Raw genomic sequence first — 57,490 nt, forward strand, 5'->3', positions numbered from 1 at the left:
GCGACGTGGTTTATAGTCTACGCGGTTGCCACGGTTGTCATCAGTCGCATCAAAGCGTGGTTTATCGTTGAAACCACCTTCGCGACGTGGACGGTCTGAATTAAATTCACGACGCGGACGATCTTCAAATGAACGTTGTGGACGGTCACCGAAACCACCTTCACGGCGTGGACGGTCTGAATTAAATTCACGGCGTGGACGGTCTTCAAATGAACGTTGTGGACGGTCACCAAAACCACCTTCACGGCGTGGACGATCTGAGTTGAACTCACGACGTGGGCGATCTTCACCAAATGCAGGGCGTTCACCACGTGGTTTGTCATCGAAGCTACGACGTGGACGATCATCACCACCTTCACGACGTTTAAAGTTGCTTTCGCCTTCAAAACGACGACCGCCACCAAAACCGCCACGACCACCGCGACCGCCATCACGACGACCACGACCACCGTCACGGCCAGAACGTGCTGGTGGTGGAGATGGCTCTAAGCCTTCAATTTCAGAAACGCTTAAACGTGCATCCAAGAAATCTTCCAACGCACGGATTTTGCCACGCTCACGGTAAGTTGCCAAAGTAATCGCATTACCGGTACGACCCGCACGACCTGTACGACCAATACGGTGTACATAGTCTTCATTTTTCATTGGTAAACCAAAGTTGATCACGTGAGAAATCGTTGGTACGTCTAAACCACGTGCTGCTACGTCAGTTGCAACCAAAATTTTTGCACGACCTTCACGAATGCTACGTAAACGACGGTTACGTACGGTCTGTGGCATTGCACCGTGTAGCGCAACCACCGAGTGACCTGCTTCAGCCAATTCTTCAGCCAGCATGTCGGTATCTTCTTGAGTCGATGCGAATACAACCGCTTGATCTACACCTTCATCAGATAACCAGTGTGACAATAATTTTTTCTTGTGCTCAAAGCCATCTGTCCAGTGTAAAGTCTGGGTGATGTCCATGTTGGTTGAATGACCTGTTTCAATTGCAATACGCACAGGTTCATTCATCATACGTTCTGCAAGTGTGATAATACGGCTTGCAAAAGTAGCAGAGAACATTAGTGTTTGTTTACGGTTAGCAGCCAAGTCACTAATGGCTTCTAGGTCTTCAGAGAAACCTAAGTCAAGCATACGGTCAGCTTCGTCTACAATTAGAGCATCAACTTTATCGAGCTTAATTTGACGACGGTTCACCAAGTCAAGTAAACGACCTGGAGTCGCTACAACTACTTGTGCACCTTTTAATTGTTGGATTTGCTTACCAAAAGGCATACCACCCATGATTGCTGCAATACGTACACCTTTCATGTGACGTACAAATGCAATCGCATCTTGGCTGACTTGTTGCGCCAACTCACGTGTTGGGCAAAGTACCAAAATAGATGGCTGAGTAATGGCTTTCATACGGTCTTTAAAAGGAACGAAAGTATCTTGATTAGCAAGCGCGTTTAAAGTTGGGAGTAAGAATGCAGCAGTTTTACCAGAACCTGTTTGGCTAGACACCAATAAGTCTTTACCTTCAAGTGCCGCTGGAATCGATTGTTCTTGAACAGGAGTCGGCGTAGTAAAGTTCAAGCCTTCTAAAGCTTGTTGTAAAGATTCGTGTAAAGAAAAATCAGCAAAAGTTTTGCTCATAGAGATTTTCACCCTAAAAATGGGTGCTCCATTAAAATAAAGTCAGATGGACATCGGCAAAAAGCGGTACAGCAATTATCGCTGACAATTTAAGATTCAGCGGCGATCCGAGTAACGACGATGTGATATAACGCACGCATGATTACGGCTTAACCTGAAGGAATCGCTTTAGCGATTGGGGCGCGAGATATCGTCCTCTCTTTGGACCGCACGCGCATACACAATGATTAGAAGAGAAATGTTCAGGTAATGAACAGAAATTAAGTGCGTGCCCAGATTATAGCAGGATTATTTTAAAAGTCACCTTATTTAATCGACTTTTGCAGTTTTTTGTGTAAACCGTGATAGATTCTGCCTTTTATAGTCAGTATAAAGACGATAACAACAGATTGAAAACCAGCACCAAGAACCGCTAGGTAAAAGAAAAGCCCTCAGGATTGAGAGCTTTGCTAAATGTCTTGTTGATGTATAAATGCAATCAGCTGATTATTTTGCTGCTTCACCCCAAGCAGGAACAACGGCTTTCATAAGTGGTTTTAACATTTTCATTGAACATGCCAAAACTTGACCATTTTCCATAGAGTCGCTGCCACCACGTGCATCGACCACCGTACCACCTGCTTCTTTCACAATCAGCTCACCAGCAGCAATATCCCACGGTTTTAAGCCAAGTTCAAAATAACCATCTAAACGGCCTGCAGCCACATAAGCCAAGTCTAAAGCAGCAGAACCTGCACGGCGGTATTGTGCGCCAGCTTCGGTTACATTCAATAAACTTTCAAAATGGTTTTTGGCATAAGAGATGATTTCACCATCACGCTTGGCACGATAAGCATGCCCAACGGCTAAGAAGGTGTTTTCTAGGCTGTCTTTTACATTTACACGAATACGACGCTGATTCATCATCGCACCACGGCCACGGCTCGCAGAGAACAATTCATCTTTTACAGGGTCGTAAATTACACCGTGCTGCGTTACACCTTTGTGTTGTACCGCAATAGAAATACAGAAATGAGGGAAACCGTGAACAAAGTTTAAAGTGCCATCTAAAGGATCAATTACCCAGCACCAGTCGGCATCATGGCCTTTGCCTTCCTGCATGCCAAACTCTTCACCCAGGAAGCTGTGATTTTTATAACTTTTACGCAAAGTATCAATGGTCAATTGCTCAAGGTAACGGTCTACACGCGTTACAGGACCATCAATCCCTTTTTCTTCGACTTGTAGATCGAGTTTATGACGATTCTGATGTGCTTTTAAAAGCTCTTGACCAACTGTTTGAGCCGCACGCGCAGCCATCACCACCATAGGTTCCATTGAACACCCACTACAAATTTGAAGAGATTGATAAAGAATAATGCATGAAAGCTCCAACATTTTAACAAATATTGAGGCTTTTGGGGAAGAAGTGTTGCTAAATTTAATTCAGTACAGACTGCTGCACGTGCTGCCAAGTTTTTTGCATCGATTTTTCAATGCCTTGGGCATCTAGACCTGCTTGCTGCAACATTTGAGCATGCGTCGCTTGTTGCATAAAGCTATCTTCTAAACCTAAATGAATGATCGGTTTGACAATCTGTGCTTTGGCCAAGTATTCACTTACTGCGCTGCCTGCACCACCCATAATCGCATGTTCTTCTACGGTCACGAATAAAGCGGTACTTTCAGCAATATCAGACAGCAGTTTTTCATCCAACGGCTTCACAAAACGCATGTTCACCACACGAACTGCCACCTCATGCTGTTGAGCAAAGGCTTCGGCTGCGTCAACAGCCGCTTGCACACGGCTACCAAAAGCCAGCACTGAAATGTAGTCATCATATTGTGGATTGAACTGTGCCACAATTTCCGCTTGCCCTAATGGTATTGCGGTCATTTTCTGCTGAATTTCGACCCCCAAACCATGTCCACGTGGGTAACGCACTGCTGCAGGACCGTTGTACAAATAGGCTGTATGCAGCATCTGACGACATTCATTTTCGTCTTTTGGCGCCATAATGACGATGTTCGGTACGGTACGCATATAGGCATAATCGTATGCCCCCGCATGGGTTGGACCGTCTTCACCGACCAAACCTGCACGGTCAATACCAAAAGTGACATCTAAATTTTGTAAGGCCACATCATGAATGAGTTGATCATAACCACGCTGTAAGAAGGTCGAATAAATTGCGACCACAGGCTTTAAGCCTTCACAGGCCATGCCTGCGGCCAAAGTCACTGCATGCTGTTCGGCAATGGCAACATCAAAAAAACGTTCAGGAAATTGTTTGGCAAACTGCACCATACCCGAACCTTCACACATGGCTGGCGTAATGGCCAATAAACGTGAATCCTGTTCGGCCTGATCGCATAACCACTGTCCAAACACATCGGAATATTTTGGTGCTGCAACAGGCGCAGTTTTGGCATGGATTTTAGTAATCGCGTGATATTTAATTTGATCGGCTTCTGCAGGAGCAAAGCCTTTGCCTTTTTTGGTATAAACGTGAATTAAACGTGGGCCTTTACGTTTTTTCAGGGCATTAAATACTTGCGCCAATTGTTCAACGTCATGCCCATCAAAAGGGCCGAAATAATCAAAACCAATCGCTTTAAATAAGTTGTCTGCAGCTTCGGTAGCAGCGCAATGTAAACGTGAGTTGTACGTCCACTTCGGATGTGGCTGCACGTAGGCTTCACCTGTTTCACTCACATGAACGGATTCACCACGTTCCCAAATCGCTGCAAGGTGTTTGGCAAAGCCGCCTGTGCTGCATGAAATAGACATATCATTGTCATTCAGCACCACCATCATGTCGGCTTGATGCGCAACGGCATCATTCATGGCTTCAAAAGCCATCCCTGCTGTCATAGCGCCATCGCCAATAATGGCAACAACTTCACATGGGTTTTGCTGATAACGTCGTGCCAAAGCCATCCCCAAGCCTGCTGAAATAGCCGTTGAGGAATGACCAACACCAAAGGTATCGAATATAGATTCTTCGCGTGCAGGAAATGCAGCCAAGCCATCTTTGGCACGAATGGTGGTAAGCTGCTCGCGGCGCCCTGTCAGGGCTTTATGCGGATAAGCCTGATGGCCGACATCCCAAATTAAGCGGTCGTGTGGGGTATTAAAGCAATAATGCAGCGCAACGGTCAGTTCGATCACGCCTAAGTTTGCGCCAAAGTGTCCTCCACTTTGACCTGCGGCATACAAAATGAATTGACGTAACTCATCCGCCACTTGTGGAAGCTGGCTTTGCGCGAGTAAACGTAATTGCTGCGGATGGTCAATCGCATCGAGCAATGGTGTTACAGGGCGTTGAGTTGGAATTTCTGTATACAGCATATGTGGCAAAGCCTTCTAAAGCCTGGCAAATCCTAAGCGAGGTCAATGGGAATTACTCGATCATATAACCGAATGGTATTACCTTCAATCAGCCACATTTCTAGCGGTGTAGTTTTGAGCAATGATTTCAGTTGGGCACACGTTGGGTGGGTAGATTATCCTGAATAATCTAACTATTTATCAACCATTATCGTGTGCTTTATACAAAAAAGAAAATCTTCTGTATAAATTCATGTTCGCTATTCTACTAATGTGTGAGCATTACGCTATACTTTAAACAATTTATCGACTATTTTACGAGTTAAACAGTGCCGATTAAGTTTGTCGCAACCTCACGATTACCGACCGCATTTGGTGAATTCAACATTACGGTATTCCAAGATCCTGAAACTGGCGAAGAACACGTGGCATTATCCAAAGGTTTGGACACTGCGCCAACCGAGCCTGTTCTGGTGCGAATTCACTCAGAATGTTTAACTGGCGATGCTTTCGCGTCTTTAAAATGCGACTGTGGCCCACAGCTTCAAGCCACTCAGCGCCTGATTAATGACGCAGGACAAGGGGTGATTTTATATTTACGCCAAGAAGGTCGCGGAATTGGTTTGACCAATAAAATTCGTGCTTATGCCCTGCAAGATCAAGGACATGACACGGTGGATGCCAATTTGATGCTGAATTTACCTGCCGATGCACGTCGCTATGATATGTGCAGCATTATGCTGGATCATTTGCAGGTTAAAGCGGTGCGATTAATTACCAATAACCCTTTGAAAATACAAGCATTTCAGGAGCAAGGAATTACAGTAGTAGAGCGTGTACCGTTAACTGTGGGTCTAAATCCGTTTAATGAAGAGTATTTGCAAACCAAACATGAACGCATGGCGCACATGTATGATAAAGGTGACTTCTGAGTCACCTTTTGTGTGGCAGATTGCACAATGCTGACTCAATCCGCTTAAATCGTCATTGAAAAAATACGGTTATTCGGCATGCGGCGTTTTAAACGCAAATCAAAGGCCATGCAAATATTGCGCACAAAAGGTTTACCTTTTTCCAAAATTTGAATGTGTTGATCTTGAATGCGCAGCAATTCATCTTCCTGCATTTCTTGTAACTGTTGCAGCACTTGCTCAATTTCAGGAAATGCCAATTCTGGACTGGCCCACGACGTTTCGAAGCCGCACATTAAATTTAAAATATGCTGACGTATCACTAAATCTTCCCGATTCAGCACATGCCCTTTAAACACAGGAATTTCATTGCAGGCTAAACGTGCATAATAATCTTCAATGCTTTTTTCATTTTGCGCAAAGCTATACCAACTATCGCTAATAGATGAAACGCCCAAGCCAATCATGAGCTGTGTTTTAGACGCGGTATACCCCATAAAATTACGATGCAGGGTACCATTTTTAAACGACTGGTACATGCCATCACTGGCTAAAGCAAAGTGGTCCATGCCAATTTCATGGTAACCATGTGCCAGGAGCCGATTTTTACCCTCTTCATAGCACTGCCGTTTTAATTCATCTTTCGGTACATCTTCGTCTTTAAAACCTCGTTGGCCATTGCCTTTAATCCAAGGTACATGCGCATAACTGTAAAACGCCAAACGGTCTGGCATTAAACGCTGGGTCTGCTCAATGGTATTCAGTACATCTTCCAGATTTTGAAAGGGCAAACCAAAAACCAGATCATGTGAAATAGAAACATAACCAATTTCACGCGCCCACTCGGTCACACGTTGCACATGCTCAAAAGGCTGAATCCGATGAATGGCGCGCTGCACTTTTTGATTATAATCCTGCACGCCATAACTGACCCGACGAAAACCCAAGTCATATAAAGCCTGTAAATGTTCACGGGTGGTGTTATTGGGATGACCTTCAAAACTAAATTCGTGCTGTTCTGCCACTTTGGCTTTTGCCAGAATGCCTTGAATGAGCTGCGTCAAATGTTCGACAGAAAAGAAAGTTGGTGTGCCGCCACCCAAATGAATTTCTTTAATAATTGGTGTGGTTTCCAGCAACTGACAATATAAGTCCCACTCTTTTAATAATGCCTGAATGTATGGCTGTTCAACTTCATGGCGTTTGGTAACACGTTTATGACAACCACAAAATGTGCATAGGCTTTCGCAAAATGGCAGATGAATATACAAACTGATGCCTTCACTGGCATTGGATTCATCAAAAGAACGCTTCAGGGTTTGCTGCCATGCCTCGGCTGAAAAGGTGGCATCATCCCAATAAGGTACGGTTGGATAACTGGTATAACGTGGTCCAGGCACATTGTATTTTTGAATTAAAGAATTTGCCTGCTGTGTCATCCACTCTGCCCCATTCAGTTAATCGCTGCTGACTAAAAATTTAGATTGTAAAAACTATTGTGCTGAGCTTGTGCAGGGAAATCAACCAAGTGTTTTGCTCGGAATACACGCTGAAATACACATTACCTTGTTCAACTGCCTGAGCTATTTGCAGCAAACTGGATAAACCCCTTAATTTTTAGACAGTTTTATGTTTTGATGTAAGCCATTTTATTTTTATGCTGAGGTGGCCATGTCGCATCCTACTCACGCGGATATTCAACGTGTACGTGAATTTCTTCTCGATTTGCAGGCGCGAATTTGTGCGGCTTTAGAACAACAAGAACAGGCAGGTGGCGGAAGCGCACAGTTTGAAATTGATGACTGGCAACGTCCTGAAGGTGGCGGTGGTCGTTCCCGTGTCTTACAAAACGGTACAGTCATTGAAAAAGGCGGGGTGATGTTTTCGCATATCAATATTTCCAAACTGCCTGCTTCTGCAACTGAGCGTCATCCCAATATTGCAGGCGTACCTGCGCAAGCGATGGGTGTATCATTGGTAATTCACCCGAAAAACCCGCATGTACCCACCTCGCACGCCAATGTGCGTTTATTTGTCGCTGAACCTGAAGGACAACCGCCAATTTGGTGGTTTGGTGGTGGTTTTGACCTGACACCATTTTATCCAAATGATGAAGATGTGTTGGCATGGCACCAAACAGCACATGACTTATGTGCGCCTTTTGGCGATCAAGTCTATGCAGAACATAAACAATGGTGTGATGACTATTTTTATTTAAAGCACCGTGATGAACAGCGTGGCGTGGGTGGTTTATTTTTTGATGATCTGAATCAATGGGACTTTGACACCTGTTTCAACTATATTCAGGCGGTGGGTAACGGTTATTTGGCTGCAATTCTGCCTATTTTTGAGCGTAATCGTGACAAAGCCTATACCGAAGCACAACGTGAGTTCCAGCTTTACCGTCGTGGACGTTATGTGGAATACAATCTGGTCTATGACCGTGGCACTTTATTTGGCTTGCAGACAGGTGGACGGATTGAGTCCATTTTAGTCAGCTTACCGAACTTGGCGGGATGGTCGTATCGACCTGAATGGGCAGAAGATTCTGCAGAGAAAAAACTCACTGACTATTATCTAAAACCACGCGATTGGTTAAATCTTTCGAGGGGTTAAACTTGCATACAGCGCAGTGTAGAAAAGATCACATTCCATGTTCAAAAAAGCGACTCTTCCACGAATCGCTTTTTTACTTACAAACTTTAATGCTTATTTTCAAATCAATAAATATGCACAGCATGAATTAACTGTCATGATAGTACGAATGGATTTTAATAGATGATGTGACCGCGCACCCTATTCGACCATGCACAAATAGGATTTAACTATCCATACATCAAACCATGAGTCAAAGGCGAATTCATCAAACTGTCAAAGCCTTATGTCACACTGCGCCACATCTGTCAGGAGATCCGCATGTTTAGCCCGCTGTTCAAACACAAAATCTTTTTATTTTGGGCAACCTTTGCCATGTTACTTGCCTCAATTTGCATGACCTTTATTTTTGAAAGTCATCTTTCAGATGGCTTAGCCATTAGTAGCAGCATTTTAGCGGGCATTGCCATGTTCGTGATTGCCACTATTTTGGTATTAGAAACCGTTTTAGAGATTTGTAATCCTTAAGTCCAAAGACTCCCACCGTTTTATACCGCCATAGGCTTTAGTCCGCGCTGAATTTGACGTATATTGATGCACATTTCAGCACATGGATTTTGGCAAATGCGCAAACAATTTGCCGTGATTGGCAACCCAATTGAACAATCACGTTCTCCTGAACTGCATCATGCCTTTGCAGAAAAAACAGGCATTGACCTGCAATACAGCAAACGCCTTGCCCCTCTTGATGGTTTTAGAGAAAGTGTTGCAGACTTTTTTAATCAGGGCGGTGTAGGCATGAATGTGACCGTGCCTTTTAAAGAGCAAGCATTTGCCCAATGTGGCGTATTAACCGAACGTGCCAAAATTGCCAAAGCAGTCAATACCTTGTGGATGCAAGATGGTGTTTTGCATGGCGACAATACCGATGGTCAGGGTTTGGTTGATGCTATTCGTGCTTTGGGCTGGAATTTAGATCATAGCGATATTTTGATTATTGGCGCTGGCGGAGCAACCCGCGGGGTAATTTACCCGTTGGTACAAGCAGGCGCAAAAAAAATAGTGATTGCCAACCGCACCCTTGCCCGTGCTGAACAACTAGTTGCCGACCTGCAAGCTGCTGTACCACAAGCAGAATTACAAGCCATGGCACTTTCCGATTTAACAGGTCAATTCGATTTAGCCATTAATGCGACCTCTGCCAGCTTAACGGGAGATGCGCTTACCTTGCCTGAGTGTTTACACTTTAATTTTGCTTATGAAATGGCTTATGGCAAACCTTCGAGCTTTTTAGAACAAGCCAAAGCGCGTGGCGTACCGACCTCAGAAGGTTTTGGCATGCTGGTCGGACAGGCGATTGAATCTTTTTATATCTGGAATGGCGTGAAACCTGAACTAAAAGATTTCATCTAAAATTTTATGCAGCATCCATGACTTTGGGTCAAAGGGGCATTATTTCTGCTCCTTTGCTTAAAATATTTGAAATTTCCTGTGGCAATTAAAGTGATCTGTTCGCATAAAACTGGATTAATTGACGCCCGTATATCGCATTAAAACCATACAAATTGCAGCCTATAAAACACAATACACCAAAGCATCAACATACATATTTATATTAAAAATCAATATTATATAAAAACTCACAGATTTACACCTTGTTATTCTTTACAAATCACGATAAAACTAAACTAATCCTTGGCTAAAAAAATTTATTCGCATTTCTGACATTTTTATTCGCTATTCTTATCAATGTTTTTTGATCATGAGTGTGAATAATCAACATATCGATACAGATAATCCAAAACTATTTCTAAATCAGGATTAAGACTATGCCAGCATATAAAGCCCCATTACACGATATTCGTTTCTTAATGAACGAGGTGCTTGATTACCCAACCCACTACAAAAATCTTTCTAACGGTGAACTTGCTGACGCAGATACAGTCGATATGATTTTGGAAGGTGCAGCAGATTTCTGCGAAAATGTACTTTCTCCACTCAATCAATCAGGCGATGAAGAAGGCTGTCATTTCGAAAATGGCAATGTAACCACACCTAAAGGCTTTAAAGAAGCTTATGATCAATTTGTGCAAGGTGGTTGGCAAGGTCTGTCTTATCCTGAACAATACGGCGGTCAAAACCTGCCAATGTCGCTGAACCTCATCAAATCTGAAATGATGGGCACAGCAAACTGGTCATTCCAAATGTATCCAGGTTTAAGCATAGGTTGTATCAACACCATTATGCAATTTGGTACAGACACGCAAAAAGATACCTATTTACCACACTTGGTTGCAGGTACTTGGTCAGGCACCATGTGTTTAACTGAACCACAATGTGGCACCGACTTAGGTCAGGTAAAAACCAAAGCAGAACCACAAGCCGATGGCACTTATGCGATTTCAGGCACCAAAATTTTTATTTCTGCAGGCGAGCATGACCTGACTGAAAACATCATTCATATTGTGTTAGCACGCCTCCCAGAAGCACCTGCAGGTACGAAAGGTATTTCATTGTTTATCGTACCGAAATTCCTGCCAACCGCAGAAGGTACAGTGGGTGAGCGTAACCCTGTCACTTGTGGCTCAATTGAACACAAAATGGGGATTCGCGCGTCTGCAACTGCAGTCCTAAACTTTGACAATGCCGTGGGTTATTTGATTGGTGAACCAAACAAAGGCTTACATGCCATGTTTACCTTTATGAATACTGCACGTATTGGTACGGCAATTCAGGGGATTTGCCATGCAGAATTGGCCTTCCAAGGCGCATTGCCTTATGCCAAAGAACGTATGTCGATGCGTGCCCTTTCAGGTAAAAAAGACCCTGAAAAAGTAGCCGATGCCATTATTCACCATGCCGATGTACGTCGTATGCTATTAACGCAAAAAGCCGTGGCAGAAGGTGGTCGTGCAATGATTTATCATGCCGCACAATTGGCAGACAAAATGAATGACGCTTTAATGCGTGGTGATACTGCTGCTTTTGAAGCGCATGATGACCATTTAGGTTTCTATACCCCGATCTTAAAAGGCTTCTTGACTGAGCTGGGTTATGAAGCTGCCAACCACGGCATGCAAGTGTACGGCGGTCATGGCTATATTAAAGAATGGGGCATGGAGCAAATTGTACGCGATTCACGTATTTCTACCCTGTATGAAGGTACAACTGGCGTTCAAGCGCTTGACTTGATTGGTCGTAAAGTGTTGTTAAGCTCAAAGGGTAAAGTGATTCGTGACTACACCGCTGAAATTTTGAAATTCTGTGGTCAGCATGCACGTAACAAATACATGCGTCGTTTCGCATGGGACTTAACCAAGCTATGTGCTCAATGGAACGCGCTAACCGTGCGTATTATGTTGGCAGCACGTAAAGATCGTGACATCGTATCCAGTGCTTCTGTAGATTTCTTGATGTTCTCTGGTTATGTCATGATGGCTTATTTCTGGGCACAACAAGCGGCTGTGGCTTCAACTAAATTGGCAGAAGGCAATGGTCAGGAAACACCAGAGTTCTATAAAGCTAAAATCAAAGTTGCAGATTTCTACTTTGAGCGCTTATTACCACGCACCCAAGGTCATGCAGAAGCAATGGTCAATCCATCTAAAACCATGACTGCATTAGCACCAGAACATTTTAGTTTTGATTACTAAAATATTCTAACTAGATGTAAACCAAAAGAGCGCGTAATGCGCTCTTTTGGTATTTATCACTTTAAACAATATCAAGAACATAAATAAAAAAGAGTTTATTCAATTATTTAAAGCGAATTTGTAGATTTAAAGATAGATACAGTTTATTGTCCTTTAGAAATAACTGACCAAAATCATGCTTGGATTTGCTTGCCATCTCAAACTTTGTATTATTGTATAAATACTCTTCAAATTCATGGCGATGATACAGATGATAGCAAATGATCTCGCCATCTTCTTTAATTACTAAATATCCACCTGTAGAATCAATTTCGTTACCTGTCCAAACTGTACCAGGCATCATTCCAATTGCTATTTCACACAATAATTTTTTAATTTTAAACTGATAAAAAGGATGCTGATGTTCAAAAGAATATTTCATTGGATTTTCATAAGAAATTTCATTAAAAATATCTTTAACTGAATTAAGAGTTGATGTGTAATATTTAAATATAGCTTCTGCCATAATTTTTGGTAGTAAACTATCCAACAAAATTAAATTATTCTCAAATACAGCATTATTTAAATGGGAAAATTTAATATCGGCTCCCAACATTTTTAAATGTGCTATACGAGATTTAATAATTGGTTGTGGCAATGCAAGCTGATTAAAATCTTCAATCTCTTTTTCGGTTAGGCAAATATTTTTTACCTCAAAAATAAAATTTGTTGTCTTTCCTGCATTTAACAATGTGGATGGTTTACCTAATTTTGACTTTATACTAAATCCCAATTCAGGCATTGTTCCAATTTTTGCATCATAAATTACGATTCTAATATCACTTTTCGCACTAGATTTTGCTTTAATCTTATTTGATTGGTATCTGGATATAAAGTTTTCCACATCTGGAATAGTAAATGATGCCGTTTGCTTTTTCTGTAATTCTGCCAGCAAAAACTGAGTAATATCTCTGAGTTCCTGTAATGGTATTTGAAAAACATCTTCACCCCGCAAAATCTCTACTATACCCTCTGATTTATGCGGTAAATAAGTGAATAAATGATGATGTTCTTGACGTAAAATTCTAATTACAGGATAAATTAAATTATTTATTTTATTTAAGTTTTCATCACCCGCACTTAACTCCCCATCACATAGTAATTTAAAAAGGGCATAGAGTTCACTCCATTCCCCCTTATTTGCTGTAATCATACTCACCAATCTTCAATGCTTTTAATATTTCTTTTGCAGTTGCCTGTATCGCTGGAATAGCAACAGAATTTCCAAATTGTTTATAGGCTGAGGCATCTGAAACCACGATTTTGAAATGATCTGGAAACCCCTGCAACCGTGCCCATTCTCTTGGCGTCATTTTCCGAATACCTTTCCGATTTACCTCTCCTTTAATTCTAGTAGTTGGAGTAAAGTCTGTAATTCTATGATCTATAACTAAATTACGCTCTCTCCCCATTCCACCTACAACTATGGCATTGGCAATTGCGTGATCTGGAATAATCGCGTAACCAAAACCATTTCCTTTATTTTCATGTCGAGCTTTATGCTTTTCCAAGGTATCTAAATACTGTGTAGATAAGTAATATTTAGTAGGTACAACCTGAGTTTCCTTTATATCGGCAAAACAGGTTTTTTTATTTAATGGTTGTGGATAAGAGAAATTTTGAATTCCAGTATCTTTATGGAAGCCTACAATAAAAATTCGCTCTCTATTTTGGGGAACACCAAAATCTTTAGCATTTATAATTTGAGGCTCAGCAACGTAGTAACCTAAATCATCTCTTAATGTTTTTAAAATAGTTTTAAGTGTATTTCCCTTATCATGACTAATTAAGCCTTTAACATTTTCTAAAAAGAAAGCTTTAGGTTGTTTCCGTTTTATAATATCCGCAACGTCAAAAAATAGCGTACCGCGTGTATCTTCAAATCCAGATCTTTTACCTGCAATTGAAAAAGCCTGACAAGGGAAGCCTCCACATAAAATATCGAAATGATCAGGTATCGCATTTTTAGTAGACTCTAAAGTGATATCACCATAAGGCGTTTCACCAAAATTGACGGAATATGTTTTTTGGGCATATAGGTCTATTTCTGATGAAAATACGCACTCGCCACCAAGATTTTGTAACGCTAGCCGAAATCCACCAATTCCTGCGAATAGGTCAATAAATTTAAATTTACTTGGGTATTCTGGATAAAAAGGGATTGATTCAAAGAGGGAAAGGTTTTCCTCTTTGTTTACCACTAATTCACCATGAGCCTTTAAAACTTTTGGACTAGTAGAGTTCATCTCAAACCTTCAAGGCGATACAATAACAAAGCCATTACAATAACAAAATTTACCTTAAATAGCATGCAGTGCAAGACACAAGCTGTCGCTCTAGCACAATATTCGATAAGCGTTAGGACAGATGCCTGAGCTGAACTCAAATCACAAAAACGCTTCCAACACCGAATTTAAAAACACATGCCCTTGCGCAGTACATGCCAATCGCTTCGGATCATCCTGCAACAATTGCCGCTGACGCAATGTATTTAAAATATCTTGCAAATCTTCCAAGTTTAAACCTGTTCGCGCAGCATACAAGTTTGCCTCAACTCCATCATTCAGGCGCAGCGCATTCATCATAAATTCAAATGGCAACTCATCGGCTGCAATCACTTTAAACTGCAAGTTTTCCGCAGGTACTTTCGCTAAGTAATCTTTCGGCAAACGGGTTTTTTGGAAACGATAGACGCCATCAGGCAAAGTCACTTTACCATGCGCCCCCGCACCTATCGCCAAATAATCGCCAAACTGCCAATAGTTTAAATTGTGCGCAGACGGCAACTCTTTACGCCATGCAGATACTTCATAATTCACAAAACCTTGTGCTGTTAAATAGGCTTCACCCTGCGCCTGAATTTCTTCCAAGACATCATCTACAGGTAAAATCGGCTGAGTGCGGAAAAACACGGTATTAGGCTCAATGGTCAATTGATACCATGAAATATGCGTTGCACCATGTTCCACTGCCAGTTTTAAATCCTGCAGCGCTTGCTGCAAAGTTTGTTCAGGCAAGCCATGCATTAAATCGACATTAATTCGCTGAAAGCCTGCTTCACGCGCCAAGCCAATTGCAGCAATGGCATCATCATTGGAGTGAATACGCCCTAATTTTTTTAAATGCTCAGTATTGAAACTTTGCACGCCAATTGACAAACGGTTAATCCCTGCAGCCAAATAATCGGTAAAAGGATCATGCTCCACTGTACCTGGATTGGCTTCCAACGTAATTTCGCAGTCATCCTCAAAAGCAAGCACGGCTTTGAGCTGTGTAAATAACCATTGATAACCCTGTGCTGAAATCAGCGAAGGTGTACCACCGCCAATAAAGACACTGTGGATGTTTCGACCCTGCGCAAACTGAGTCTGAGTTTTAAAATCTTCCAGCAAAGCCTGTAGATATTCTTGCTCTAAATCTAAACTCAATTTACCGTCAGGCACAGCATGTGAATTAAAATCACAATACGGGCACTTACGCACGCACCACGGCATGTGGATATATAAGGATAGAGGAATATCAATGGGTTGAAGTGGGTTCAAAGACAGGCTCAATGCAAAATCAAAACAGTGATACAGATTTTAACATGACTACAGCAGGACACCGATGTATTCCCTAGAATTTGCTTTAGACTAGGGTCTATGAAATAAGAAATAATGTGCAAATGATGAAGATATCCAGCCAATTACTCTTAATTTTGCCACTGGCGATGGGCATCGGGATTGCAATGGCATTTCAAACTGCAATCAACAGCCAATTGCGTGAATATTTATATTCTCCGCTACAAGCTGCCCTTTTCTCTTTTTTGGTTGGTACAATAGTTTTAGCCATATTAGTATTTTTTCAGCAAGTCGAGAAACCCAACCTCAGTACCTTGCTCAACATCCCTTGGTATTTATGGATTGGCGGATGTTTAGGGGGTTATGCCATCAGCGTGAGTATTTATAGCGCTCCAAAACTAAGTTTGCTTACTTTGTCTGGGGTGATTATTTTTGGACAAATGGTCACCTCAATGCTGATTGATCATTTTGGGTTCTTGGGCACTGAAAAAGTTGCTATCAACTGGCAACGTCTTTTAGGGAGCGTAGTGATTTTTATTGGTGTGCTTCTCACTTTACAACGCTAATACCCAAACGCTAAGCACCTCATGCATTGAGATTTTTTGTGTCAAATATACATTCTGTGACCACGACCCGTTTCGAATTAAAACAGCTTTTTCAACTGATGATTCCAATTTTGGTCACACAATTTGCGCAAGCAGGTTTAGGTCTGATTGATACCATTATGGCAGGTCATATGTCTGCTACTGACTTAGCTGCTATTGCTGTTGGGGTCGGTTTATGGATGCCCATTATGTTGCTGTTCAGTGGCATTATGATTGCCACCACACCCTTAGTCGCCGAAGCCAAAGGCGCACGTACCCCAGAAAAAATTGCCACCATCGCCCGTCAGTCTTTATGGATTGCATTTATTTTAGGCGTGATTGCGGGGCTGATTTTACAACTCATGCCTGCACTATTGCCGTTATTTGGTGTGCCTGAAAATTTACAGCCCAAAGCAGGCTTATTTTTACATGCCATCGGTTTTGGGATGCCTGCCGTGACCATGTATGCTGCCTTGCGCGGTTATTCCGAAGCATTGGGTTATCCACGCCCTGTGACTGTGATTAGTCTGTTGGCATTGGTTTTATTGGTACCGCTGAACTTTATGTTTATGTATGGCTGGGGGCCTCTACCTGAACTAGGTAGTGCGGGTTGCGGTTTTGCCACTGCCATTTTGCAATGGTTGATGTTCATAAGTTTGGCATTTTATATTTTTAAAAGTCGCGCCTATCAAAGCACACAGGTATTTAGCAAATGGGAAGCGATTAATGCGGTCTGGATAAAACGTATTTTGCTCTTAGGACTGCCAATTGGTTTAGCTATTTTCTTTGAAGTGAGTATATTTAGTACCGCCGCTATTGTGATTAGCCCTTTGGGAGAAACCAAACTGGCAGCCCATCAAATTGCCATGTCCGTGACCTCACAACTGTTTATGATTCCTATGTCGTTGGCAATTGCCCTAACCATTCGTATTGGTACCTATTATGGCGAACAAAATATTCATGCCATGCGTAAAGTACAAGGCTTGGGCTTTGCAACTGCAACTGTATTTGCCTTTTCCACAATGGCACTGATGTGGTTTTTCCGTCCTGAAATCATTTCAATTTACACCCGTGACCTGCAAGTGGCACAAGTGACGATGTCTTTATTAATATTTGCGATTGCCTATCAACTCATGGATGCATGGCAAATCAGCGCGGCAGGTTGTTTGCGTGGCATGCAAGACACTCAGGGCCCAATGTGGATTACCATGCTCGCTTATTGGGTTGTGGCCTTCCCCATTGGCGTGTATTTAACCCGTTACAGCAGTATGGGCGCTGCAGGTGTTTGGGTCGGGCTGATTGTAGGCTTAAGCATTGCCTGCGTGTTGCTCTTAACCCGTTTATATTTCAATAATCAACGACTGGAACGCCAATTTACCTCGTAAATCTCTACCTACACACACATGCCGAAATACATTTTCGGCATATTGATCATTTGATAAAAAATACTTTAACAATTAAAAGTAGGCATTTTGCTCACGAACACTTATGATCAAAAGATAGTAAAGATGATCTTGAGGAACATCGCATGGCAAAAACGGCGCGTACACCCGGTCGTCGCTTTATGAAACTTGCGAGCATGACAGCAAGTATTGCAACCAAAACGGTATCGAACTCGATTAAAAACCTCACCGCAGATGAAGAACAGAAAAATGCGGCACGCAGCCAATTGTTTCAAGATATTGGTATCCAAATTGCTAATACCTTAGGCGAAATGAAAGGTGCGGTGATGAAAATCGGGCAAATTGCCTCGCAATATAAAGATATTTTCCCGCCTGAAGTTGCCAAAGCCATCAGTAAATTACAGCGCCAAGCACCTGCCATGCCTTTTGCTGAAATTAAGGCACAAGTTGAAAAAGAACTCGGCAAACCGCTCGATAAAATTTTTAAACACTTTGATGAAACTCCATTTGCAGCCGCATCTATTGGGCAAGTGCATAAAGCCATTTTGCCCAATGGCGAGCAAGTCGTGGTCAAAGTACAATATCCTGGAGTTGATGAAGCCTGCGAAAGTGACCTGAAACAAGTCCGTTTGGCACTGCGTTTAATGGGCGTACTCAAAATAGACCGTAAATTACAAGACCGTCTATTTCAGGAAATTCAGGAAAGTTTAGACAATGAGCTAAATTACCAGATTGAGGCACAAAACCTTGAAGTGGCGCGTACGTTTCATGCGGCTTTGGATGATAAAATTATTATCCCACAAGTGTTTAAAGACTATTCTTCACGGCATATCCTCACCTTAAGTCTAGAACAAGGTGAAAGTATTGAAACGGCAAGCACATGGTCACAGCGTACCCGCAACACTTTGGGACGACGTTTATTGCGTGCCATGGGTCAAGAAATATTTTATTTAAAACGCTTTCATTGTGACCCGCATCCAGGCAACTTTGCTTTCCGTGAAGATGGTTCAGTCATTATTTACGACTACGGCGGCGTCAAAACTCTATCGAGCGATGTGGTATATCATTTTAAACAACTAATTCATGCCGCACGTGCGCAAGATATTGCTGAAATTGAACAGCATTTAGATGCCTTGCAGGCAATTTCTGCATTGGGTAAATTCCCTGAAGATTTATATTTGCAATGGTTAGAAGTGCTGATGCGTCCGCTAACCACGCATTACGACTTTGCTGAAAATTCTGCCCATCATGATGGCGTTGAGTTGGTCAAATGTTCTTTGAAATATTGGGATGTGTTTAAGCCTTCTCCCGATACCTTAATGGTGAATCGTACTGTTTCAGGGCATTATTGGAATTTAATTCATTTAAAAGTACATGATAATTTAAATGATGTTTTTGAAGAATTAGTTCCACCACGAGCTTAGACTCAACTTTGGACTCAGCAAAGGATGTTGAAAATAAAGCCTAACCTGTTTTATGCCCCGTAACTAAAAATATAATCAAGACAAAAAATCCTCTCAAATGTAGGAGGATTTTTTGTTATCTAAACCGATTCATGCAAGTTGGAACGATGAAATTCAATTTATAGAATTTCAAGGTGTTTGATTAAGCGTGCCAGATCATCGGCAGACAGTTGCCCAATGTAAGTGAGTTGTGTTTTTTGGATAGGCAGCTGATATGTTTGTACTGTATCAATCCACGATGGCTTTTTTAAACCAGCCTGTTGCCAGTTTTTAATTTCCACATATTTGCTTTTAATAAAAGCAGACTTATTTTCGTATTGACTACTTAAACGGAATACAACATAGTCGGTGTCCGTTTGGCGAATATACAACACAGGTCTGGTCTTACCATCGGCAATATCTGTAAAGCCAACATAAGCCCAATAGAGTTGTTGGGTCATTAGTAGCCGCCATCATCTTCTAAAAAAGCAGCAGTATCCGCAGCGCTAGACACTTTTACACTAGGAACATTATGGCTCATAGCGATTAATCTTGCTGTATTCAAATCCTCATCACTCACTTGAGTCGTGACGGGTATTTTGCCAGTTCGAGCAATTTCAGCATAAACCATGCTCATTACAGTGGCAGGCGTCAGACCAACTTTTGTCATAATATATTCTGCCGATTCCATAATTGCCTGATCAACCGTGTATTGAACCCGTTTTTTTACCAATGTTGTCATCATATGCTCCATACACACCACTAAATGCCATTTTATGCCTTAAAATGGCGTAGGTCAAACTTGTTCTTACGATGCCTTTTCACATCAAATAGAAAAAATTATTTAATCTGTGCAGACACTATTCCCTCAATGACAGCCCTTATACAACAGGTTTAAAAAGGGATTGGATAATTTTTGATGTAAAACTCACTAGAAAGAATGCATGTGGGTTTTATTTGCCAAATTAATTGTTATGTTATAACATTTCTCAAAATACACACTCAGTTTGGAGAAATCTCATGCGTCCGAATATCCACCCAGAATATCGTGAAGTTTTATTCCACGACACCAACGCCAATGTCTATTTTGTGATTGGCAGCACCTTGCAAAGCAGCCAAAGTAAAGAATATGAAGGCAAGGTATATCCTTATGTGACTTTAGATATTTCAAGCGCATCGCATCCGTTCTACACAGGTGAACAACGTCAAACCAGTAATGAAGGACGTGTCGCGAGCTTCAATAAACGCTTTGCACGTTTCAAACGCTAAGCTTGAGTTTTATTGCAAAATCTCACAATCACTTCATATTCAGTTAAGTTTTCTGTTTTATATTTTAAACATAGCAAGATTGCTCATCGAAACGATGGGATACCTTCTATCTTCAAAGCCCAAGCACTCTCCTCCAGCTTGGGCTTCTTTTTATGTGTAATTTTTATCTAATGGATTTTTCTACTCAACGATTGATTTGGTACAGACCCTAAGCTAATGTTTTAAAAACTGTTGAATCACATAAAAACCCACTGCCAAAAACATCACTCCCAAAACCACACTGGAAAGCGCATAACTAAACGCCATACCCTGCTGTCCATGTCTGAATAGTTGCCAAGTTTCCAAACCAAAACTAGAAAAAGTGGTAAAGCCACCTAAAACACCCACCATCAGTAATAAACGCGCTTCCTGCTGTAATGCGGGATATTTTTGACTATATGCAAAAAATACACCCGCTAAAAAACAACCGAGTAAATTCACTGTCCACGTGGCCCACGGAAAATGCTGGGTAGATTTAAATAAATACAGGCTGGCGGCATAGCGTAAACTTGCGCCAATTGCACCGCCCATTGCCACCAAAAGCCAATTCATGGTGTATTTAATCCTAATAAAAAAAGTGGGATGAATGAACCATCACCGCACAATTAAAACCTGGTCACACTATACAAGAATCATGATCTTAAATGCGAATTTATACTCAAAAACACATAGACTTTGCCATAAAAATTGCGCTAGTCTGCATGTTATTTTTAGGCGCAATAGAGGACAAGATGGCTCAGGAATTATTGGCTCAACTTGAAGCTGGCACTGCAACATTTTCAGATGTGCTTGGATTTATTGAGGCGCGTTACACCCACACGCCAACTGCTTTCAAAAATGGGCAACAGCTTAACGCTGCCAATGAAAATCAAGGCAGTGCCAAAATATTTTCATTTGCGAAACTCAATGGCTTAGATCAGGCACAGACCCTCAGCCTATTTGCAGAACATTATGCTTCAGTACTTGCAACACCTGAAGGAACTGACCATCAAAATATCCGCCAGTTTATGCAGCACGGTTGGGATGGCGTTCAGTTTGAAACGCTAGCCCTCAGCGCCAAATAAAAGTGATTTTAACTAAAAAAAAACCGCACGAAAGTTAAACCTAATCATGCGGTTTTTTCTTATGGATGTGTATGTTTCACGTGGAGCAAAACTCAAGAAGCTATTTACCGTGTATAAGATACTGTCTCTGCAAGTATCTGCAATTCAAACTCCAAACTTAAAAATCTCACACTCAGCTTTTGACTTTTTCAATCCACTGAATTGAGCTAACCCGAAATACTTCACAAGCACCATCACCCGTATCGGTTGGTGTCAGAGATGACGTCCAAACCAAGTCCTGATCTTTCACTTCAACCAACTCACCTTTTAAACGCACCAAATCACCACGTTTTACTTTTTGAATATCTTTGGCAATTTGGGGATTGGCAGGAATAATGTGCATATTAGATACCATTTGCATGGCTTGTTCTGCAGGCACAGGTAAACGGTCTATTTTCCAATTTAAATAGCGGTCATATTGATTAACTGTGATATGTCGGGCAATTTCAGGCTCGGCAAACAAGCCCCAACTCACCGCATAATCAATCGGAGAAAATTTGGCTTGGGCATCATCTTGATATATTTTTGAACCCAAAATCCGAAAATCACCTTTAAAGGGTTGCAACACTTCAATCGACTGACCTTTCAATACAGGAGGCAGACCTTTGGCAATATTACGCTCGACTGAGGCATAGACAGAACATGGCAAAGCCAAAGTCATTAACAATGCCATGAGTTTTAGCGAAATATGTGTGTTCATTTTAAAGTCTACCTATCAAATTCATCTATCTATATTTATCTTAATCACAGATCATCAATACAATAGTTGAAATTGGTAACAAAATGCAGTCATTAGCTTGTTCTGACATGACAAAAACCCTGTAATTTCAGCTAAGCTTATGGCCGTAAAATCAATAATCAGATCTGCACATGCTCTATAAATTTTATCAAAAACATATTTTCCCGCACTTACTGAATCAGGTCATGCAAACCCCGTCCTTAATGGATTTACGACGTGAGCTTTTATTGGGCGTAGCGGGTGAGGTTTTGGAAATTGGCTTTGGCACGGGTTTGAATTTACCTTTTTATCAAGGTGTAGATACTGTGTATGCCTTAGAACCCAATGCAGCAATTTTCGAATTGGCGCAGCAACGAATTGATGAAACGCCTTTTATTGTTGAGCAGATTACCGCAAGTGCAGAGCAACTGCCTTTTGCAAATAATCAATTGCAGCATGTGGTGTCCACGTGGACCTTGTGCAGTATTCCAGACCTAGAACAAAGCCTGCGAGAGATTTATCGCGTCTTACAACCAGGCGGTACTTTGCACGTTATAGAACACGTTTTAAATCGACAAAATTTGAATATTCAGCGTTTACAACATCTGCTCACGCCTATTCAAAAGAAAGTTGCAGATGGCTGCCACTTAAACCGTGACATTGAAATTACCCTACTTGAAACTGGTTTTGATTTGGGTGAAGTCCAATATATTGATGTTGCAGGTATTCCAAGTCTTGCACAGCGCATGTTATTGGCACGAGTACATAAACCTCATGCAACAGCTTAAGAAAATATTCCCGACCATCTCAGCACACAAAATAAAGAAGAAGATTCGTTGCTGTACGCATCAACTTTAATCACAGTCTTCAAAATCAATCCGAATGGTTTCAAAACGCAGTCTACCCTGCTGAATGGCTTGTGCAATTGCTTGCTGACCTTTAGTCAAACGTGCGCCACCACTTTTAATATCAATCAAGACAATGGCAATATCTTCGGCACGCCCGTCGCCATCCCGATAATCGGTATAGCCATCGAACACAATATAATCAACAGGATCACCTAAAAATTTGGCATCACTGGGTAAATACTGAAATTCAGGCATAATCGGTGCCAATTGCTCTGCCATTTTGCCTTTCAATACCGCACGACTGGTATTCACACTGCGCTTTTGTGCCTGTAATAACGCCTGCTGATGCGCCAATTCAATTTCTGCAATATATTGTTCATACTCGGCTTTAATCCGTCCATTGCGGCTATTGCTTAATATTAAGGTAGTCAGCACCACGCCTATACAAGCACCAATCAGCATTGCCATCCAGATTGACATAAAACCTTCCTAAACCTTATTTGCAGAACTCGATACGACTTTTGTCAACTGTCATATTCCGAGCACAAAACAATGATATGCTAGGGATGAGCAGATTAAAATCGATTCGAGGGTCATGAAAACTATATTAATTGCCAACCAAAAAGGTGGCTGTGGAAAAACCATTACAGCTATTAGTTTAGCATCTGCGCTTGCACAAAAAGGCTATAAAGTTGCTTTGGCGGATGCCGATAACCAAAAATCTGCACTGCAATGGTTAAAACAAAGACCTGAAACAGCCGCTCCAATCCAAAGTTTAGATTGGCGTCATGAAAAGTCGATTGGCGATGCACCCAAAAACATTGAATATTTAATTATTGATGCACCTGGCGCATTATCGGGTGAACATGCTGAGCAATTGATCAGTGAAGCACATGCCATTATCACACCGCTACAACCTTCATTTTTTGACATTGACTCCACCCGTCGCTTTTTAAAGCATTTACAAGATATTAAGCGCATTCGTAAAGGCAAAGTCCAAATTTTATTACTGGCCAACCGCGTTAAACCCAACTCAGCCAGTTCTAAAGATATTCAGGATTTTTTCCAGAAAATTGAGCAACAGCCTGTGGCGTGGATTTCAGAACGTGCCGCTTACGGACAATTGGCCATGCAAGGTCTCAGTATTTTTGATAAAACCCAAAAGACTTATTTACAGATGCAAAACCAATGGCAACCTGTATTAAACACCATTGTAGATGACCCTAGCCAATGGTTTTAAAGCATAGAATCACCACAATTTAGAACTTATTCACCAGAACTTACCAAGCTCTCGTTTTCGGGAGCTTTTTTTTCAGTTAATATGGCACATGACCTTAGGAATGTTTCAGTGAATTCAGTGCAACAGTACGCGCCAACATTACAAAAAATTTTATTGTTTGGACTGTTTTTTGTCCTGATTTTTTTGGGTTTTCACATCCTCAAATACTTCATTGTTCCTGTTGTTTGGGCAGCGATTATTGCCTACATGAGTTGGCCACTGTATCAGTCGGTGATGCGTCTATGTGGTCAGCGTCCTACACTCAGTGCAGCCCTAATGATGCTAATGATCACTTTGGTGGTGGGTATTCCACTCACCTTTGCCATTTTTATTCTGCAACATGAAGGTCGCAATTTATATTACGAATTGCAAAAACAGGTCTTTTCAGGGCATTTAGATGTGCCTGATTTTATCCGTAATTTACCCATTATTGGTAAAGAAGTGACCCGCACCCTTAAAGAAATTAATCACGACCCGAATAGCATTGTGCAGTCTATTTCTTTATGGATTCAGGGGCATTTGAACTACGGAAAGGTGGTCATTAATGAAGTCAGCAAAAACCTGATCAAACTGTGTTTTGCTCTGCTGTCTTTATTCTTTTTCTACCGTGATGGTCACACCATCTTGCATCAAGTCAGCAAAGCTTTAGAAATGGTGATTGGGCCACGTATTCATCACTATTTAGACACTATTTCTGAAACCACACGTGCTGTGGTTTATGGCGTTGGACTCACCGCAATCGCGCAGGCCTTACTCGCAGGCGTAAGCTATTTTGTCGCTGGGGTACCCAATCCGATGGTGCTGACTATTGTGACTTTTTTATTTGCCTTAATTCCGTTTGGCCCGCCACTGGCTTATGGTTCAGTATCTTTATGGTTATTCACCCAAGGGCATACTATGGAAGCCATTGGAGTCATGGCATGGGGCGTGTGTGTGGTCAGCACCGCTGACAACGTGATTCGCCCCTTGGTGATTTCAGGTGCAACCCAAATTCCATTCTTATTGATTATGTTTGGTGTACTGGGTGGCATTGCTAGCTTTGGCCTAATTGGCCTGTTTATTGGCCCTGTTATTTTGGCCGTGTTACTGGCCATTTGGCGTGAATGGTTGCATGAAAATAATCAACCTGAAGCTTTAATGTTGCCGAAAGCCACACTTGCCCACGACCTACCTGAAGACGATTCATCATCCAATTCAAAGCTTGATTAAGCTTTCTTTCTTATCATATTGCTCACATGGCTGTGTTGATCTGAACAAATCAACTCAACACAGTTCATACATTCCACTACGCAAACGTTGTATTGTAACGTGGCTAACTTTGCTTCAATCAAGACATCCCTAAATATTATGCACAACAAACAGGATGTCTTTTATGCGCTCATTACTCCAATTTGCCAGTCTTGCTGCTTTTAGTGGTCTCGCACTCATGGGTTGCAGCACCACCGCGACCACACAAGAAAAATCAAAAATCGTAAAAATGCATGCTGTTTCAGCACAAGGGATTGGCAAAGAATTAGGTACGGTCGAACTGCGTGACAGTGCAGCAGGCTTAGTCATTCACACCCAACTCCAGCAACTCCCTGCGGGTGAACGTGGTTTTCATATCCATGAAAAAGGTTCATGTGCAGCAGCAGAAAAAGATGGAAAAATGGTTGCTGCTTTGGCAGCGGGCGGACATTTTAATCCGAAAAATGTCCCGCATCATGGTACACCACTGACAGGTCATTTAGGTGATTTACCTGCTTTAAGTGTTGCAAGCGATGGAACAGCCAAAGTAACCGTGATTGCACCACGTTTAACATTGGCACACGTTGAAGGATTGGCCTTGATGATTCATGCGGGCGGCGATAACTATGCCGACCATCCAAAACCATTGGGCGGTGGTGGTGAGCGAATCGCCTGTGGGGTCATTTAAACCCGCTTTATACATTTTCAATAAAACATTGATAACCAATTGTGGATAAGTTAAGGGTTATACACATGCCTTTCGACTTATCCGCAAAAAAGTAAAATCATCTTGTTGTGGATTATTCTAAAAATAAGCTCAATGCAGCTCGTCTCGCTTTATATCAGTCGTGTTTCATATCCACACTCACTAATTTTTGAAAAACTTGCTACGAACTAGCAGAAAACAGCTCAATTTTGCAAACATCGTGTCTAACTTATAAATGTGCAGAGATCACAACCGCTCATCTTTGCGAATGTCTAAATTTCAGCTACACTGCATTTTTATCCACTTTAAAAAGATTGGCATGAACATTAAAACATTACGTCTGGTTGGTTTACTCGAAGGTATTTCATTCTTATTGTTGTTATTTATTGCCATGCCAATGAAATATATGTTCGATAACCCAATTTTAGTGAAATATGTAGGTATGGGACACGGCGTATTGTTTATCGCATTTTTAGTGGTGCTTTTTGTGGTTTGTGAAAAACAAAAATGGTCTCTTAAAATGTTTATTTTGGGCTTAATTGCTTCAATTTTACCTTTTGGTCCATTTGTTTTTGATGCCAAATTGAAAAAGATGGAACAACCAGTACAGGCTTAATCTACAAGTCCTTTTCAGCTTTCATCACATTACACATTTTTTATATTTGATTTCTAAATCAAATATTTATAAGCTGATGCCACATCGAATTGTTTTTTTGATGAAGCTGAAAAATTTAAACCCTTAAAACTGCCCTGCAGCAATTCGCTCCTGCATTACCTGTTTCAGCATCATGCGTGGCAAACTAAACCACAGCGTTATCAGCACCAAACAAGCCACACTATACGCCCAAATATCAAATTGAATATATAAAACACGTACCAGTTCAATCACAATAAAAAAGCATAGCATCAATAGCATTGAAACACTGGCAGCAACAGTACCTTTAGACACTTCCGATGACATCAGGGCAAAACGATATAAGACTGAGAAGCTCATTCCCTCACCAAAACTGATCAAGCTCATACCAATCACCAAACACCAAACAAAATAGCTTTGCCAAATTGCCCCCAATACGATCAGCACACTACCCAACAACATTAAAGGTAAACCCATCAAGACTGTTTTGCCTAAAGGTAAACGGTCTATGACTTTCATCAGCACCAGATTGCCTAAAATCAAACCACCCAAAACAGGAAACTGCGCCAAACCGTATTGCAGACTGCTAAAGCCTAAATCTTCAACCAACATCACGGGAGATAACGCAATCCACAACATTAAAGGCATACTCAATAAAGGCAGCGCCAATGTCAGACCTAAGAATCTGGTATTTTGAAAAACTTGCTTAAAATCATCCCACACATCTCGAAATGGACGTTTAGGAATACTTTGCTGAGTTTCAGGCATTTTGGCTTTCAATCCAAACCAACTCAAAAATGCCAACAGTGCTATGCCGATAAAACCCCAATGCCAAGAAACATGCTCAATCATAAATGCACCTAAGACTGGGCCGAGCAAGGGAGCAAGTAAAGAGACGTTCGCCATAAGCGCCATGACTTTAATTGCATCACGTTCTGCAAAGTTTTCCTGAATAGCCGCATAACCGACTGCACTAATGACTGACAAACCAAACCCTTGTAAAAAACGAAGGGCAAGAAAACTTTCAATATTCTGAGTCAATAAGATCAATAAGCAAGTCAGGGTAAAAAATGCCACGCCGCCCAATAATACTTTTTTGCGCCCCAAACGGTCAGAGAGTGGTCCCAATAACCACGCCACACACGCACCACCCAACAAATAAAATGACATGGACGAAGCTGCCCATGCACTACTGACCCCAAAATCTTGGGTGATGGCCAACATTGCGGGTTGAACCAAGTCATTGCCAATATAAACTGCGAACTCAAACAAGACCAAAGCCAAGGGAAACATGAGTGTGGCACGTTGAATGGTATTTTTTTGCTGCTGTGGCATGAATTGTAAAGGGCAAAACGATGCAATTCAGCAGCGTGTAGCCCATGAAATAGAAAATTGAACTGCAGTTTAACAGAGTTGAATGGCAAATTTATGGCGCATTTTTTAAGTCCGTTGAATAAATTGTGGCACTTGTTGTGACATCAGACCAAGTCAGGCATCACTTCCTTCAGCGGGTTAGCGGATAAAACTGCCTGTTTGAATCTCGATGTTCCCATTCACCCTGAAACATTATGAAGAATTTTTCAAAAACCCGATGTGAATGTTCTCTGACACCCTTACTTAATTGTATCGGTTTTAAAGCGCCTGGTCTTAAATGTTCAAGCAGCAAAAAAGGCGATACGGTATTGGCCAATTCATGATGTGAAAATCCCGAGAGCACAGGATAAAAATCACCCACGACAAAAGGGCGATCATTGCGGTGTAAAGATGCTAGAGTTTTGATGCACATGCTGCGCTCGCACGTTTTCGAATAGAATTGAGTCATCCTAAATAAAAACTGTGGATAACATGCGTATTATCCACAAACGCTTTGTTGTATTTTTAGAACAACGTTCAAATTCCATTACAGTCCAATTGTCTGGGTTCACATGCAGGACTCACCTAAGCCCTACAGCAATTTAAGGACATTTTTTGCTTTGGAACGTCTTGGTATTTTTACCGCGTGCACATAAATAAGCGGTTTGCACATCGCCCTGCTGCCATTGTCCATTTATATTTTTAAAGTGATAAATGCTACGAATTGAACGGACTGAATCATCCATTAAGCCTGTTTCAGTAATTTTCACTTCTGCCGCAGTCGGTGCTTCGACACGGTTAAAGTATTGACGAATTTCAACAGTAGCCAATTCTTTACGCAAATCTGGACGTTGTTTTAATACTTGTGCCAAAGGCGTTTCTGCAGGCGTAACTTGCGAAATAATGTTTTGTGTGGTCGCACAACCTGACAACAACGCAACACCTAATGCCGAAACCGTGATTAAACGTAACATAACTCCTCCAAAATGTTGATTATTATTTATGCTTCCATGATGCCCTGTTAGGGCAAAAACGCTAGCATAGAAATGTAAAATTAAAATCTCGGCATAAAAAACGCATCTCCAGGATGCGTTTTTCAATTCAATACAACTAATTCACAAAAATCAGGTCACTCAAATAAATGAAAGACGCTAGGAATTACAAATCAAATAATTTGCCTGGATTCATGATGCCTTGAGGGTCAAACACCTTTTTTAGCGCTTTCATATATTCAATTTCTTCAACCGAGCGAGAATATTCCAAATATGGTTTTTTGGTCATCCCCACACCGTGTTCAGCAGAAATTGAACCATCATATTTCTTCACTGTGTCAAACACGTACTTGTTCACCACCTGACATTTAGCAAAGAATTCGTCTTTGCTTAAATCGGCAGGTTTTAGAATATTCAGGTGCAAGTTACCGTCACCAATGTGTCCAAACCAGCAAATTTCAAAGTCAGGATAGTTTTCTGCCACAATTGCATCAATTTCCTGAATAAATGCAGGAACATGAGTAATCAATACTGAAATATCATTTTTGTATGGAATAAACGGTGCAATCGACTCAGAAATGTCTTCACGCAAACGCCATAAGCTTTCAACTTGGTCTAGGCTTTGGCTCAATACACCATCCATCACCCAGCCTTGTTCCATACAGTGTTCGAAAATTTCCATCGCCTTGTCCATAATTGGCTCAAATGGCGCTTCAAATTCAAGCAACACGTAAAATGGACATTGGGTTTCAAATGGACGTTGCACATGACCATGATCCAAGACTTTTTGCATCGCCAATTCCCCAAAGAATTCAAATGCAGTCAGATCAATTTTGGCTTGGAAGGCGTGTAATACAGGCATCACTGAATTAAAATCAGGTACGCCCAACACCATCACTTGTAAAGCTTGCGGTTGGCGTTCTAGCTTAATTTCTGCTTCGGTCACTAAACCGAGTGTACCTTCCCCACCAATAAATAAATGTTGCAGCGCATAACCCGTTGCATTTTTGATCATGCCTTTGTTCAGACGAAGGATGTCACCCTTACCTGTCACTACAGTTAGGCCCAACACCCAGTTACGAGTCATGCCGTATTTAATAACTTTAATACCGCCTGCGTTGGTGCCGATATTACCGCCAATTTGTGAAGAACCTGAAGAGGCAAAATCGACTGGATAATACATGCCTTGTTCTTCGGCATAGTTTTGTAGTTGCTCAGTCACCACACCCGCTTGGACACGCACCATACGGTCTGCTGGGAAAAATTCCAAGATTTGGTTCATCTTGTCCATGCTTACGACAATTTCACCATTGGCTGCGACTGCACCCGCAGATAAACCTGTACGCCCGCCCGATGGGGTAATTGCAACATTAAATTGATTCGCCAGTTTTACAATGGCTTGCACTTGCTCTGTGCTGGATGGAAAAACGATGACCGATGGATTCGGATCAAAATGCTTTGTATGGTCACGACCCCAGTTTTTGAGGCTATCGGCATCCGTTTTTATACGGTTTTCACCGACTATTGCCGTTAATTGGGTCAATAACTCTGGGGTTAAAGCGACTGGAGCATTCATCGTTTGCAGACCTAGCTAGAATTAAACAGGAAGAAAAGCGACTGTCTGCATTTCTTGATCTAATTGAAGATGAAGATGCTGCAGACTAAATATGTGCATCAAAGCAACAGCGTGGTTGGCTTTCATGTGTGACACTTATTATAAGCGATTTTTTTGAAAAACCTGTGAATATTGGCAATTCCGATAATATAACGTGGTAGCAACAGGACAATTTTAGGCAATATTTCTGAAAGAGATTATATCTGACAAAAAATACCTGCACTCTTGGTCATAAAGGAAATGTATATCGACGCATCTCCTATGTTATCATACCGCCACTAAATTTGGCCTTTGTAGCGGAGCCGTAATGAGCCAACATCTTTCACTACCTAAAGATAAAATTCGTTTCTTGTTGTTAGAAGGCGTACACCAGAACGCAATCGACGTGTTAAATGCAGCGGGTTATACCAACATCGATTATCGTAAAACGGCGCTTGAGGGCGATGCGTTAAAAGAAGCGGTTAAAGATGCGCATTTCATTGGAATTCGTTCACGTACGCAACTGACTGAAGAAGTTTTTGAAGCTGCGAACAAACTGATTGCGGTAGGTTGTTTCTGTATTGGTACCAACCAAGTGAACTTAACTGCAGCAATGCAACGTGGTATTCCAGTTTTCAATGCCCCTTATTCAAACACCCGTTCGGTTGCAGAATTGGTATTGGCTGAAGCAATTTTATTGCTACGTCGCGTTCCTGAAAAATCAACCGATACACATGCAGGTGGCTGGAACAAATCGGCTGTAGGTTCATTTGAAACACGTGGTAAAACTTTAGGTATCGTGGGTTATGGTTCAATTGGTTCTCAACTTTCAGTTTTAGCTGAAAGCTTGGGTATGCACGTAATTTATTATGATGCGGTGACCAAATTACCTTTAGGTAATGCACGTCAAGTTGGCTCTATGGGCGAATTATTGGCAAATGCTGACGTCGTTTCTTTACACGTTCCAGATGTGCCATCTACCCGCAATTTCATGACAAAAGAACAATTTGCACAAATGAAAGAAGGCGCAATTTTCATTAATGCGGCACGTGGTACCTGTGTCGTGATTGAAGATTTGGCAGATGCGATCAAGTCTGGTCATATTGCAGGAGCTGCAGTTGACGTATTCCCGAAAGAACCAAAAGCCAATGGTGAAGAATTTGTTTCTCCACTACGCAACCTACCAAACGTGATTTTAACACCGCACGTAGGTGGTTCAACTATGGAAGCGCAAGCGAACATTGGTTTAGAAGTAGCAGAGAAATTTATTGCATATTCAGATAAAGGTATGACTTTGTCTGCAGTAAACTTCCCTGAAATTGCACTACCATTGACTGAAGGCAAGCACCGTTTATTGCACATTCACCAAAATATCCCAGGTGTATTGTCTAAAATCAACAACTTGTTTGCTGAACACGGCATCAACATCTCTGGTCAGTCACTTATGACTAAAGGTGATGTCGGTTATTTAGTGATGGATGTTGATGCAACTGCATCCAAAGAAGCACTAGATACTTTACAAGAAGTTGAAGGCACAATTCGCGTACGTGTCTTGTTCTAAGACCACACGCTGATGCTACAAAAAACCACAGTCTTAGCACTGTGGTTTTTTATGCATGATCTATGAGCATAATCTTGAGTTACCACAACCCTGTATTTTTAAACTTGCTATAATCTGCCTGACTTTCTCATTTCCACACTGTTGAGTATTTTCCTGCCCCATGCCAAACGCCCAACTCACTGCGGTGTTGTTCATGGTTTTATCCATGATCTCCTATCAAATCAGTGCATCTTTTGCCAAACAATTGTTTCAAATGCTTGACCCGCTCACTGTGACAATTTTACGGCTAAGTTTTGCCAGTGTCATTGTGGCAATCATGTTTCGCTCATGGCAAATTCTGTCACGGCTCGCACATTTAAAATGGCGTGACTTATTGTGCTATAGCGCAGCCTTAGGCTTAATGAATATTCTGTTTTATTTGTCTTTGGGCAAATTACCCCAAGGTATTGCAGTGGGTTTGGAGTTTGTCGGACCTTTAGGCTTGGCTTTATTGTCCATTCAAAACCGTAAAGATTATGTCTGGGTAGTGTTGGCAATTTTAGGCATTATTTTTATGGTACCTTGGGGACAAGCACAGGGAGATCATTTTAGTCTGTTTGGTGTAGCATGTGCCTTAGGTGCAGGATTATGTTGGGCTTTTTATATTTATTTTGGGCAAAAAGTGGTTCAACAAAATATTGGCATGCATGCGCTGACCATCGCCATCAGTATTTCAGCTTTAGCTTTAATTCCCTTCGGGCTGTACAACAATGCCCCTGCCCTGTTTGAAACTCAATATTGGGGCAAAGCACTTGCTATTGCAGTGCTCGCTACTGCCATTCCTTATGCTTTAGATTTACAAGCGCTGAAACAACTCAGCAAAATGAGCTATGGCACACTGTCCAGTTTATCTCCCGCTTTAGCCGCACTGACAGGCTTGGTTTTATTGGGTGAGAAAATCACCAGCCTGCAATGGCTGGCTTTATGCTGCATTATGCTGGCTTCGGTTGGTGTAACCTTAAGAGCCGTGAAAAAGTCCAAACAGTCACACAGTGCTTAAATGGCATTTTGAATGAAAACTTAAACCAAACTGTCTTTAGACATCTGTTGATATTTTTCATATTCTGCCAAATATTGCTTGGCTAGACTTTGTTTTTGCTGCTCAGACAAAATTTTGCCTGCTTGCTGAAAAAAACCATGTTCTTCTTCTTTTAAATGATGATGCACTTTATCTGACAGTTGCTTTGCAATGGCCAGCCAACCCGTATTACTCATTTCAGTTTCGGTTAATTGTTCGAGTAATTCATCCATTTGATGATGCTCTGCCAAAGCATGGCGAGTGATATTTAAACCTGCATCCGTCATCATTAAAGGAATATAAAAATAGCGATCTTCTGCCACAGCATGCGCGAATAATTCATTTTTAAGTTGGTCAAATATCGCTCTGCGTTCAGGACTATCCCCTGAAGTTTGCGTCAGTTGGCGGGCTAAGTCTCGTTGAATGTCGTGACTTTGGCGTAAAGCTTCAAAAATATTCATATGCAGACCTCTTGTTTTAAACCGATGCTGGCTGGCAAGTGATGTCACTGGCTGACGCAACGCTCGGTTTTATTGTCGGTTTTTAATTTCAGTTTTTAGCTCTAATTACTGTATAGGGCATGGCGCTGAAATCCTGCAAAGATTTGTATAAAAAGCTTTAATTGACTCACCCAGTTTATTCAAGTTATGTATCTGAACAGAATTTAAAGATTTAAAACCCGTTTCGGTACCAAGCGTTTTTTATCTGTAATTTCAGCCAAACCTAAACACTTCTCACCGTCAAAGACCAACACTTGCGTTACGGCAGGATGGTCAATATTACTTTCCATGCCACGACTAAAATATTCAGCGCGTCCTTCAGGGACTTGAATGTGGAGAAAATGCTGCACAGGCGCATACGCAGGCAGCAATAAAGCCTCACGCTCTGCTTCACTTAAACTTTCCAAATATTCAATGCTGTAGCTCGGAATCAGGTCAAAATGTCCCGTTTTAATCCGATGTAAATAAGTCAAATGTCCATAAGTGCCCAAGGCTTTAGCAATGTCTTCACCTAAAACACGAATATAGGTGCCTTTAGAGCAAGTCACATCCAAAGTCATGCTCTGTTCAGTAAAAGATAGCAACTCAATGGCATAAATGGTGACTGGACGCGCTTCGCGTTCAATTTCAATGCCTTGTCGTGCCAACTCATACAACGGACGCCCTTCTTTTTTTAAGGCAGAATACATCGGCGGAACTTGCATAATATCGCCCTGAAATTGTGCCAATACCTGCTCAATGCACTCTTGGCTCAATGCAGGAACTGCCTGCTGCAACAACACTTCCCCTTCCACATCTCCCGTGGTGGTGCTATGTCCCAATTGAATGGTGGTTTGATAGCGTTTCACAGAATCGAGTAAATAGTGCGAAAATTTGGTTGCTTCGCCCAAACAAATCGGCAGTAAGCCCGAAGCCAATGGGTCTAATGCCCCCGTATGCCCTGCTTTTTGCGCCCGATATAACCAGCGCACTTTTTGTAATGCTGCATTGGAACTGATGCCCAAAGGCTTATTCAATAAAAATACACCACTAATGGCACGACGCTGGATTTTTGAAGCAGATGATTTCATAACATAGACACGTCTTAAAGCTGCCGCAATACTATCAACCGCTTGTCTAGTTTTACAACTTTTCTGTTGTTTTTTTTGCTCTTTTGTTTCAGAATAAATTGAGTTCAGTCATATGAACCCAACAAAAAATACAATAGGGATGTTAGGCATAGGATATGCAAAAAAAGAAATTATGGCTCATTTTCGCCGTGATCATCGTTGTCATTCTTGGTTTTCTCATTTGGCTCGCACCCAATCCAACTGTTGGCTCAAACCAAGGGCCGATTAGCTCTAGTGCTCAAAATACGACAGGCTTACCACCCGCAGCGTCAGACTTGCCACATGCATCGGGGCTGCCTTTTGTCAGCAACAGCCAACAGGACACCGAGATCAACTGCCAACTGGTGCTCGACCAAAGTAATCGCTTAGTTGTCAATGAACAGACTCGTAATTGTTTTGAATATTTTATTACCCAATATGGTGAAAAAAATATTGATCAGATCAAGCAAGATTTTAAAGCCTATATGCAGCAAGGTTATAAAGAACCTGCGCTTAAGCAGATTTTAGATCTTTGGACTCGTTATTTAGATTATCGTGTGCAATTGGGGAGCCTGAAGGAGCCAAGCCTAAATAAAGAAGACCCTGAGTACTATCGTACAATTTTTGCTTCGATGAAAACCCTACGTAGCCAGTTCTTTTCCGACTATGAAATCGAAGGCCTCTTTGGCGCTGAAAATATCTACCATGAATATACCTTAGACCGCATGAGCATCATGGCAGATCAGTCCCTGACTGAAGTACAAAAAGCGCAGAAACTGAAAGAACTGTTTGCTCAACTGCCCGAAGATTGGAAAGAAAATCTAGAACAACTCTCCAAACTCGAAGATCTGCGTAAACTGACCTCAGATATTAAGGCGCGAGGCGGTTCTGCCGAAGAAATTCGCCAAATGCGCCAGAATCTTGTCGGTGCCGAAGCGACCATACGCCTAGAAAAACTCGACCAAGATCGAAACAATTGGAAATCTCGGGTCAATACTTACTTAGAACAACGCGACATCATTCTTAAAAGCAATATGAATCAAGATGCGCAGCAGCAAGCTATTCAAAAACTACGTGATCAACAGTTTAATAATTCACAAGAACAACTTCGACTAGGAGCCTTTGAAACTACGCATGACACAGGAGGAAAACCTCCGTTCGCAGATTAAAGCTATACCGTGTTTGACTTTTTCAGGATGAAAAAAATGTTTATAACGAAAAGAATGATACAAACTATGTCACTCTTAGGTCTGGTTACCAGCCTTGGACTCAGCGCAACTACAGCCACAGCTGGATTACAGACGGTGACTGCAAGCGTAAAAAGTAATTATGCTCAAACTAAATATCCATTGCTATTTACCCATGGCATGTTTGGGTTCAGCCGAGTGGGGGTTGCCGAATTTGGACTAGATTACTGGTATCAAATTTTACCCGACTTGGCTCGAAATGGCGCAACCACCTTTGCAGCACAAATTTCCCCTTTAGAATCAACTGAAGTACGGGGTGAGCAGTTACTACAACAAGTTGAAGAGGTCATCGCCCTGACAGGCAAGCCCAAAGTTAATTTGATTGGACATAGCCATGGCGGACCAACCATTCGCTATGTAGAAGCAGTTAAACCGCAATATGTGGCCTCACTGACAGGTGTGGGAGCAACATTTAGAGGTTCTAAAGTGGCAGACCAGCTTCTTGCCAATCAAGGTGGAACACAACTGCTCAGTCTAGCGGCGGATCATATTATTGGTCCTATGCTTGCTTATGGGCAAAGTAACCCTGCCTTAAAAAGTAATTTAACAGCATCACTCACCTCAATTAGCGAGCAAGGTTCCCATGTTTTTAATCAGAAATATCCAACAACAGCGCTGGCTTCAGACTGTAACAAGAGCGGTGCAACATCCAGCAATGGCGTGTATTACTATTCTTGGACTGGCACGTCTCAAGTCACGAACATTCTCGATGTTGCAGACAGTGCGATCTCACTGTTGGGGCCTTTGGCCTATGGCCATTTAGACAATGATGGTTTAGTGGCACGCTGTAGTACACACTTCGGTAAAGTCATCCGTGATAACTATGACTGGAACCATCTAGATGAGGTCAACCAAGTTATGGGGCTACGTGGACTATTTAGCGCAGACCCTGTTGATGTCTATCGCCAACATGCCAATCGCTTAAAACTTCAAGGACTCTAGTTCTATTTTTCCCTTCGAATCTTTAACGTTTCGGAGGGATGTCTCCTAGAATTATCCAGTTACAAACTGTATTTCATTTAATCGGATTTCTCCACGCTCCTCCTCTCTCACCTTTATACTCATTTTGACAACTTAAATTGTCGTCATAAAAAATAAAAAACGAGGATGATCAATGAAATATAGATTATTGATAGCTGGACTGCTGTCGACCTGCGCACTTGCTGCTACACAAACGCAAGCAGCTGCTTCACAAATTAAATCAAACTACGTTGCCTCTAATTATGCAAAGACCAAATACCCTTTGGTTTTTGCACATGGTATAGGTGGCTGGATTCGAGCAGGAACCGATGAACTTGGTGTGGATTACTGGTATCAAATCTTGCCAGATTTAGCCCGTAACGGTGCAAACGCATGGGCAACACGCGTTTCTCCATTCAACACATCTGAAGTTCGTGGTGAACAACTGCTGCAACAAGTTGATGAAATCTTAGCGATTACAGGAGCACCCAAAGTCAATTTGCTTGGTCATAGTCACGGCGGACATAGTATTGCTTATGTCTCTAATGTTATGCCCAATAAAATCGCGTCTGCAACAGCCATTTCTAGTCCTTTAAAAGGCTCTCCTGTGGCGGATTTGATTATTTCCGCGCAAGGTACGCCGCTAGAACAACCGCTGGTAGGCTTAATCAACTTTGGGTCCAAGGCTATTGTTTGGGCACAACAGCAAGATCCGAACTCACTTCCACATGATGCACTCGGTGCGGGTAAAAGCTTAAGTCAAGCTGGTTCTATAGCTTTTGCACAGAAATATCCACTGGGTATGCCAAAAACAAGCTGTGGTGAAGGTTTAGCGAAAGAAAATGGAGTTTATTTTTACTCTTTCTCTGGCAACTCAACCTTGACGAACGTACTTGATCCAGACTCATTATTGGGTGCAACAGGCTTACTCATGCAAGCGCCTAATGATAATGATGGCTTAGTCTCACGTTGTAGTGCCAAGTATGGCAAGACCGTGCGCGATAACTATAATTGGAACCACTTAGATGTGATTAACCAGTTCTTTGGACTACGTTCTATTTTTGCCCCAGATCCTGTCGATGTCTACCGCCAGCATGCTAACCGCCTAAAACTACAAGGCTTATAAATTCCAATAGCAAACATAAAAAAATGCGCCTAAGCGGCGCATTTTTTAGCTGTAACGCAAAGTTAAAATTAACCTTGTTTACGTGCTGGTAATTTCTCACGAATACGTGCAGCTTTACCAGACAATTCGCGTAGGTAGTAAAGTTTAGCACGACGAACGTCACCGCGACGTTTCACTTCGATTTTCGCAACGATTGGAGAGTGAGTTTGGAAAACACGCTCTACACCAATACCGCTAGAAATTTTACGTACTGTGAACGCAGAGTTCAAACCACGGTTTTTCTTCGCAATTACCACACCTTCAAATGCTTGAAGACGCTCACGATCACCTTCTTTTACTTTTACTTGAACGATAACTGTATCGCCTGGTGCAAAAGCTGGAATGTCTTGCTTAAGCTGAGCATTTTCAACAGCTTGTACTAAAGGATGCTTACCACTCATGGGGTATCTCCAATATGTGTGGGTCAGAAGAGGTCTGAGATCCACTGGGGCTAGAGGCTAAAGCGCATAGACCCGATTAACTTTCCCTTTATGCTTGACCGCTTCAAGACATAAAGAGCCTATTTAAGTACTTAATTTACATTAAGCAGTTTAGTTTGCTCGAAGCATAGCTTCTCACCTTGCGCTCGGGTAAAGCAATGCTTTACTCACCCTCGCTCATCTTTTAGCCATTTCTTTTGCTGCTTGGTCAGTTCCACCTGTTCAGCCAGTTCAGGCCGACGTTCTAAAGTCCGTTGATAACGCTGCAAAAAACGCCATTTTTCAATATTTGCATGATGACCTGATTTCAATACCTCAGGCACATCCAAACCTTCAAAATGGTCAGGCTTTGTGTATTGTGGGCAGTCTAACAGACCATCCACAAATGAATCTTGTACATGGGATTGTTCATCAGACATGGCACCCGGAAGTCTCCGGATAATACTGTCCAATAACACCATCGCAGGCAGTTCACCGCCCGATAACACGTAATCTCCAATTGACCATTCCTGATCTACATAGTTTTGGATTAAACGTTCATCGACACCCTCATAACGACCACACAGCACAATTAATCCGTCATATTGAACAAATTGTTGCACTGCAGTTTCGTTTAAGGTTTTACCTTGTGGCGACATATATACCACAGGTACATGAACTGCTCCTGCTTGCTGTGCAAGGTTTTTGGCATGTTGGATTGCTTGTGCCAACGGCTCAGCCATCATCACCATACCGGGACCACCACCAAATGGACGTTCATCCACTCGTTTGTAGTTGCCCTGCGCATAATCGCGAGGATTGATACAATGAATTTGCATCAGATCACGTTGTGCTGCGCGCCCGCTAATACCGAAACGTGTAATCGCCTCAAACATTTCAGGAAAAAGCGTAATGACTGCAAAAAACACCGCAGACTCCTCTATTTTCCTGCTCTGTGAATCCTGAAAGGATTAATAATCTACGCTCCAATTCACGTAGATGCGACCCGCTTCGAGATCAACACGTTGTACCACATCTTTATGCCATGGAATCATACGCTCTTCACCATCGACACTATCGGCAGTTGCGCGAACCACCATCACGTCATTGGCACCTGTTTCAAACAGTTCATGGATTTGACCGAGGTTTACTTCTTGTTCGTCATCGTTCAGACCTAACACCGTTAGACCTTTTAAATCAGACCAGTAATACTCGTCCACACCTGCTTGAGGCAGTTGCGCTTTTGAAATCCAGATATTTGCGCCAACCAAGTTGTCTGCTGCGGTACGATCACTCACACCTTTTAAGCTGACCACCAGGCCTTTGCCATGTGGTTTCCAACGTTTTACATCGACAGTTTGCCATCCTGCTTTGGTTTCAATGTACCAAGGCAGGTAGTCAAACATGTTGCTCATAGGTTCTGTATTGGAATAGACCCAGAGCCACCCATTTAATCCATAAGCTGAACGTAGCTGTCCAATCTGAATACGATCTTCGGGCACATTCTGTGTTGGTGTCATGGGCTACCTACGACTTAATTTGTAAAAATTATGCAGCAGCTGCAGCTTTTTTAGCTTGAGCAGCTAAAGAAGCAACACGTTCAGACGGTTGAGCACCTTGAGCAACCCAGTGTGCAAAACGGTCAGCATCTAAACGAAGTTTTTCTGCTTTACCTTGCGCTGTTGGGTTGAAGAAACCAATACGTTCGATGAAACGACCGTCACGCGCATTGCGGCTGTCAGTTACAACGATTTGATAGAATGGACGCTTTTTAGCACCACCACGAGTAAGACGAATAACTACCATGATACAACCTTATAGTTTTTACGGATTATCCCTGCACCGACCATCGATACATTTCAAACCCCTTTCATAGAGGGCAATATTCTACGCTAAATTCCGCACGAGGGAAAGATCAAAAAATGATTTATCCACAGTTTTGAATTTATTTCTCTGACCAGGCAGAACAAGTATCTGTTGTTGAAGGTGAATCCTTACCTTTAAACCAGCATTGGCGCCCTGACTGATCTAAACTTAAGGCACCATTCCCTTTTTGTGCAGCTGTTGAAATAGGCAAAGCTGACAGGGTATATGCTTGATTAGATGCATCAATTGCCAAATTAATATTGTATAAAGCTTGATGGCTTGGAAATGTACTATTTCCTCCAATACTCGCCAATGTTGCATTTCGATAACTATGATTCATCGCCTTATAACTTTGCAAACGCTGCGCGAGTTGCATCAGCTCCGTTTGAACCTCTACACGATTGGCACGTACTTTATAACTAGTATACGATGGCATCGCGATTGCAGCCAAAATAGCAATAACAGCCACCACAATCATGAGTTCAATCAGTGTAAATCCGCGCTCTTGATTACCAGTTTTCATTATTTGTAGTCCCACAAGTATATGTTGAAACCATATCTGGAGTCCGAGTTTGACAACGTACACCTTCACTAGTCAACAATAAATCGTAATTACGTGGTTGTTTTAAGGTTGTACCTGTTTTAGCACGTTCAACCCGTATCACCCAGTTTAAACCACGTACAGAACTTGAATCTGCGGTTTCATTACCATCTGCGTCTCTTTGTATAGACAAAGGCTTCTTGGTGGCTAAATCCAATAAAGTAAGGGTAAATTTAGTATCTGAACCATCTACAGGAATTGCTAAAGTGCCTGTGGATGGTGCATAACCTGTATATAAGTAGGTTGCATCAAAACCTTTATAGCTGAAGTTTTTAGCTTTGAATTTTTCTAGCTCTGTCGCTATTCGCAAGGCTTCCTGCTTTGCTAAAGCAAGATCCTTACGCTGAATATACGCGGCATAACTCGGAATCGCGATGGCTGCAATGATTGCGATCACAACGACCACAATCATCAGCTCAATTAGGGTAAAGCCTTTTTTGAATTGCATACTCCCCCCTTAACGCGACTCATACCAGCGCATTTGCTTGAGTTTTACCTGTGTATTAAACAACTGGCATTGCGGTAAGTTTTTATTGGCAGCTAAGCTACAATCCAGTGCAGATGGCTCATCACGATTCACCACTAAACTCACTGTATTTGCCTCATTTCCATAACCCAGGCCCAAACCTGTACCCAAAATACCTGCACCAAGTTTTACCCGACCTGGTTTGTTTCCAGTGCCTGAATAGAAATCACATTTTCCAGTAGGTAAACAATATTGGTACAGATAAGAGTCACCCGCTACACCTGCACCACAATTTCCGCCAATACCAGTACCATCACGATCATACACATTGACATAGAGCATACCATCTAGAGCATACAGGTCATTCATACCTTTATAACGGCCTGCTTTACTTGCATCAAAATAAGCTTTCCAGCCACCATTTAAGGTATTATTTTGACCGCGACGTGCCACACCACTATCAAAGTTAAGTTGGGTTAAGCTTTCATCTTCGGTATATAGTGTAATGCCTGTTTTATACAAGTCCTGACGTGCTACATCATTGTCATACACTACAAATACGGCATCATTAGCACTGTCTGTAGAGTTTAAACCTGCTAATGGCGAACTACGGTTACCCGAACTAAAGGCAACTGCAGCAAAGTAGCTCCCATCATCTTGATGAATAGACACACTTGGCATTTCATAGAAACGAGGACTCAGACCAGAACCCTGATGCTCTGTAAATAGACGAACTACGCGTGTTGCAAAGTTTGCTGTATCTGTTGCTCGATTATTAAAGTCAACACGGAATGCTTGCCCACCCAAGTCACCAAAATAGATATGATCTGTTAAACCATCTCCATCACGGTCAATCGCATTAATTTGCGAAACAACACTGTATTTTAGCTCATTGTTCTGAGTAAATCGGCTAGCACCTGTTTTTTCACTATCACTCGCCCACCAGAGTAAATCACCATTGTGTGCATCAAACATATACACACCATTTCCTTTGGTCGAGCTTGGGTCTGCATTATGAGTTTCATAAATAGGGTCGTAACCACCACCTACAAACATTACAAGCTTGCGCGTATCGCCCCAATTTACGTAAGCGAGAGTCGGTTTTGACCAGCTTTGCCCCATTTGCTTGAGTGCAGCAGAAGCATTATCTGCATCTGGATTGATATGGAATTTCAATTCAGGCTTTTCAATGTCAGTTAAGTCCAACGCATAGTAACTTTTACCCCCCATACGCAAACCGCCATACACCCACTGCATACCAATCAGGTTCTGCGCATTTTCTTCATCACTTGCTTTACGCCCAGAATCTTTCACCGTTAATGTTCCATCACTTTTTGAAACATATTGGGTGTGTGCTGTCCACGGCGCATCAATGCCATAAAAGAGTTTTGACTTTCCACCTGTAGAAATAGACTCGGTTAAAAAGGCAACTTTTTGCTTCTCCATCATTTCATGTGGTACAAACGCAAATACTTCCTGACCTTTGTCGTCTACAACATGTAAAATGCCTTGAGTAGAACCAAATAATAAATAATCTTTACGACCTGTCGTAGTGACCGCTGAGCCATTTACTACAATTTTGCCTTCTTGAGTAAGCAAGATAGGTGAGGAATGCATAACACTACCTACTTGTCTCAACTCAGTTGTTTCTGCTAACGAGGCTAGGCTAACACTATCACCAATTTTTACATTGTAACCCAGTAAGTTTAACCAATAGTTTTTGTCTGGATCGTTCTTAAATTTGCCAATTGGATCACCATTAGCACTTACACCCTCACTAAATAACGTTTGTAAGTTTACCTTAGATAATTGGTTATTTTTTCCAATTGCAGCATAAGGTACTGCCGTACCCGTAATTTCACGATTCGTAAAAATTATTCTTTGTGATTTTTTTTGATTTTCCGCATCTAGTATATCACGGAGCTTAAGTTGCCCCTTAACACCGTCTTCCCAATAACCAGCCGCCCTACTGTCTAGACTACCGTCTGTTTTAATCAATCGGATTAAATTTCCCTTATCAAAAAGTTCGCCATTATATACATTATATTTATTTAAATTACCTACCCATAACTGGGTGCTTTCTTGTGGCTTTGGAATAAAGGAGGCGTAATAACCATAAGGTTGTAACTGAATAGGATTAAGACTATCTACAGGTATAGTTGGACTACCAGTTGCAACAGGATCAAACTCTGGTTTTACTTCACCTAAAAAGTTGACAATACTATTAATAATATCTTGAGGTGATTGAGCAGAGTAGAACCCACCTTCGCCATATCCTCCTACTCCTGGTAATGAGCTATGGGAACGTGCTCCCCAATTACAAGCATTTCTTGCATCCACCCGAGATGAAGCAATTTTACTACAATTATAATATTCTCGCGTTATACCTTTGGCATCTGTTAGCAAACGAATCACACGCTCGCTTTCTGGCAATTTTGCATCTGCCTCACGATCGACATCAAAGACCGAACCAAACCCTACAACAGCTGTCTTAATTTCAATACCAAGCGGATTACGATTTACAGTGGATGTCGATGATCTCACATTACGTAAGGCTTTGGCGAACTCACCCACTGCAGGCATACCATGACCTGCTTGACTACCATTCGGTAAACTTCCAGTAGTAGGCACACTAAATGCTGATCCAGCAGTCCCTAAAGCTGCTTTCATCAATGGCTCTGGTACAGGTGAACTATTTGGCTCACCATCAGTTAAAAAGTAAATCCCCTGACCATTACATTGTGTACTCGTGGTAGATAATGGAGTTTGATAATTCGTTGCTGTAGCAGAAGAATCCACTTTACTACCATTGACTGATTTAGAGAATCCGCTATAGCCAAGATTAGCAGCTGTGGCTGTGTATGGCTCAAGTAAAGCTGTTCTTATATCACTAGCATTACTCCATGTTACCTGTCTAGTAGACCTACCTCCAATACCTGTTAAGTACGTACTGGTACTATAACTCCAACACTCAAGTCCCCGCCATTCCGTACATCTACCGTATCTAGTTGAACCTCCACTGTTGTAACTAATATATTCTTCTCGTACTGTAGTAACGTTGGTCGTCGTATTAGTTCCCAACATATATGCAGCCACCTCTGCATAAGCATTCGCAGTTGGCGTACCATTCGAACCAATTAAGCCCGCAACGGCATTTTTTATTTTATTGCGTTGGTTTAAGTCAACTAGTGCTGCTGGGACTAGAATTTTACCACTTGAACCATCTGCAGCAGTAAAATTATTGTTTTGATCACTTTGTGATGAAAAGTTACCAATACCAATCGCCATTGTTTTTTCATCCAATAGCGCACTATCCATTAATGAAAATAAAGCATCTTTTAATCGTGTCAAACGATCGTAATATTTTCTCCCATCCACTCTTAAGTCTTTATAGTAATTACAAGCATTCTCATCTTTACAGTCTTCTTTTTTATTTGTATCTCTTTCTGTAGAATAGTCACTTATATTTGAAGGTGCTATTGTACCTATTGGATAATTACACTCACCGCTATTCGTCGAACCGTCATTACCAGCACCACATTTAAACCAGTCAAAGTATGATTCTTTGTTTTTATTTTGTACCTTACTTCGTTGATAATAATATCTACGCTCATCCCTTCCACCAACCTCACAATAATATTTAGTATAGCTCGGAGTTGTGCCTGATGACTCACTTTTTAAAGTAGCATCTTTACTGGAAATAACACTGGGTAAATCGCAAGCAGTTTTCCCCACTTGCTCAGTTGACATACTACCTGAAGTATCCAACATCAAAGTAATAGTTGTTTTACCCGAAGATGCGTCCTTATAAATCTCAATATCACTCGCAACCGAAGTTTGAATACTTCCACACACTGCCCATGTCATCATCATTGACACAGTGGCAGAAAGAACTTTTTTATTAAACTGTTTCATTTGTTAATCCTCACTGATTCTGTTCAACTACGACACAAGCTTTGGCTGACCACCTACCACATAGTCTGCGCGCTGGGTGTTATAGGGAATATTTAAATCTTCAAAACAGCGTGATACATTTGCCGCACGCTCTTTAAAGCAAGCTTCAATTTCTGCTTTACTTGCACTAGAAAAACTTGGCAAGACTGAAATCACGGTGACGCTAATACTGTTCGACACCACAGGTAAGCTGCTTGAGCCAATACTGGTGTTTTGAGCTACGTGTGCAAATGGCACCACATTGTCTATATTTTTCTTTAAATAGACTTGCGCCAATACCGCTGAACGCCCTGTCGCAAACTGATTGGCTTTACAATAACCTGTTACCCCAATTTTGGTTTTTGAACCTGTACGGGATATTGCACTAGCTTGACTCATAGAAAAAAATGTGTCTTGTGATGCACGGTAGCAAAACACCAACTCATCTTCTGCATTAGCAGCGGAGTTAAAATAGCTATACATACCATCTTGGGCTAATTGGCGCGCCACCTGATTTGGGTTTTCCAAATTAAATAATGCCGCATTACTGTTTTCTAAAAGCAAAGCCTGTACTTGGCTGTTTGTTGCCAGTCTTAATCCTAAAATCCCAGAACGAACCGCTAATGTACCTACCAAGGTAATTAAAATCAGAATGACCAAAACCACAATGAGCGTTGCACCTTTTTGTTGTTTCATTACGATGCTCCCAATGTATTACGCAAACCAACCACTTGAGTGACCAGTTGACGTATGTATTTTTTATTCAAATTCGCATCACCATCGAACACCACTGCAGTAGTGGTACCTGGGAGGGTAATAGTTTTATTATTTAAACCAGCATCAGCCCCAATATTGGTCGCAGATCGCGCAACCACAGAAACTTGCAATGAAATCACTTGTAGATAATTTTTTTCCTCGGTAATAGATGACATCAAATCGGTATACTCATCCATTGTGAGATAACGCAATTGATTATTTTGTGGATTTTTCACACCCAAAAGCACCTTAAACGCATCAATATTTTGCATGAGTAACTGTGCGTTATTATTTAAGCCCGTAATACTGCTATCGCCTGCATTATAATGCCCCGCATCACAGTACAACCCGTAACGATCCAAACCATCACTGCCCTGCTGTGAATTTGGTAACTTTGCTATAAAGTAACGCTGTACCATGGTTGGGCGGATTGCTTGAGTGTCTTCATTGGGTTTTTTTGCTGTTGTAAATCCAATTCTATTGCCTTCGCAATCATACATATCTGTATTGCTTAATAATCTTTCATTGATTTTCTTGGTAGCATCTTTTGGGTCAACATCTGATGCTTCTTCAACCTGATACTGCGGCACAAACTGAATCACGAGTTGATCGCTATTACCTGTGGTTGCATCTTCTTGTAAATTCTGCTGACTTAAAGCAACATCATCAATCAAATTCGCATGTAAGCTTGATGGATAGTTTTCTTGGGCAAAAATTACGCCAGAACCCACCATCTTATTATTAACTTTTTGGTTAGACGGTGTGTTTAGATTGGCGTGTCGTAAGTCATGAGTCAGCATTGCCAAGCCAAAATTTGAGTTTTGCTGCACATCACCCATACCCAACTGAAATCCTAAAGATCGTTGTGCGCTGAGAAAAATAGCAGTTGCTGCACTGACCACCAACAAACCAATTGCCAAGCCAATCATCAGCTCAAGTAAAGTGAAACCTTTCTGAAGCTTAGTCATAGTTATAAGCCTCCATAATTATGCATTGTGCGTTTGGGTTATACGCTGTCCCATTGGTACAGTGATTACCTCCACTTCCATTTGTTGCAGTGGTTGTATCCCAAGCCACATATACACATTTTCTTTTCAGGGTCGAACCTTGGCAGTCGTTCACAGCAATAGACATGCCTAAATTTTCTGCACGCAACTGAACTTGTTTAAAGTCATAGGCTGCCATTTGATCACTGGTACAAAAATTTGCAGCACAATCTGTCACTGTTGCATTTGCCTTATATTCATCTAATCCAGCACGATTCATACGGATACGTTCAGATAAATCTCGTGCAATATTCATGGCTTGAATATTTTGACCTGCGTCTGCACTGGCAGCAACCGCCCGAATTTGCAAAGCAGTAAAGCCTAGCACTGCAATTCCAAGCAGCACCAATGCCACCAAAACCTCGACCAAGCCAACACCACGTTGATTTCTTATCATTGTTTTACCCTCATCCTATTAATTTGGGCATGTGCTATTTGAGCGTTCATATCGAATCGAACCGTTTTTAAAAAACTCGATGACCGCTTTTTTTGAGCTGTCTTTTTGATGCTGCAAAATAAAACACTCACGATCATTCGCTGAAACTAAAAAGCCAAACATATTGTAGGTCAGGCTATTGACTGGTTTACTTGCCCAGCTGGTATGTTGCTCTGGCAGCCACTTGAACTTGCCGTCTGTTACCGAGGCGTCTAGTGCCAACTTCTGTTCTTTCTTAGTAAATACAGCTTCGGAACGTGCCATTGTGGCCAATTCAATAATAGCTCTTGCATCGCTATGCAATTGATTTTTACGAATCATGCTGGTCATTGAAGGAGCCGCCATCATCGCGATAATCGCCAACACAGCAATGGTCACCATCAACTCAATTAAGGTGAACCCGTTTTCTTTTTTTCGCATACTCCCCCCAAGACACAGACTTTGCCCTATTAAAAATAATAACCAACAACTTTACAAAACCCTCACACTTCAGGACAAAAGGCATAAAAAAGCAGATAACCGTCATGCAACAGTTATCTGCCTATTTTTAATCAATTTTTTAAAGTATTATGTACTTCGCAGTTTAAGCCTGTGTTACAGGAATACGTAACTCTTTGGGCAAACTAAAGGTAATATTTTCTTCGCGGCCTGCAAGCTCTTCAGGGGCGGTTGCACCCCAGTCTTGCAAACGCTGAATCACTTGTTTGATTAAAATTTCTGGTGCAGATGCGCCTGCAGTCACACCAATTTTTGTATTCGGTTGAAACCATGCTTGTTCCAACTCGTCTGCATTATCCACCAAATAGGCGCGTTTCCCCATACGTTCAGCCAACTCACGTAAACGGTTAGAGTTGGATGAATTTGGTGAACCCACCACCAACACCACATCACACTGATTGGCTAAGTCACGCACTGCGTCCTGACGGTTTTGAGTGGCATAACAAATATCGTCTTTGCGTGGCCCTTGAATATTCGGATATTTCTGGCGCAAGGCATCAATGACTTTGGCTGTATCATCAATCGACAAAGTTGTTTGCGTTACAAAAGCCACTCTATCTGGATGCTGAACCGCAAGAGCAGCCACATCATCCTCATCTTCTACCAAATAAATGTCGCCACCATTTTTCTTGTCGTACTGTCCCATCGTACCTTCAACTTCTGGGTGGCCTTCGTGACCAATTAAAATAGCTTCAGTGCCTTCACGCGCATACTTAGTCACCTCAATATGCACTTTGGTCACCAATGGACAAGTGGCATCAAACACTTTTAAGCCGCGACGTTCAGCTTCTTGTTGTACCGCTTTAGATACGCCATGTGCACTAAAAATCACAATATTGTCATCGGGCACTTCATCTAGCTCATCGACAAAAATTGCACCGCGTTGGCGCAAGTCATCTACCACAAATTTATTGTGTACCACTTCGTGACGCACATAAATAGGTGGGTTAAAACACTCAAGGGCACGATTTACAATCGCAATTGCTCGGTCTACACCTGCACAAAAACCACGTGGATTCGCCAATACAATTTCCATAGAACCCTCTATGTTGAAGTTAAATAGGTGGGATGTTTAAAAATTTATGCCAACAAAAGCCATCTTGGCTATTTTGTTTAAGGGGCGTCTACTCTAAAATAGAGAAGATATTTTATCATATCAGGAAAAATATCATGTCGGGTCTATTGTTTGTCGTTTCTGCCGCTTCAGGAACAGGCAAAACATCCCTCGTTAAAGCCCTGCTTGAGCGTGTGAATAATTTACACGTTTCAGTTTCTCACACAACACGCGGTCAACGTCCCGGCGAACTCGATGGCGTGCATTATCACTTCACACAAAAACAAGATTTTATCGACTTGGTAAAACAAGGCGGTTTTATTGAGTATGCTGAAGTCTTTGGCAATTATTACGGCACCGCGCAAGCAACGGTTAAAGAGCAGTTAGCCAAAGGTCACGATGTGTTGCTTGAAATTGACTGGCAAGGTGCTCAACAAGTACGCAATCTTTTTCCTGAATCGAAGCAAATTTTTATTCTTCCACCAAGTCAATTTGATTTACGTGAGCGCTTATCTAACCGTGGCACCGATGCAGTCGATGTGATTGAGCATCGTTTGGGCTGCGCAGTAGAAGACATGCAGCAATATGTCAATTTTGACTATCTGATTATTAATGATGACTTTAATAAAGCCCTGCACGATTTAGAAGCAGTGATTATTGCCAATCGTTTGGTGACTGCGCAGCAGGCGCGTCGTCATCAAGCCTTGATTCAAAAGTTAATTAGCCCACCAAGCGCGTGATTAAAACTTGAGTCTATAAGCAAAGCACCTTATACTGCACAGTCTGTTTAAATTTACTATTCGAACGAGAATTCTTATGGCACGCGTTACCGTTGAAGATTGTTTAGACCATGTAGACAACCGCTTTGAGCTTGTACTAGTGGCAAGCAAGCGCGCGCGTCAATTGGCACGTCAAGGCATTGAGCCAACTGTAGAGTGGGACAATGATAAGCCAACTGTAGTGGCATTACGTGAAATTGCTGTGGGTCATGTGTCTAAAGACATTTTGAAACAACGTGATCAAGACTATCAAACTTCAAGTCTTGACCTTGCACTTTCAGCAAATAACTTGAATTTAGATGGTTTTTCTTTCCAATAAGAACCACTTTCTGAAAAAGCCTAGTTTTTTACTAGGCTTTTTTGTTGCCTGAACTTTAATCTTGCGCTAAAAACCGTTATAACATAAGGAGTAAGACCCTCTTTATTAGTGCCAAATTTATCACTATTTGGCATGAAAAAAATTGACAAGTCATGCAATATGCTTTTCATTATAAGGTCTAACTGTAGATTCGTTATCACTTGTATTTTAAAGGGTGTTATATGCCAGGCACGATGGTCAGCCAAGCCAAACAACAGCTTCAAGCCATGATCGAACCTTACCTTAGCGTAAGTGAAGTCGAACAGGTGCTTACGGCTTGCGATTATGCTGAGCATGCGCATGATGGCGTGACCCGTAAAAGTGGTGAACCGTATGTGTTACACCCGATTGCGGTGAGTTGTATTTTGGCACACATGCGTTTGGATGCCGACACGCTCATTGCTGCGCTATTGCACGATGTCATAGAAGATACCGACTACAGCAAAGATGACATCACAGAAAAATTCGGACGTACCGTTGCCGAACTGGTCGATGGTGTAACTAAGCTTAGCCATTCGAGCGACAAGGAATACAACAAAGCCGCTTCGTTCCGTAAAATTCTGCAAGCAACCTTACAGGATCCACGTGTCATTATTGTGAAACTGGCAGACCGTTATCACAACATGACCACATTAGATGCACTGCGACCAGACAAACGCGCACGCATCGCCCAAGAAACTTTTGATGTGTTTGTACCTATGGCACGTATCGTGGGTATGAATGAAATGGCGGATAATCTTGAACATCTGTGTTATCAAAACCTAGATTTAGATATGTATAACGATGTGCAAGCCGCCCTTTTGCAAACCAAGCCAAAACGCTGCGAATACCAGTCTAAATGGGAACAAAATCTTGCCGACCTGCTGCAAGATAATCAAATTACAGGCCGTATTAAAAAGAAAAATAACAATATTGAATTACTGCGCCACTTTGTTAAAAACGATATTGATCTACAAGAACTGACCCACAGCCACGCCTTTGAAATTATTTTACAAAGCATTGCTGACTGTGACCGTTTGGCTGATATTTTACGTGACAGTTTTCAGGTCTTGCATTATGAAGATCATATCCGTCGCCCACTGCCAGGCGGTAACCAATCGCTCATGATGCGTCTAAAAGGTGAACAAACCACCTTATCACTTACCATTCAAACTGAATTGATGCGTAAAGCCGCACGTTTTGGCGTAGTCTTAGGTGAAAACGCACCGCAAGCCTGCCGTTCTGCCATTCAAGCCTCTATGCAAAGCTTGAACGTGTTGATTGATGGTGAATGCGCTAAAACTACATTTAGCGATTTACTGGATTATCTACACCAAGAGAAAATTCATGTTTATACCCCGCACGGACATTTACATGAATTGCCCCAAGGTGCCACCGCAGTTGACTTTGCCTATGCAGCCAGTTTGTTCTTAGGTAACCATGCCGTCGGTACAAAAATTAATGGTGAAAGCAAACCACTTTCCACACCACTCACCAGCGGGCAAGTGGTCGAAATCATCACCGATGTTTTAGCCACACCAAACCCAGACTGGCTGAGTTTTATCAACACCCAAAAAGCCCGTCGTGCCTTACAGAATATTCTGCGTGATCAAGATATTGAAGAGCAGCGCTTGGTGGGTCAGCAAGCGCTTAACCGTGCGCTGAAATTATTTAATCACTCGATTCAAGACTTGACCGAAGCAGATTGGTTAAATGTGTTGCAATGGCGTCATATCGACAGCAAAGAACGCCTGTTCGAACAGATTGCAGTCGGAGATTTATTGCCACAGTTGGTGGCAAATCACATTTACGCACTCGATCAGGACAGCAGCGAACATTCTGACCGTCTGATTCAGGGCACAGAAGGCATTGACGTGAAATATGCGCACTGTTGCAACCCTGTACTGGGCGATCCGATTCAGGGCAACTTGTCACGCCGTGGCTTGATTGTGCATCGTGCGCGTTGCAACAACTTACTGCATGAGCAACATCAACATCCTGAAAATATCATGCCGCTACAATGGACTTCGGAAGATGTAGATGACGTGAGTTTTACGGCTTATCTCAGCATTGATATGGATATGAATGACGAACAAATTTCCGATTTGATCTATCAATGTCGTAAGGCCAAAACGGGAGTAGAAATGGTACGCAGCCACGATGGCAAAACCTATGTGAATATTGTAGTGAATAACCGTAAGCAAATTGCCAAAATTATTCGTGATTTGCGTATGCACTTCGGTTTCCCACGAATTAGCCGTTTAGCGCGCCCCATCAGCATCGCAGAAGAAGCCAAAGCTTGTTAATTTAATGTGGCTACATAGTTTGACTGTGCCGCACCTTCACCGATTTTGCATTATAGACTCATCAGGCTACTGAAATGCAGTCGGATGGTCTATGATGTTCGTACATTATTTTAGGAGAAATCAATGTCCCGCCAAGTCATCCATACTGAAAATGCACCTGCAGCAATTGGTACTTACTCTCAAGCCATTTTAGTGGGCAATACTGTTTATTTATCTGGTCAAATTGGTTTAGACCCATACAGCATGGAATTGGTAGAAGGCATTGAAGCGCAAATTCGCCGTGTGTTTGATAACTTAAAAGCCGTTTGTGAAGCGGCGGGCGGTTCTTTGGCCGATATTGCCAAGCTGAATATTTTCCTGACGGATTTATCACACTTTCAATTAGTCAACCAAATTATGGGCGAATACTTTGCACAACCATACCCTGCGCGTGCAGCCTTAGGTGTGGCTAGCTTGCCTAAAGGTGCTTTAGTTGAAATGGATGGCGTGGTGATTATCAATTCATAAGTCATTATTATTCATATACTTAAAAACTAATAAACGATGCCACCTATTGAGTGGCATTTTTTAATTCAAAAACTCAATTACAATAAATGACTTTTCAAATGATTTTTATTGACAAACGATAATAATTATCAATAATAACTCTTATCTTATTTCAATTATTGTGGTTGCATTCATGTACGTATGCTTATGCCGTGGTATTACAGATCAAGACATTAAAGAAGCCGTTGCCAATGGTGCAGACAGCTATCGTGAAATTCGCGATATGTTTGACTTGGGCACGTGTTGTGGTCGCTGTGCACCTGAAACTCGCGCCATCATTAGCGATGAAATTGCACAAATTGCGTCTCGTCTTGCCGTTGCTGCCTAAAGCTGCCGTTTTATTGCTCTCCCGCATTTCAGTATTATAATTTTTACTCAGTGTTTCCTCTCCCGCTTTCGACTACAGCGGGTTTTTCTTGGCTTACATTTCTTCACACCGCCTAGCTAATTGTTTTTGATTGCGATTTTCATTCGCCGTTCGATAAATCACTCGCCATTTTGCCCAGTCTTGTTTAAGATACAAATATAGATTGCCTTAAGCGGTTTAAGGCAGAAATTGTTGATGGAGTGCTGCAATGAAAGGCAATCGTGATGTGATTAATCAACTCAACCAAGTTTTGTATCATCACCTGACTGCAATTAACCAATATTTTTTGCATTCACGTATGTTTAATGATTGGGGCATTGAACAACTCGGCTCGGCTGAATATAAAGAGTCGATTCGTCAAATGAAACATGCTGACAAAATTATTGAACGTATTTTATTTTTAGAAGGGCTGCCAAATTTACAACATTTAGGCAAATTATATATCGGTCAGCATACGGCTGAAGTGTTGAAATGTGATGTGCGTAAAGTCCAAGAAAATATTGAAGCGATTCAAAAAGCCGTCGTTTTGGCAGAACAACAACTGGACTATGTAACTCGTGATTTGGTTCAGGAAATTCTAGAGAAAGAAGAAGAGTACCTCGACTGGGCAACGACACAGCTTGATTTGGTTGAAACTGTAGGCATTGAAAACTATATTCAAAGCCAACTCTAAGATTCATCTCGTTTCAATCGCACAAAAGACTGGTTTTTCCAGTCTTTTGTTTTTAGGGTTTGGTAGAGGTTTTTAGTTCATCTTAGGTCATGATTGAATCATGCTTTTAAAGTAAGAGATAAAGATTCATCCGCTGGGATTCTTTGAACTTATGATATTTGCTGGAACGTCAATTTTAAACCCAATGCATTTGCCACTTTACTCACCGTCACAAAACTAGGATTTCCCTGTTTTCCAAAAGACTTATATAGCCCTTCGCGGCTTAAACCCGTTTCTTGTGCAAGTTTAGTCATGCCATACGATTTAGCAATATCACCCAAAATATGCGCAATATATACAGGATCATCCCCCGCCTCTTCTAAAGCCGCTTCAAGATAAGCCTGTCTATCTTCATCAGTTTTAAGATGATCCTGTATGTCCCATTTTTTTAACTCAACAATCATGCTTCACCTCGTATTTCTTTTGCCAGTTTCAGTGCTGTACGAATATCATTTTGCTGTGTAGATTTATCTCCACCTGCGAGCAAGAGCAAAATTTCACTCCCATGCTGCATGAAATAAATACGGTAGCCAGGACCAAAGAAAAATCTCAATTCAGATACATAATCACCAACAGGTGAAGTATCACCCAAATTTCCCAGTTCTACCCGACGCAAACGAGCATTAATACGTGCCTTCGCTTGCGTGTCTTTTAATGAGTCAAACCATGCAGCATAAGATTGAGTGGTTATAATTTTATACATTTAATTGTAATCTATAGTTTACAGTTTAAGAAGTTTATTTTTGTTGTCTAGCTCAATAGAGCTTAGCTAATTGCAAAAATGCGCAACGCTTCACATAAAAATACGCTATTGATACTTCTGCTTCACTTGAGCCGCGATATCTTTTAGGCTGAGTGTACTTTCGCCACTATTCTCGCCTGCTTCAATCGCTCGCTTCAAAGCTACAGTTTGATTTTCTTGCTGTTCCAATAATCTTAATGCAGATCGCATCACTTCGCTGGTTGAACCATAACATCCAGATTCAATCAGTTTGCTCATAAAGTCATCGAGTTGTGGGTCAATTGTTACACTCGTAGTTCTCGCCATTAGCATGCCTTATTGTATAAATAGATCATACAGTTCTAACATAAATGCCTTTATCTGAGCAAAATTTCAACGCTACTTCAATTTCACACATGAAATCAATTTCATAATGAATACCCCTCTCTTTTTTAAAGAGAGCTTGGGAGAGATTTTCAACATTGGTATCTTCAACCTTAGCGATGCCTTAGTCAATTGACGATATTTAACGCGCTTGTTAATATAATTTTTGTATAGTCGTCAGGCTGAGTTCTTCTTATAAGTCTGCATGAGCTTGGTAATATCTATATTTCAAGAAAATAAATAAAAACAATGTAAAACAAATATTTATACAAAAAAATCAACCATTTACCACAGCAAGATGATTCAAAATCAGGCTGAGTTGAAATTGTCTTTTATCTAACACAACAACATTCCATCAATGGAATATAAAGAGTATAATAAATCATGTGGGATGTCGAATATACCGATGAGTTTGAACAATGGTGGGAAACTCTGACAGAGCAAGAGCAAATATCAATTGCTGCTTCAGTAGAACTTCTTGAAACTTTTGGTCCAAATCTAAAATTCCCACATAGCAGTGGAATTCATGGTACGCAAAAGTACGATCACCTGAGAGAATTAAGAACGCAACATCAAGGTCGCCCACTTCGTACCTTGTACGCTTTTGACCCAAGACGTACCGCAATTTTACTGATTGCTGGTGATAAAACTGGCGATGACCGTTGGTATGAGATCAATATCCCTATTGCAGAGCGTCTATATGATGATCATCTTAATCAATTGAAAAAAGAGGGTTTAATCTAATGGCAAAAAAATTTACTGCTCTACGTGCAAAAATGTCTGCCGACTCCCAACAACAAGCACACCAACTTGCTCAACAGCACATGAGTGAAATGCCTTTGCAAGAGTTACGTCAAGCACGCGGGCTATCACAAAAAGTCATGGCCGATTTACTTAACGTTCAACAACCTGCAATTGCAAAATTAGAAAAGCGTACCGATATGTATGTTTCTACTTTACGCAGCCATATTGAAGCAATGGGAGGTCAATTAGAAGTGATTGCACGCTTTCCCGATGGCACAGTAAAAATCACGAATTTTTCAGAAATTTAGTTTATGCTCTGAACTCTCATCTACAAGAAGGACTTCTCCTTGAGGCATGAGTTTTTGAATCCGCCTCCTTGCACCATACATGGCTCACCTTTTTCAAATCCCCCTCAATCCCCCTCAATCCCCCTCAATCCCCCTTTGATAAAGGGGGAAGCTTGAAAAGCATGTTTGCACAATAAATAAATTTTATGATGAATGTTCCTCCCTTTTTTAAAGGGAGGTTAGGAGGGATTTTCACCATATTTGGCTTATATTTTTTGAATCCCCCTCCTTGCGCCATATATGGCTCACCTTTTTCAAAGGGGGAAGCCACACAAGCATATTTTTTTAAATAGAATACTTAAATCAGCGTGACGCGGCCTCATCCAATAAAGTCGTATAATCTACATTGACCTGCCATAAAGTGCTTAACAACCATAATTGCTTTTTGGCTTCTGCTTCATAGCCATTAAACGCCAACACCCGTGCATATTTCAATAAATCGTAGCGGGTTGGATAATTCAACACAATTTCATGAATATCCTGCAACTGTTCAGGCGTTTGCTGGCTATACGGATTTAAACGAATCCACGCAATGCGGCGGTTAAATTCTTCCAATACCAAAATACGATCTTGATGGGTGATTTTTTCAGGCGTTTGTTCGTAGCGTACCGACTGATTCAATTTAGGCACCATCATCTCATAATCACGATAAATCAGCACTAGTAACAATGCGCCAAGTACAAAAGTGCTGCGT

Annotated in this window: 62 protein-coding genes (1 of these 62 cut by a window edge); 28 read left to right on the forward strand and 34 right to left on the reverse strand. The window is 41.6% G+C overall.

Features of this window, described 5'->3' with window-relative positions; translation table 11 throughout:
- From B2W49_RS07820 to dxs, 3 genes are all read right to left on the reverse strand, one after another.
- Positions 1–1,641, reverse strand: a 1,641-nt coding sequence (locus B2W49_RS07820) for a DEAD/DEAH box helicase (protein WP_291338679.1), incomplete at its 3' end; no start/stop codon positions are given.
- Between the two features lie 486 nt (positions 1,642–2,127).
- Entirely contained in the window at positions 2,128–2,958 is an 831-nt protein-coding gene (locus B2W49_RS07825; RefSeq protein WP_168419187.1) for an inositol monophosphatase family protein, read from the reverse strand.
- A 103-nt stretch (positions 2,959–3,061) separates the two neighbouring features.
- Positions 3,062–4,972 (reverse strand): 1-deoxy-D-xylulose-5-phosphate synthase, encoded by a 1,911-nt coding sequence (gene dxs, locus B2W49_RS07830; protein WP_291338680.1) that lies wholly within the window; start codon positions 4,970–4,972, stop codon positions 3,062–3,064.
- A 308-nt stretch (positions 4,973–5,280) separates the two neighbouring features.
- Between dxs and ribA the strand changes: the two genes are divergently transcribed.
- Entirely contained in the window at positions 5,281–5,883 is a 603-nt protein-coding gene (ribA, locus tag B2W49_RS07835; protein ID WP_291338681.1) for a GTP cyclohydrolase II, read from the forward strand.
- A gap of 44 nt (positions 5,884–5,927) precedes the next feature.
- On the opposite strand, the gene hemN is transcribed toward ribA, so the two are convergent.
- Positions 5,928–7,301 carry an oxygen-independent coproporphyrinogen III oxidase gene (gene hemN, locus B2W49_RS07840; protein ID WP_291338682.1) on the reverse strand — a complete coding sequence of 458 codons (1,374 nt, stop codon included), beginning with the start codon at positions 7,299–7,301 and terminating at the stop codon, positions 5,928–5,930.
- 232 nt (positions 7,302–7,533) lie between these two features.
- Here hemN and hemF point away from each other — a divergent pair, with 232 nt between their 5' ends.
- The 4 genes from hemF (at position 7,534) to B2W49_RS07860 (ending at position 12,110) form a co-directional block, all read left to right on the forward strand.
- Positions 7,534–8,478 (forward strand): oxygen-dependent coproporphyrinogen oxidase, encoded by a 945-nt coding sequence (gene hemF / locus B2W49_RS07845; RefSeq protein ID WP_291338683.1) that lies wholly within the window; start codon positions 7,534–7,536, stop codon positions 8,476–8,478.
- A 300-nt stretch (positions 8,479–8,778) separates the two neighbouring features.
- Positions 8,779–8,985, forward strand: a complete 207-nt coding sequence (locus B2W49_RS07850; protein ID WP_291338684.1) for a hypothetical protein — start codon at positions 8,779–8,781, stop codon at positions 8,983–8,985.
- 96 nt (positions 8,986–9,081) lie between these two features.
- The gene (gene aroE / locus B2W49_RS07855; RefSeq protein ID WP_291338685.1) at positions 9,082–9,870 is read left to right on the forward strand and encodes a shikimate dehydrogenase; all 789 of its coding nucleotides are present in this window, start codon (positions 9,082–9,084) and stop codon (positions 9,868–9,870) included.
- 416 nt (positions 9,871–10,286) lie between these two features.
- Entirely contained in the window at positions 10,287–12,110 is a 1,824-nt protein-coding gene (locus B2W49_RS07860) for an acyl-CoA dehydrogenase C-terminal domain-containing protein (protein ID WP_291338686.1), read from the forward strand.
- Between the two features lie 103 nt (positions 12,111–12,213).
- On the opposite strand, the gene B2W49_RS07865 is transcribed toward B2W49_RS07860, so the two are convergent.
- The 3 genes from B2W49_RS07865 to hemW all read right to left on the reverse strand — a co-directional run bounded on the left by B2W49_RS07865 (position 12,214) and on the right by hemW (position 15,691).
- Entirely contained in the window at positions 12,214–13,302 is a 1,089-nt protein-coding gene (locus B2W49_RS07865) for an HpaII family restriction endonuclease (RefSeq protein WP_291338687.1), read from the reverse strand.
- Positions 13,286–14,395, reverse strand: a complete 1,110-nt coding sequence (locus tag B2W49_RS07870) for a DNA cytosine methyltransferase (protein ID WP_004974609.1) — start codon at positions 14,393–14,395, stop codon at positions 13,286–13,288. Before B2W49_RS07870 ends, B2W49_RS07865 begins: the two co-directional genes overlap by 17 nt.
- 141 nt (positions 14,396–14,536) lie before the next feature.
- Positions 14,537–15,691, reverse strand: coding sequence for a radical SAM family heme chaperone HemW (gene hemW, locus B2W49_RS07875; RefSeq protein WP_291338688.1), 1,155 nt, complete (start codon positions 15,689–15,691; stop codon positions 14,537–14,539).
- A 122-nt stretch (positions 15,692–15,813) separates the two neighbouring features.
- On the opposite strand from hemW, the gene B2W49_RS07880 reads away from it, so the two are divergent.
- From B2W49_RS07880 to B2W49_RS07890, 3 genes are all read left to right on the forward strand, one after another.
- Complete coding sequence (locus tag B2W49_RS07880; RefSeq protein ID WP_291338689.1) at positions 15,814–16,275, forward strand: DMT family transporter; 462 nt, start codon at positions 15,814–15,816, stop codon at positions 16,273–16,275.
- Between the two features lie 38 nt (positions 16,276–16,313).
- Positions 16,314–17,678, forward strand: a complete 1,365-nt coding sequence (locus B2W49_RS07885) for an MATE family efflux transporter (RefSeq protein ID WP_291338690.1) — start codon at positions 16,314–16,316, stop codon at positions 17,676–17,678.
- Positions 17,679–17,821: 143 nt separating this feature from the next.
- Positions 17,822–19,120, forward strand: a complete 1,299-nt coding sequence (locus B2W49_RS07890) for an ABC1 kinase family protein (RefSeq protein WP_291338691.1) — start codon at positions 17,822–17,824, stop codon at positions 19,118–19,120.
- Positions 19,121–19,278: 158 nt separating this feature from the next.
- On the opposite strand, the gene B2W49_RS07895 is transcribed toward B2W49_RS07890, so the two are convergent.
- The gene (locus B2W49_RS07895; protein WP_291338692.1) at positions 19,279–19,599 is read right to left on the reverse strand and encodes a type II toxin-antitoxin system PemK/MazF family toxin; all 321 of its coding nucleotides are present in this window, start codon (positions 19,597–19,599) and stop codon (positions 19,279–19,281) included.
- A complete protein-coding gene (locus B2W49_RS07900; RefSeq protein WP_136144463.1) occupies positions 19,599–19,880 on the reverse strand; it encodes a type II toxin-antitoxin system RelB/DinJ family antitoxin in 282 nt (93 codons plus the stop codon). The genes B2W49_RS07895 and B2W49_RS07900 overlap by 1 nt, the downstream gene beginning before the upstream one ends.
- A 278-nt stretch (positions 19,881–20,158) precedes the next feature.
- Here B2W49_RS07900 and B2W49_RS07905 point away from each other — a divergent pair, with 278 nt between their 5' ends.
- Positions 20,159–20,407 (forward strand): type B 50S ribosomal protein L31, encoded by a 249-nt coding sequence (locus B2W49_RS07905; protein ID WP_291338693.1) that lies wholly within the window; start codon positions 20,159–20,161, stop codon positions 20,405–20,407.
- Between the two features lie 213 nt (positions 20,408–20,620).
- On the opposite strand, the gene crcB is transcribed toward B2W49_RS07905, so the two are convergent.
- A complete protein-coding gene (crcB, locus tag B2W49_RS07910; RefSeq protein WP_291338694.1) occupies positions 20,621–20,998 on the reverse strand; it encodes a fluoride efflux transporter CrcB in 378 nt (125 codons plus the stop codon).
- A gap of 179 nt (positions 20,999–21,177) precedes the next feature.
- On the opposite strand from crcB, the gene B2W49_RS07915 reads away from it, so the two are divergent.
- Entirely contained in the window at positions 21,178–21,510 is a 333-nt protein-coding gene (locus tag B2W49_RS07915) for a HopJ type III effector protein (RefSeq protein ID WP_291338695.1), read from the forward strand.
- A gap of 172 nt (positions 21,511–21,682) precedes the next feature.
- On the opposite strand, the gene B2W49_RS07920 is transcribed toward B2W49_RS07915, so the two are convergent.
- Complete coding sequence (locus tag B2W49_RS07920; RefSeq protein WP_414630589.1) at positions 21,683–22,222, reverse strand: hypothetical protein; 540 nt, start codon at positions 22,220–22,222, stop codon at positions 21,683–21,685.
- Between the two features lie 197 nt (positions 22,223–22,419).
- Here B2W49_RS07920 and B2W49_RS07925 point away from each other — a divergent pair, with 197 nt between their 5' ends.
- Complete coding sequence (locus B2W49_RS07925; protein WP_291338697.1) at positions 22,420–23,055, forward strand: class I SAM-dependent methyltransferase; 636 nt, start codon at positions 22,420–22,422, stop codon at positions 23,053–23,055.
- A 66-nt stretch (positions 23,056–23,121) separates the two neighbouring features.
- Here B2W49_RS07925 and B2W49_RS07930 read toward each other — a convergent pair whose 3' ends face one another.
- Positions 23,122–23,595, reverse strand: a complete 474-nt coding sequence (locus B2W49_RS07930) for a Holliday junction resolvase-like protein (RefSeq protein ID WP_291338698.1) — start codon at positions 23,593–23,595, stop codon at positions 23,122–23,124.
- 115 nt (positions 23,596–23,710) lie between these two features.
- Between B2W49_RS07930 and B2W49_RS07935 the strand changes: the two genes are divergently transcribed.
- The 4 genes from B2W49_RS07935 to B2W49_RS07950 all read left to right on the forward strand — a co-directional run bounded on the left by B2W49_RS07935 (position 23,711) and on the right by B2W49_RS07950 (position 26,943).
- Entirely contained in the window at positions 23,711–24,355 is a 645-nt protein-coding gene (locus tag B2W49_RS07935; protein WP_019836190.1) for a ParA family protein, read from the forward strand.
- A gap of 108 nt (positions 24,356–24,463) precedes the next feature.
- Positions 24,464–25,603 carry an AI-2E family transporter gene (locus tag B2W49_RS07940; RefSeq protein WP_291338699.1) on the forward strand — a complete coding sequence of 380 codons (1,140 nt, stop codon included), beginning with the start codon at positions 24,464–24,466 and terminating at the stop codon, positions 25,601–25,603.
- 163 nt (positions 25,604–25,766) lie between these two features.
- Entirely contained in the window at positions 25,767–26,309 is a 543-nt protein-coding gene (gene sodC, locus B2W49_RS07945) for a superoxide dismutase [Cu-Zn] SodC (RefSeq protein ID WP_291338700.1), read from the forward strand.
- A gap of 337 nt (positions 26,310–26,646) precedes the next feature.
- Entirely contained in the window at positions 26,647–26,943 is a 297-nt protein-coding gene (locus B2W49_RS07950) for a DUF3817 domain-containing protein (RefSeq protein WP_178319400.1), read from the forward strand.
- 123 nt (positions 26,944–27,066) lie between these two features.
- On the opposite strand, the gene B2W49_RS07955 is transcribed toward B2W49_RS07950, so the two are convergent.
- From B2W49_RS07955 to B2W49_RS07970, 4 genes are all read right to left on the reverse strand, one after another.
- On the reverse strand, positions 27,067–28,296 hold the full coding sequence (locus B2W49_RS07955) for an MFS transporter (RefSeq protein ID WP_291338701.1): 1,230 nt from the start codon (positions 28,294–28,296) through the stop codon (positions 27,067–27,069).
- Between the two features lie 169 nt (positions 28,297–28,465).
- Complete coding sequence (locus B2W49_RS07960) at positions 28,466–28,783, reverse strand: pirin family protein (protein ID WP_414630588.1); 318 nt, start codon at positions 28,781–28,783, stop codon at positions 28,466–28,468.
- A gap of 133 nt (positions 28,784–28,916) precedes the next feature.
- Positions 28,917–29,288: a hypothetical protein gene (locus tag B2W49_RS07965; protein ID WP_004974545.1), complete on the reverse strand. Its 372-nt coding sequence runs from the start codon at positions 29,286–29,288 to the stop codon at positions 28,917–28,919.
- A 184-nt stretch (positions 29,289–29,472) separates the two neighbouring features.
- Positions 29,473–30,882, reverse strand: a complete 1,410-nt coding sequence (locus B2W49_RS07970; protein WP_291338702.1) for an FAD-binding oxidoreductase — start codon at positions 30,880–30,882, stop codon at positions 29,473–29,475.
- 346 nt (positions 30,883–31,228) lie between these two features.
- Here B2W49_RS07970 and serA point away from each other — a divergent pair, with 346 nt between their 5' ends.
- Together serA and B2W49_RS07980 are read left to right on the forward strand one after the other, a co-directional pair.
- On the forward strand, positions 31,229–32,461 hold the full coding sequence (serA, locus tag B2W49_RS07975; protein WP_291338703.1) for a phosphoglycerate dehydrogenase: 1,233 nt from the start codon (positions 31,229–31,231) through the stop codon (positions 32,459–32,461).
- Positions 32,462–32,621: 160 nt separating this feature from the next.
- Positions 32,622–33,500, forward strand: a complete 879-nt coding sequence (locus tag B2W49_RS07980) for an EamA family transporter (protein ID WP_291338704.1) — start codon at positions 32,622–32,624, stop codon at positions 33,498–33,500.
- 20 nt (positions 33,501–33,520) lie between these two features.
- Here B2W49_RS07980 and B2W49_RS07985 read toward each other — a convergent pair whose 3' ends face one another.
- Both B2W49_RS07985 and truB read right to left on the reverse strand, forming a co-directional pair.
- Positions 33,521–33,979: a hemerythrin domain-containing protein gene (locus B2W49_RS07985; protein WP_291338705.1), complete on the reverse strand. Its 459-nt coding sequence runs from the start codon at positions 33,977–33,979 to the stop codon at positions 33,521–33,523.
- 203 nt (positions 33,980–34,182) lie between these two features.
- The gene (gene truB / locus B2W49_RS07990) at positions 34,183–35,088 is read right to left on the reverse strand and encodes a tRNA pseudouridine(55) synthase TruB (RefSeq protein ID WP_291338706.1); all 906 of its coding nucleotides are present in this window, start codon (positions 35,086–35,088) and stop codon (positions 34,183–34,185) included.
- Positions 35,089–35,243: 155 nt separating this feature from the next.
- Between truB and B2W49_RS07995 the strand changes: the two genes are divergently transcribed.
- From B2W49_RS07995 to B2W49_RS08005, 3 genes are all read left to right on the forward strand, one after another.
- Complete coding sequence (locus tag B2W49_RS07995; RefSeq protein WP_291338707.1) at positions 35,244–36,275, forward strand: lipase secretion chaperone; 1,032 nt, start codon at positions 35,244–35,246, stop codon at positions 36,273–36,275.
- A gap of 54 nt (positions 36,276–36,329) precedes the next feature.
- Positions 36,330–37,295: a lipase family alpha/beta hydrolase gene (locus B2W49_RS08000; RefSeq protein ID WP_291338708.1), complete on the forward strand. Its 966-nt coding sequence runs from the start codon at positions 36,330–36,332 to the stop codon at positions 37,293–37,295.
- A gap of 172 nt (positions 37,296–37,467) precedes the next feature.
- A complete protein-coding gene (locus B2W49_RS08005; RefSeq protein ID WP_291338709.1) occupies positions 37,468–38,439 on the forward strand; it encodes an esterase/lipase family protein in 972 nt (323 codons plus the stop codon).
- Positions 38,440–38,507: 68 nt separating this feature from the next.
- Here B2W49_RS08005 and rplS read toward each other — a convergent pair whose 3' ends face one another.
- The 12 genes from rplS to ispH form a co-directional block, all read right to left on the reverse strand.
- Positions 38,508–38,879, reverse strand: a complete 372-nt coding sequence (rplS, locus tag B2W49_RS08010; protein ID WP_004809937.1) for a 50S ribosomal protein L19 — start codon at positions 38,877–38,879, stop codon at positions 38,508–38,510.
- Between the two features lie 206 nt (positions 38,880–39,085).
- Positions 39,086–39,826 (reverse strand): tRNA (guanosine(37)-N1)-methyltransferase TrmD, encoded by a 741-nt coding sequence (trmD, locus tag B2W49_RS08015; protein WP_291338710.1) that lies wholly within the window; start codon positions 39,824–39,826, stop codon positions 39,086–39,088.
- Positions 39,827–39,868: 42 nt separating this feature from the next.
- Positions 39,869–40,417 (reverse strand): ribosome maturation factor RimM, encoded by a 549-nt coding sequence (gene rimM / locus B2W49_RS08020; RefSeq protein ID WP_291338711.1) that lies wholly within the window; start codon positions 40,415–40,417, stop codon positions 39,869–39,871.
- Positions 40,418–40,445: 28 nt separating this feature from the next.
- Positions 40,446–40,703 (reverse strand): 30S ribosomal protein S16, encoded by a 258-nt coding sequence (rpsP, locus tag B2W49_RS08025; protein ID WP_004974526.1) that lies wholly within the window; start codon positions 40,701–40,703, stop codon positions 40,446–40,448.
- A gap of 139 nt (positions 40,704–40,842) precedes the next feature.
- The gene (locus tag B2W49_RS08030; RefSeq protein WP_291338712.1) at positions 40,843–41,286 is read right to left on the reverse strand and encodes a type IV pilin protein; all 444 of its coding nucleotides are present in this window, start codon (positions 41,284–41,286) and stop codon (positions 40,843–40,845) included.
- A complete protein-coding gene (locus B2W49_RS08035; protein ID WP_291338713.1) occupies positions 41,273–41,812 on the reverse strand; it encodes a type IV pilin protein in 540 nt (179 codons plus the stop codon). The genes B2W49_RS08030 and B2W49_RS08035 overlap by 14 nt, the downstream gene beginning before the upstream one ends.
- Positions 41,813–41,821: 9 nt before the next feature.
- Complete coding sequence (locus tag B2W49_RS08040) at positions 41,822–45,745, reverse strand: pilus assembly protein (RefSeq protein WP_291338714.1); 3,924 nt, start codon at positions 45,743–45,745, stop codon at positions 41,822–41,824.
- 27 nt (positions 45,746–45,772) lie between these two features.
- Complete coding sequence (locus tag B2W49_RS08045; protein WP_291338715.1) at positions 45,773–46,459, reverse strand: pilus assembly protein PilX; 687 nt, start codon at positions 46,457–46,459, stop codon at positions 45,773–45,775.
- Positions 46,459–47,487, reverse strand: a complete 1,029-nt coding sequence (locus B2W49_RS08050) for a PilW family protein (RefSeq protein WP_291338716.1) — start codon at positions 47,485–47,487, stop codon at positions 46,459–46,461. The genes B2W49_RS08045 and B2W49_RS08050 overlap by 1 nt, the downstream gene beginning before the upstream one ends.
- Positions 47,480–47,962 carry a type IV pilus modification protein PilV gene (pilV, locus tag B2W49_RS08055; protein ID WP_168393994.1) on the reverse strand — a complete coding sequence of 161 codons (483 nt, stop codon included), beginning with the start codon at positions 47,960–47,962 and terminating at the stop codon, positions 47,480–47,482. Before pilV ends, B2W49_RS08050 begins: the two co-directional genes overlap by 8 nt.
- Before the next feature lie 18 nt (positions 47,963–47,980).
- On the reverse strand, positions 47,981–48,421 hold the full coding sequence (locus B2W49_RS08060; RefSeq protein WP_291338717.1) for a pilus assembly FimT family protein: 441 nt from the start codon (positions 48,419–48,421) through the stop codon (positions 47,981–47,983).
- 163 nt (positions 48,422–48,584) lie between these two features.
- Complete coding sequence (gene ispH / locus B2W49_RS08065) at positions 48,585–49,535, reverse strand: 4-hydroxy-3-methylbut-2-enyl diphosphate reductase (protein WP_291338718.1); 951 nt, start codon at positions 49,533–49,535, stop codon at positions 48,585–48,587.
- Between the two features lie 134 nt (positions 49,536–49,669).
- Here ispH and gmk point away from each other — a divergent pair, with 134 nt between their 5' ends.
- The 6 genes from gmk (at position 49,670) to bfr (ending at position 54,561) form a co-directional block, all read left to right on the forward strand.
- Positions 49,670–50,293 carry a guanylate kinase gene (gene gmk / locus B2W49_RS08070; RefSeq protein ID WP_291338719.1) on the forward strand — a complete coding sequence of 208 codons (624 nt, stop codon included), beginning with the start codon at positions 49,670–49,672 and terminating at the stop codon, positions 50,291–50,293.
- 76 nt (positions 50,294–50,369) lie between these two features.
- Positions 50,370–50,651, forward strand: a complete 282-nt coding sequence (gene rpoZ / locus B2W49_RS08075; protein WP_004896248.1) for a DNA-directed RNA polymerase subunit omega — start codon at positions 50,370–50,372, stop codon at positions 50,649–50,651.
- A gap of 221 nt (positions 50,652–50,872) precedes the next feature.
- Entirely contained in the window at positions 50,873–52,975 is a 2,103-nt protein-coding gene (locus B2W49_RS08080; RefSeq protein ID WP_291338720.1) for a RelA/SpoT family protein, read from the forward strand.
- A 123-nt stretch (positions 52,976–53,098) separates the two neighbouring features.
- Positions 53,099–53,482 (forward strand): RidA family protein, encoded by a 384-nt coding sequence (locus tag B2W49_RS08085; protein ID WP_004809961.1) that lies wholly within the window; start codon positions 53,099–53,101, stop codon positions 53,480–53,482.
- Between the two features lie 172 nt (positions 53,483–53,654).
- On the forward strand, positions 53,655–53,849 hold the full coding sequence (locus B2W49_RS08090) for a bacterioferritin-associated ferredoxin (protein ID WP_004974511.1): 195 nt from the start codon (positions 53,655–53,657) through the stop codon (positions 53,847–53,849).
- A gap of 247 nt (positions 53,850–54,096) precedes the next feature.
- The gene (bfr, locus tag B2W49_RS08095; protein WP_004809965.1) at positions 54,097–54,561 is read left to right on the forward strand and encodes a heteropolymeric bacterioferritin subunit Bfr; all 465 of its coding nucleotides are present in this window, start codon (positions 54,097–54,099) and stop codon (positions 54,559–54,561) included.
- A gap of 149 nt (positions 54,562–54,710) precedes the next feature.
- Here the strand turns inward: bfr and B2W49_RS08100 are convergent, their stop codons facing one another.
- From B2W49_RS08100 to B2W49_RS08110, 3 genes are all read right to left on the reverse strand, one after another.
- Entirely contained in the window at positions 54,711–55,004 is a 294-nt protein-coding gene (locus B2W49_RS08100) for an addiction module antidote protein (protein ID WP_004809966.1), read from the reverse strand.
- Positions 55,001–55,303: a type II toxin-antitoxin system RelE/ParE family toxin gene (locus B2W49_RS08105; protein ID WP_004809969.1), complete on the reverse strand. Its 303-nt coding sequence runs from the start codon at positions 55,301–55,303 to the stop codon at positions 55,001–55,003. Before B2W49_RS08105 ends, B2W49_RS08100 begins: the two co-directional genes overlap by 4 nt.
- A gap of 105 nt (positions 55,304–55,408) precedes the next feature.
- A complete protein-coding gene (locus B2W49_RS08110) occupies positions 55,409–55,648 on the reverse strand; it encodes a type II toxin-antitoxin system ParD family antitoxin (protein WP_004809971.1) in 240 nt (79 codons plus the stop codon).
- 441 nt (positions 55,649–56,089) lie between these two features.
- Here B2W49_RS08110 and B2W49_RS08115 point away from each other — a divergent pair, with 441 nt between their 5' ends.
- Together B2W49_RS08115 and B2W49_RS08120 are read left to right on the forward strand one after the other, a co-directional pair.
- Positions 56,090–56,449: a type II toxin-antitoxin system RelE/ParE family toxin gene (locus B2W49_RS08115; RefSeq protein ID WP_004809973.1), complete on the forward strand. Its 360-nt coding sequence runs from the start codon at positions 56,090–56,092 to the stop codon at positions 56,447–56,449.
- The gene (locus B2W49_RS08120; protein WP_004809975.1) at positions 56,449–56,757 is read left to right on the forward strand and encodes an XRE family transcriptional regulator; all 309 of its coding nucleotides are present in this window, start codon (positions 56,449–56,451) and stop codon (positions 56,755–56,757) included. The genes B2W49_RS08115 and B2W49_RS08120 overlap by 1 nt, the downstream gene beginning before the upstream one ends.
- Before the next feature lie 342 nt (positions 56,758–57,099).
- Here the strand turns inward: B2W49_RS08120 and B2W49_RS08125 are convergent, their stop codons facing one another.
- On the reverse strand, positions 57,100–57,490 hold the 3' end of the coding sequence (locus tag B2W49_RS08125; RefSeq protein WP_291338721.1) for a PglL family O-oligosaccharyltransferase. 1,241 nt of this gene lie beyond the right edge of the window; only the last 391 of its 1,632 coding nucleotides appear in the window; its start codon lies off the right edge, out of view — the gene reads right to left on this strand; it ends in the stop codon at positions 57,100–57,102.

The sequence above is a fragment of the Acinetobacter sp. UBA801 genome (assembly GCA_002296655.1).
Taxonomy (GTDB): domain Bacteria; phylum Pseudomonadota; class Gammaproteobacteria; order Pseudomonadales; family Moraxellaceae; genus Acinetobacter.

Excerpts from the sequence above, each read along its gene's own strand:
- B2W49_RS07870 (WP_004974609.1), bottom strand. The coding sequence starts at position 14,395 with ATGAACTCTACTAGTCCAAAAGTTTTAAAGGCTCATGGTGAATTAGTG.
- rpsP (WP_004974526.1), bottom strand. The coding sequence starts at position 40,703 with ATGGTAGTTATTCGTCTTACTCGTGGTGGTGCTAAAAAGCGTCCATTC.
- B2W49_RS07880 (WP_291338689.1), top strand. The coding sequence starts at position 15,814 with ATGATGAAGATATCCAGCCAATTACTCTTAATTTTGCCACTGGCGATG.
- truB (WP_291338706.1), bottom strand. The coding sequence starts at position 35,088 with ATGAAATCATCTGCTTCAAAAATCCAGCGTCGTGCCATTAGTGGTGTA.
- B2W49_RS08005 (WP_291338709.1), top strand. The coding sequence starts at position 37,468 with ATGAAATATAGATTATTGATAGCTGGACTGCTGTCGACCTGCGCACTT.
- B2W49_RS07860 (WP_291338686.1), top strand. The coding sequence starts at position 10,287 with ATGCCAGCATATAAAGCCCCATTACACGATATTCGTTTCTTAATGAAC.
- B2W49_RS08090 (WP_004974511.1), top strand. The coding sequence starts at position 53,655 with ATGTACGTATGCTTATGCCGTGGTATTACAGATCAAGACATTAAAGAA.
- gmk (WP_291338719.1), top strand. The coding sequence starts at position 49,670 with ATGTCGGGTCTATTGTTTGTCGTTTCTGCCGCTTCAGGAACAGGCAAA.
- B2W49_RS08115 (WP_004809973.1), top strand. The coding sequence starts at position 56,090 with ATGTGGGATGTCGAATATACCGATGAGTTTGAACAATGGTGGGAAACT.
- sodC (WP_291338700.1), top strand. The coding sequence starts at position 25,767 with ATGCGCTCATTACTCCAATTTGCCAGTCTTGCTGCTTTTAGTGGTCTC.
- aroE (WP_291338685.1), top strand. The coding sequence starts at position 9,082 with ATGCGCAAACAATTTGCCGTGATTGGCAACCCAATTGAACAATCACGT.
- bfr (WP_004809965.1), top strand. The coding sequence starts at position 54,097 with ATGAAAGGCAATCGTGATGTGATTAATCAACTCAACCAAGTTTTGTAT.
- serA (WP_291338703.1), top strand. The coding sequence starts at position 31,229 with ATGAGCCAACATCTTTCACTACCTAAAGATAAAATTCGTTTCTTGTTG.
- B2W49_RS07985 (WP_291338705.1), bottom strand. The coding sequence starts at position 33,979 with ATGAATATTTTTGAAGCTTTACGCCAAAGTCACGACATTCAACGAGAC.
- B2W49_RS07980 (WP_291338704.1), top strand. The coding sequence starts at position 32,622 with ATGCCAAACGCCCAACTCACTGCGGTGTTGTTCATGGTTTTATCCATG.
- B2W49_RS07900 (WP_136144463.1), bottom strand. The coding sequence starts at position 19,880 with ATGACAACATTGGTAAAAAAACGGGTTCAATACACGGTTGATCAGGCA.
- B2W49_RS08105 (WP_004809969.1), bottom strand. The coding sequence starts at position 55,303 with ATGTATAAAATTATAACCACTCAATCTTATGCTGCATGGTTTGACTCA.
- rpoZ (WP_004896248.1), top strand. The coding sequence starts at position 50,370 with ATGGCACGCGTTACCGTTGAAGATTGTTTAGACCATGTAGACAACCGC.
- rimM (WP_291338711.1), bottom strand. The coding sequence starts at position 40,417 with ATGACACCAACACAGAATGTGCCCGAAGATCGTATTCAGATTGGACAG.
- B2W49_RS08040 (WP_291338714.1), bottom strand. The coding sequence starts at position 45,745 with ATGAAACAGTTTAATAAAAAAGTTCTTTCTGCCACTGTGTCAATGATG.
- B2W49_RS08030 (WP_291338712.1), bottom strand. The coding sequence starts at position 41,286 with ATGAAAACTGGTAATCAAGAGCGCGGATTTACACTGATTGAACTCATG.
- B2W49_RS08060 (WP_291338717.1), bottom strand. The coding sequence starts at position 48,421 with ATGCGAAAAAAAGAAAACGGGTTCACCTTAATTGAGTTGATGGTGACC.
- B2W49_RS07950 (WP_178319400.1), top strand. The coding sequence starts at position 26,647 with ATGAACATTAAAACATTACGTCTGGTTGGTTTACTCGAAGGTATTTCA.
- B2W49_RS07925 (WP_291338697.1), top strand. The coding sequence starts at position 22,420 with ATGCTCTATAAATTTTATCAAAAACATATTTTCCCGCACTTACTGAAT.
- rplS (WP_004809937.1), bottom strand. The coding sequence starts at position 38,879 with ATGAGTGGTAAGCATCCTTTAGTACAAGCTGTTGAAAATGCTCAGCTT.
- B2W49_RS08080 (WP_291338720.1), top strand. The coding sequence starts at position 50,873 with ATGCCAGGCACGATGGTCAGCCAAGCCAAACAACAGCTTCAAGCCATG.
- B2W49_RS07995 (WP_291338707.1), top strand. The coding sequence starts at position 35,244 with ATGCAAAAAAAGAAATTATGGCTCATTTTCGCCGTGATCATCGTTGTC.
- B2W49_RS07905 (WP_291338693.1), top strand. The coding sequence starts at position 20,159 with ATGCGTCCGAATATCCACCCAGAATATCGTGAAGTTTTATTCCACGAC.
- B2W49_RS07960 (WP_414630588.1), bottom strand. The coding sequence starts at position 28,783 with ATGACTCAATTCTATTCGAAAACGTGCGAGCGCAGCATGTGCATCAAA.
- pilV (WP_168393994.1), bottom strand. The coding sequence starts at position 47,962 with ATGATAAGAAATCAACGTGGTGTTGGCTTGGTCGAGGTTTTGGTGGCA.
- B2W49_RS08000 (WP_291338708.1), top strand. The coding sequence starts at position 36,330 with ATGATACAAACTATGTCACTCTTAGGTCTGGTTACCAGCCTTGGACTC.
- B2W49_RS07825 (WP_168419187.1), bottom strand. The coding sequence starts at position 2,958 with ATGGAACCTATGGTGGTGATGGCTGCGCGTGCGGCTCAAACAGTTGGT.
- B2W49_RS08085 (WP_004809961.1), top strand. The coding sequence starts at position 53,099 with ATGTCCCGCCAAGTCATCCATACTGAAAATGCACCTGCAGCAATTGGT.
- B2W49_RS08100 (WP_004809966.1), bottom strand. The coding sequence starts at position 55,004 with ATGATTGTTGAGTTAAAAAAATGGGACATACAGGATCATCTTAAAACT.
- B2W49_RS07890 (WP_291338691.1), top strand. The coding sequence starts at position 17,822 with ATGGCAAAAACGGCGCGTACACCCGGTCGTCGCTTTATGAAACTTGCG.
- B2W49_RS08035 (WP_291338713.1), bottom strand. The coding sequence starts at position 41,812 with ATGCAATTCAAAAAAGGCTTTACCCTAATTGAGCTGATGATTGTGGTC.
- ispH (WP_291338718.1), bottom strand. The coding sequence starts at position 49,535 with ATGGAAATTGTATTGGCGAATCCACGTGGTTTTTGTGCAGGTGTAGAC.
- B2W49_RS07955 (WP_291338701.1), bottom strand. The coding sequence starts at position 28,296 with ATGCCACAGCAGCAAAAAAATACCATTCAACGTGCCACACTCATGTTT.
- B2W49_RS07965 (WP_004974545.1), bottom strand. The coding sequence starts at position 29,288 with ATGTTACGTTTAATCACGGTTTCGGCATTAGGTGTTGCGTTGTTGTCA.
- hemN (WP_291338682.1), bottom strand. The coding sequence starts at position 7,301 with ATGACACAGCAGGCAAATTCTTTAATTCAAAAATACAATGTGCCTGGA.
- B2W49_RS08110 (WP_004809971.1), bottom strand. The coding sequence starts at position 55,648 with ATGGCGAGAACTACGAGTGTAACAATTGACCCACAACTCGATGACTTT.
- dxs (WP_291338680.1), bottom strand. The coding sequence starts at position 4,972 with ATGCTGTATACAGAAATTCCAACTCAACGCCCTGTAACACCATTGCTC.
- hemF (WP_291338683.1), top strand. The coding sequence starts at position 7,534 with ATGTCGCATCCTACTCACGCGGATATTCAACGTGTACGTGAATTTCTT.
- B2W49_RS07915 (WP_291338695.1), top strand. The coding sequence starts at position 21,178 with ATGGCTCAGGAATTATTGGCTCAACTTGAAGCTGGCACTGCAACATTT.
- B2W49_RS07930 (WP_291338698.1), bottom strand. The coding sequence starts at position 23,595 with ATGTCAATCTGGATGGCAATGCTGATTGGTGCTTGTATAGGCGTGGTG.
- B2W49_RS08050 (WP_291338716.1), bottom strand. The coding sequence starts at position 47,487 with ATGACTAAGCTTCAGAAAGGTTTCACTTTACTTGAGCTGATGATTGGC.
- B2W49_RS07865 (WP_291338687.1), bottom strand. The coding sequence starts at position 13,302 with ATGATTACAGCAAATAAGGGGGAATGGAGTGAACTCTATGCCCTTTTT.
- B2W49_RS08045 (WP_291338715.1), bottom strand. The coding sequence starts at position 46,459 with ATGAAACAACAAAAAGGTGCAACGCTCATTGTGGTTTTGGTCATTCTG.
- B2W49_RS08120 (WP_004809975.1), top strand. The coding sequence starts at position 56,449 with ATGGCAAAAAAATTTACTGCTCTACGTGCAAAAATGTCTGCCGACTCC.
- B2W49_RS07935 (WP_019836190.1), top strand. The coding sequence starts at position 23,711 with ATGAAAACTATATTAATTGCCAACCAAAAAGGTGGCTGTGGAAAAACC.
- B2W49_RS07850 (WP_291338684.1), top strand. The coding sequence starts at position 8,779 with ATGTTTAGCCCGCTGTTCAAACACAAAATCTTTTTATTTTGGGCAACC.
- crcB (WP_291338694.1), bottom strand. The coding sequence starts at position 20,998 with ATGAATTGGCTTTTGGTGGCAATGGGCGGTGCAATTGGCGCAAGTTTA.
- B2W49_RS07920 (WP_414630589.1), bottom strand. The coding sequence starts at position 22,222 with ATGGCATTGTTAATGACTTTGGCTTTGCCATGTTCTGTCTATGCCTCA.
- B2W49_RS07895 (WP_291338692.1), bottom strand. The coding sequence starts at position 19,599 with ATGACCCAACAACTCTATTGGGCTTATGTTGGCTTTACAGATATTGCC.
- B2W49_RS07970 (WP_291338702.1), bottom strand. The coding sequence starts at position 30,882 with ATGAATGCTCCAGTCGCTTTAACCCCAGAGTTATTGACCCAATTAACG.